Source organism: Sphingomonas sp. (assembly GCF_048595155.1).
Classification (GTDB): domain Bacteria; phylum Pseudomonadota; class Alphaproteobacteria; order Sphingomonadales; family Sphingomonadaceae; genus Sphingomonas_I.
Window position 1 is genome coordinate 1 of the sequence record NZ_JBMDXN010000007.1, and the last position, 46,878, is coordinate 46,878.

Consider the following 46,878-nt stretch of genomic DNA (forward strand, 5'->3'; position numbering starts at 1 on the left):
CGACCTCCACCAGGCACATGCGGCAGTTCCCGGCGACGCTCAGCCGCTCGTGGTAGCAGAAGCGCGGGATCTCCTTGCCGGCGGCCTCGCAGGCCTGGAGGACGGTGGCGCCGTTCGGGACTTCCACCTCGATGCCATCGACGGTTAATTTCGGCATATCGGTTACTCTGCCGCCACGGCGAAAGTCTCGCCGCGACGCTCATTGATGCGCTTTTCGATCTCGGGGCGGAAATGACGGATCAGGCCCTGGATCGGCCAGGCCGCTGCGTCGCCAAGCGCGCAGATGGTGTGCCCCTCAACCTGCTTGGTCACTTCCTGCAGCATGTCGATCTCGTGCAGCTCCGCCTCGCCGGTGCGCAGGCGCTCCATCACGCGCCACATCCAGCCCGTGCCTTCGCGGCACGGCGTGCACTGGCCGCAGCTCTCATGCTTGTAGAAATAAGAGATGCGGCTGATCGCGCGGACGATGTCGGTCGACTTGTCCATGACGATGACGGCGGCCGTACCGAGGCCGGAGCCGAGCTCGCGCAGACCATCGAAATCCATCGGCGCGTCCATGATCTGCGCCGCCGGGACAAGCGGCACCGACGACCCGCCGGGAATGACCGCAAGCAGGTTGTCCCAACCGCCGCGAATGCCGCCGGCATGCTTGTCGATCAATTCGCGGAAGCTGATGCCCATCGCCTCTTCGACGACGGTCGGCGTGTTCACGTGACCGGAGATCTGGAAGAGCTTGGTGCCCTGGTTCTTGTCGCGACCGATGCCGGCGAACCAGGACGGGCCACGCCGCAGGATGGTGGGAACGACCGCGATCGATTCCACATTGTTGACCGTGGTCGGGCAGCCGAACAGGCCGACGCCCGCGGGGAAAGGCGGCTTGAGGCGCGGCTGGCCCTTCTTGCCTTCGAGGCTTTCGATCTGCGCGGTTTCCTCGCCGCAGATGTACGCGCCGGCGCCGCGGTGGACGAAGACGTCGAAGTCATAGCCCGAACCCGCAGCATTCTTGCCGAGCAGGCCCTTGTCATAGGCCTGGGCGACGGCGGCGAAGAGGTTCTCCGCCTCGCGAATGAATTCGCCGCGAATGTAGATGTAGGCGGCGCGCGCGCGCATCGCGAAGCCCGCGATCAGCGCGCCTTCCAGCAGCTTGTGCGGATCATGGCGCAGGATCTCGCGATCCTTGCACGAACCCGGCTCCGATTCATCGGCATTGATCAGCAGGAAGCTCGGGCGGCCGGGCTTGGGCTCCTTAGGCATGAAGCTCCACTTCATGCCGGTCGGGAAACCCGCGCCGCCGCGGCCACGCAGGCCCGACGCCTTGATATCCTCGATGATCTGGTCCTGTCCGCGGACCATCAGATCCTTGGTATTGTCCCAGTCACCACGCTTCTGCGCGCCCTCCAGCCCCCAATCCTGGAAGCCGTAGATATTCGTGAAGATGCGGTCCTTGTCGTCGATCGAGCTGATCATCGTCCCTGCCCCACCAACTTCTCCGCTGTGAAATAAACGATCACGGCCAGCGTCAACCCGAGGGCGAGCGCGACCAGGCCCATCACGACCTTGAGCAGCAGCACGAACAGCACGAGCCCGACCAGAATGGCGATCAGCGCGGCCATCAGGAGGTGAACTCCTTCAGCACGGTCGGGCCACCGACCGGCGCGGCCAGAAAGCGATCGACCTGCGGGCCGGGCTTCGGGGTTTCGCCCCGCGCCAGCGCCTCGAGGATGGCCGTCGTGCTCTCGAACGTCAGATCTTCGTAAGTGTCGTCGTTGATCTGGATCATCGGCGCATTGACGCAGGCACCCAGGCATTCGACCTCGGTCAGCGTGAACAGCCCATCGGGCGTGGTCTGCCCCTTCTTCAGGCCCTTCTTGTAGCAGGCGTCGAGCACGTCGTCCGAACCGCGCAGCATGCAGGGCGTCGTGCCGCATACCTGCACATGATAGCGGCCGACCGGCGCCATATTGTACATGGTGTAGAAGCTGACGACCTCGAGCGCGCGAATATAGGGCATGCCCACCTGCTTCGCGACATATTCGATCACCGGCACGGGCAGCCAGCCCTGGGTGTTGGTCTCCGCGCCAACCTGGCGCTGGGCGAGATCGAGCAAGGGCATGATCGCCGAATGTTCGCGTCCCTTGGGATAGCGCGCCATGACGACCTTGACCTGCTCGGCATTCTCCGCCGTCCAGGCGAAGTCACCCCAGCGGGCCCGCATTTCGGCTTCGTCTGGGATCTGGGCTGCGTCCGACATTAGCGGTCGACCTCCCCGAACACGATGTCGATGGCGGAAAGAACGGCGGTCACGTCGGCGAGCATATGCCCCTTCATCATCATATCCATCGCCTGGAGATGGCTGAAGCCGGTCGGACGGATCTTGACCCGGTACGGCCGGTTGGTGCCGTCCGCGACCAGGTAGACGCCAAACTCACCCTTCGGGCTCTCCGTCGCGACATAGACGTCGCCGGCCGGCACGTGGAAGCCTTCCGTATAGAGTTTAAAGTGATGGATCAGCGCTTCCATCGACTGCTTCATCTCGCCCCGCTTGGGCGGCGCGACCTTGCGATCGAGCGTCAGCACCGGACCTTCGGGCATCTGCGCGAGGCACTGTTTCATGATCCGCATCGACTGACGCACTTCCTCGACGCGCACCATGAAGCGATCATAGCAATCGCCATTGGTGCCGACGGGAACGTCGAATTCCATCCGGTCATAGACGTCGTAGGGCTGCGACTTGCGCAAATCCCACGGAATCCCGGCAGCACGGATCATCGGTCCCGAAAAGCCCCATTTGATCGCGTCTTCCTTGGACACGACGCCGATATCGACGTTGCGCTGCTTGAAGATGCGATTGTCGGCGACGAGGCTGATCGCATCCTCGAACAGGCGCGGCATGCGATCGTCGAGCCAGTCGCCGATATCGGTCAACAGCTTCAGCGGCACATCCTGGTGGACGCCGCCGACGCGGAAGTAATTGGCATGCATGCGCGCGCCGGACGCCCGCTCATAGAAGTTCATGCAATCTTCGCGGATCTCGAACAGCCATAGATTGGGCGTCATCGCGCCTACGTCCATGATGTGGCTGCCGAGGTTCAGCATGTGGTTCTTGATGCGGGTCAGCTCGGCGAAGAAGACACGCAGATATTGCGCGCGCAGCGGCACCTCAACGCCGAGCAATTTCTCGATCGCGAGGACGTAGCTGTGCTCCATGCACATCGGCGAGCAATAATCCAGCCGGTCGAAATACGGGACCGTCTGGATGTACGGCCGCCATTCGCACAGCTTTTCGGTGCCGCGATGGAGCAGGCCGACATGCGGATCGACCCGCTCGACGATCTCCCCGTCCAGCTCCAGCACTAGGCGCAGCACGCCGTGCGCGGCGGGATGCTGCGGGCCGAAATTGATCGTGTAGTTCTGTATCGCGACGTCGTCCGATGCCGGCGTGTCAGTCACGCCCTCATAGGGCGAGACGGTCGTGCCGGCGGGCGCGATGGTGCGGCTGTCGGCATCGGCATCCGCCACGCCAATGGTTACGGTACGCCGGCTCACTTCTTCACCTCGTCAGCCTTGGCGGGCGTCGGCGCACCGGGCGCCTCTGCCGACTTCGCCTTCTCGTCGCCCGGCAGCACATATTCCGCGCCTTCCCAGGGACTCATGAAGTCGAACAGGCGGACGTCCTGCGCGAGCTTCACCGGCTCATACACGACGCGCTTCTCCTCCTCGGAATAGCGCAACTCGACATAGCCCGTGTACGGGAAGTCCTTGCGCAGCGGATGGCCGGAGAAGCCATAGTCCGTCAGAATGCGGCGCAGATCGGGATTGCCATCGAACAGCACCCCGAACATGTCGTACACTTCGCGTTCAAGCCAGCCGGCGACCGGCCACAGCCCGGTCACGGACGGCACCGGCGTCGTCTCGGTCGCCGAGACATGCACGCGCAACCGATGATTCTTGGTCAGGCTGAGCAGGCAATAGACGACCTCGAACCGCTCTTCGCGTTCCGGATAATCGACGCCCGCAATCTCCATCAGCTGCTGATATTCCAGCTGATCGCGCAGCCGCGTCATCGCTTCGACGAGCGCCTCGCGCCGCACGTCGAGCCGGATTTCGTGCACCGCCTCGCTCGCGTCGATCAGCAGATCACCCAACGCAGCGCGGGCCGCGTCGATAATGCCGTCATTGGGGCTATGCTTGGGGAAGGAACCTGCCACGCTCAGTCGCTCACCGTTCGATCGTGCCGACGCGGCGGATCTTCCGCTGCAGCTGCATCACGCCGTAAAGCAGCGCCTCCGCGGTTGGCGGACAGCCCGGCACATAAATATCGACCGGGACGATCCGGTCACAGCCGCGCACGACGCTATAGCTATAGTGATAATAGCCGCCGCCATTGGCGCACGAGCCCATCGAGATGACGTATTTCGGCTCCGACATCTGGTCGTAGACGCGGCGCAGCGCCGGCGCCATCTTGTTGCAGAGCGTGCCGGCGACGATCATCACGTCCGACTGGCGCGGCGACGCGCGCGGGGCGGCGCCGAAGCGCTCCATGTCATAGCGCGGCATGTTCACATGGATCATCTCCACCGCGCAGCAGGCGAGACCGAAGGTCATCCACCACAGCGAGCCGGTGCGGGCCCATTGGAACAATTCCTCCGTCGAGGTGACGAGGAAACCCTTGTCCTGAACTTCCGAGTTGAGCCCGTTGAAGAAATCAGGATCGGGAAGCCGGCTCTCCTGCGGGTGCAGGTCGAGCGACTGCGGCAGAGTCACTCCCATTCCAAGGCTCCCTTCTTCCAAGCATAGGCAAAGCCGACGGCGAGTTCGATCAGGAAGATCATCATCGCGGCCCAGCCGGCAAAGCCAATCCCGCCGAGCGCGACAGCCCAGGGATAGAGGAAAGCCGCTTCCAGATCGAAGACGATGAAGAGGATGGCAACCAGGTAGAAGCGTACGTCGAACTGCGCACGGCTATCTTCAAATGCCGGGAAACCGCATTCATACTCTGATAGCTTCTCGGGCGTCGGCTTGGCCGAACCGGTGAACCGCGAGGCGATCATCGGCAGCACCACGAAGGCGGTCGACAAGACCACCGCAACGGCGAGAAACATCAGGATCGGCAGGTAGCCTGCAGCGACGCTTTCCATCGATCCAAAACACTCCGAGGGTGAGGCGTTCAAACAAGCCTCTAAAGTGCGGTTTCCCTAAGCGCGCCGCACCTGCGAAGCAAGCTTTGCGGCGGTGAGAATGACTCGCAATTAGAAGCCACTAACCTGTGTTGCGCGAGGGCACGCGCCACGGGGACCTAGGCATCGGGCCCGCAGCGGGATCCGACTATTTCCGGAGCGCGCCAGCCAACAGCTTGTGCAGCTTCGAATGCAGGCCATCATTGGCGGCCAGGAACTCGTTGCGCACCATCGGCTGATCACCGCCGCGGAAATCCGTGACGAAGCCGCCGGCCTCGCGCACCAGCAGCATGCCGGCCGCGACGTCCCAGGGCCGCAGATCGCTTTCCCAATAGCCGTCGAACCGCCCCGCCGCGACCCAGGCGAGATCCAAGGCCGCCGAACCGAAGCGGCGAATACCGGCAATTTCAGGGCCTATCGCATTGTAAATCTTGGACCATTGCGCCGAGTCGCCATGCCCCAGGAAGGGCGTACCCGTTGCGATCAGCGCATCGGGCAGATCGCGGCGCGCCGACACACGCAGCCGCCGATCGAACAACCAGGCACCCCTGCCCTTTTCGGCCCAGAAGCTTTCATCGGTAATCGGCTGATAGACCAGACCCTGCGTGATCTCGCCCTGACCATTGGGCCGGGGCTCCTCGACCGCGATCGAGATCGCAAAATGGGGAACGCCGTGCAGGAAGTTGGTGGTGCCGTCCAAAGGATCGACGATCCAGCGCGGCTTGGTGGGGTCACCCTCGCGCGCCCCGCCTTCCTCGCCCAGGAACCCCCAATCCGGGCGGGCGCGCTTCAACTCCTCATACAGCGTCTGCTCGGCACGCTGATCCGCCTGGCTGACGAAATCGGCCGGGCCCTTGCGTGACACCTGAAGCTGCTGAACCTCGCCGAAGTCGCGGCGCAGGCGCGGCGCGGCCTTGCGCGCGGCGCGCTCCATCACGGTAATCAGGCCAGAATGGGCTACCATCTCAAAACTCCATACGCCCTCTCCCCCTGGGGGAGAGGGAGGCGCCCGCGTCGCGACAGCGACGTGGGTGGGTGAGGGTCCGAGGGCTCGCGCGCTGCGCTCACACCCCCTCCCCAACCCTCTCCCTCACAGGGAGAGGGAGGAAAGTCAGTCCGCGCGGCGGACATATTCCTGGTTGTAGACGTCGACGACGATGCGCGTTCCGCTGGAAATGTGCGGCGGCACCATCACGCGGACGCCATTGTCGAGCATGGCAGGCTTGTAAGAGGAAGATGCCGTCTGGCCCTTCACCACCGCGTCTGCCTCAACGATCGTCGCTTCGATCGTGTCGGGCAGCTGCACCGAAATCGGGCGCTCGTCATAAAGCTCCATGACCACGTCCATGCCGTCCTGTAGGAAGGCGGCGGCGTCCCCCAGAAGATCGCGAGGCAGGCTGATCTGCTCGTAGGTTTCCTTGTCCATGAAGGTCAGCTGATCGCCTTCGGCGAACAGGAACTGGAAATCCTTGGTGTCGAGGCGGACGCGCTCGACCGTCTCGGCGGAGCGGAAGCGGACGTTGTTCTTGCGGCCGTCGATGAGATTCTTCATCTCGACCTGCATATAGGCGCCACCCTTGCCCGGCTGGGTGTGCTGAATCTTGACGGCCTTCCAGATGCCGCCTTCATATTCAATGATGTTGCCGGGACGAATGTCCACGCCGCTGATCTTCATGTGGGTCTCGCGATTGGAAATAGCAGGGGCGAGCCTCTAGCGATCAGCCGCCCGTACGGCAAGGCGGAGCGGTCGAAACCGTTGGCGCAGAAGGACGGGCCGCCCAGCGGGGCGGCCGCGCCTCAGCCGTGCAAGATCGGAAAGGGATTGATTTCCCGACCCTGCGACCAATTGTCCGCCGGTCCCATCTGGTGAATCTCGTAATGAAGATGGGGCGCTTCCGGACTTGCATCGCCGGTCGAGCCGACGGTGCCGATCTGCTGCCCCTGGCGCACCTGGATGCCTTCACGCAAATCGGGCGCGTAGCCATCGAGATGGGCGTAATAATCTTGCCACTCGCGATCAAGCCGGCGGATGTAAACGGTGTGCCCGCCATTGGCACTTTCGAAGATCTTTTCGACGACGCCCGCGGCGGCGGCGAGAACCGGCGTACCGCGGGGCGCCATGATATCGATGGCATGATGCTGGCGCGTGCCATCGCCGCGATCGTCGCCCCAGGTGTCGCTGAGCTGGCTTGGCTGAACGCCTGCGACGGGCACGATCAGCCCGCCACCCGCCTTGTTCGCCGCACCCGCATCCATCGGAGCGGATTGGGCGGCGGCCTGTGTCTGTACGGGCGGCGGTGTACGACCCACATGCCCCTTGTTGACGATCAGGAAGAAGGTGCCGATCACGGCCACGAAGGCCAGCAGCAAGATCCAGCCGAGTCGGGTCACAGCTGAAACACCGCCGGCGTGCCGGGCTTCACCATCAGCGACAAGCGCGCCGCATCCCAGTTGGACAGCCGGATGCAGCCATGACTTTCCGTCCTGCCGATCGTTTCGGGGTTCGGCGTACCGTGAATGCCGTAATGCGGTTTGTTCAAGTCCATCCAGACCACGCCGACAGGACCATTCGGTCCGGGCTTCAGCGTCTCCTTCTGGTCGCCGGGCTTCGCATCCCAGAACAAGGCGGGATTGTAGTGGAAGGACGGCAACGTCGACACACCCTGAATCTTCCAGCGGCCGATCGGCAGCGGATCGTGCTGACTGCCCATCGTCGCGGGGAATTGCGCGATCAGCTTCCCCTGATCGTCATAGGCGCGCAAGACCTTGTCCGATTTGTCGACCACGATCTTGGCCGCCTTGGGCTGATCCGACGAGACACTTAACCCCGCCAGAGTGGCGCGCCATTCGGGCTTGAGCGAGGACGGATAATTGGTCGCGGCCGGGCGCACGTTGGGAACCTTGATCTTCACGCCGGGCGCCAGCTTCGTGGTGGGGCTGTTCAGCGCGATCAGGGTTGCCTTGGTGGTGTGATAGCGCTCGCTGAGCAACTCCATCACATTGCTATAGCCCATGGCGGGTAGTTTTGCCTGATCGGCCGGCTCCTTCGGCATCGGCCCGAAAAAAGGACCGGCGAGATCGGCGCGGGTCAACACCACGTCAATCGTGGCGGGGAGCTTGTAGGCCGATAGCGCGGATGCCGTGGCGCGATCCAATGTCCCGCTTTTCGGTAGGCCGCGCGCCTCCTGGAACCCTTTCAGGGCGTTCGTCAGAGACATGCCGCTATGGCCATCGATGACACCGGGGCCAAAGCCAAGCCGGTCCAACAAAACCTGCGCCATCATGACTTTAGCGTCGAGTTGCGGCGCCTTATCGACAGTGGCAGCAGCGAATATGGGACAAGCCGTGGCCAAGGTAAGGTAAACGCCTGCAACCTTTAATGTTTTCACGAACACAATCCCTTATCTTCCGATCAAGAGAAGGAACGCCGCCGCGCGGTTTTCTTTCCAGTAGCGGGATAATCTATGTTGAATATGCAGATGGGCCGGCGCGGCCTGTTGGGGGGCGCCATTGCTGCCGGCGCCAGCGCGATGATCGGAACGAAGGCGTTCGCGGCGATGCCCGAACGCCGGCTGGCCTTCCGGAACATCCACACCAACGAGACCTTCGATGCGCGCTTCTTCGGCGCCAATGGCTGGGATCTGCAGGGACTTGCCGAGCTGAACCACGGCCTGCGCGACTGGCGTAACAACGAATCCACGAAGATGGATCCGCAATTGATGATGCTGCTCAGCCAGATCCGCGACAAATTGAGCCTCTCGCCGCGCACGAAGCTGGAGATGATCTCGGGCTATCGTTCACCGCAAACCAACAGTGCGCTGCGGCAGCGGGGCGGCGCCCATACCGGCGTCGCGTCCAAGAGCCAGCACATGCTGGGCAAGGCGACCGACATCCATATTCCAGGCGTGCCGCTCGAGCGGTTGCACCTCGCAGCCCTGTCGATGCAGGCAGGCGGCGTCGGCTATTATCCCAAGGATGGCTTCGTCCACGTCGATACGGGCCGCGTCCGCACCTGGTAACACGCAGATCAGGGTGAAGCGCCGGTCAGGATCGACTGCGATCCACGGCGACGCAGATCAGCTTTGTGCGTCAGCTACGCTCAGCACCTTGGCGAAGGCGCGGACAGCCTCCGCCTCGCCTCCCGCGCCATTCCACACGGCATTGCACACCGCGAGGAAATCCGCGCCCGCTGCCACCAGCGGCGCTGCATTGTCAGGCGTGATGCCACCGATCGCAACGCACGGTAATTCGAACAAGGTGGTCCACCACCCAAGGATCGATGGATCCGGCCGGTGCTGCACCTCTTTCGTGGTGGTCGGATAAAAGGCGCCGAACGCGACATAGTCGGCCCCGGCCTCCCCGGCCTCCATCGCGAGATGGCGGCTGTCATGGCAGGTGACGCCAATCTGCGCCGCTGGGCCAAGGAGGTCGCGCGCATCGCGCGGATCGCCGTCACTCTGCCCCAGATGCACGCCGTCCGCGCCCAGCCGCTTGGCCAGGCCGATACTGTCATTGACGATGAAGGCGACATCGCGATCCGCGCAAATCCGCTGGAGCGGTTCGGCCAGCCGGGCGATGCTGTGATCGTCGATCCCCTTCAAACGGAGCTGAAAAGCCCCCACCGGGCCGGCATCGATCGCGGCAGCCAGTCGGTCGCCAAACCCGTCGTCAATCGACGGTGGCGAAATCAGATAGAGCTGACATGTCGGGCGAAACTGCCGCTCGAACTGATCGGCGAAACCGGGATCGAGATCGACCTCGTCATCCGGAATGTCTTCGCCGTTGCCAAAGCCCTGCATTTGAATCTCCTGGCGCGCGAATTCCACCGCACCGAAGCTGGGTCAAGCAGCCATTACTGAAGTATTTACTTCAGTTTTGGTTTGCGGCATAGATGGGTGGTTATTGAGGAAGGAGATTTGTCATGTCACCGCCACCTGCAACACACGGCAGCTTCGCGATCGAGCGCAGCTATTCCGCGCCCGTGGAACGCGTGTTCGCGGCCTTCGCCGACCCCCGCCTGAAGAAGAGCTGGTTTGCGGACAGCGCCACGCATGAGATCACCGCCTTCGAAAGCGATTTCCGGGTGGGTGGCGTCGAGCGCCTGAACTACCGCTTCGGGCCCGACACCCCATTTCCAGGCGCGGCGCTTACGAATGAGGGGCAATTTCACGATATCGTCCCAGATCGCCGCATCGTCACGGCTTCCCGCATGGCCATCGAAGGCAAGCCGATCTCCGTAGCGCTGGTGACGATCGAGCTAGCGCCCGCAAGCCAAGGAACGGATGTGCTCTGCACGTTCCAGGGCGTTTTCTTCGAGGGCGCCGACGGCGCGGTCCTGCGTGAGCAGGGGATGCGGACCTTGCTGGATCGGCTCGGCGACGTGTTGGCCGCCTGATCGGTGGCGCGGCCGGAAAAAAGGGCGAAGGCCGATATCGATCTTATCTTCCATGCGCTCGCCGACCCGACCCGGCGGCGCATGATCGAGGCGCTGACGGATCGTCCCTACGCCCTGTCGGCGCTGGCAGAGCCGTTTGGCATGACCTTGACCGCTGTGTCGCAGCATCTGCGCATTCTGGAGCAGGCAGGCCTGGTGCGATCAGAAAAACTGGGCCGCGTGCGAAGTTGCCGGATCGAAGCCGCCGGGCTTGCCGTTCTGCAGGCATGGGTTTCGGACCGACGCTCGCTGTGGGAGCGGCGGCTGGATCGGCTCGGCGACATTCTGGATGAGCCTGGATGAGGGAAGACGCTCGAATGTCGGACGAACGATGGCATGATTGAAAGCGCCGTCATTCGTATCGGATGTTCGGGATGGAATTACCGCCACTGGCGCGGCGCCTTCTACCCGGCCGATCTGCCCGTCAGACGCTGGTTCGAATATTATTCGGCCCATTTCGACGCGGTCGAGCTCAACAACAGCTTTTACCGCCTGCCCACCGCAAAAACCTTTGAAGCCTGGCGCGATCAGGCGCCGGAAGGCTTTCGCTATGCGGTGAAGGCGAACCGCTATCTGACCCAGGCTAAGAAGCTGAAAGACTGTGCGGAGCCGGTCGCGCGGATGATGGCGCCGGTGCGGCACCTTGGTTCGGCGCTTGGGCCGATCCTGTACCAGCTTCCGCCGACATTGCAGCTGAACCTGGCACGGCTTGAGGAATTTCTGAGCCTGTTGCCGGGGGATATATGTCACGTCTTCGAATTCCGCCATCCAAGCTGGTATGTGGCAGATACGCTGGACCTGCTCGGCCGCTACGGCGCATCCTTTTGCTGTCACGACATGGCCGGATCGGTGAGCCCGCCTTGGGCGACCGGGAGCGTTGCCTATGTTCGCTTCCACGGCGCGGGCGGCAAATATTGGGGCCGCTACAAGGCGGAACAGCTATCCCGCTGGGCAGAATGGATGGCCGACCAGCAATGTCAGGGCCGCAACGTTTGGGCCTTCTTCAACAATGACATATTCGCCGATGCCATTGCCGACGCGACAGCGCTCAAGCAGCTGACATCGCGCGGGTAAGCGCTGCGCGTAAGGCGCCTGCATCATCGATGCGATGCGCGACCATGGAGATCTCGCGACGGCGCGTGCGGATGGGCGTCTTGAGCTCGATAAGGATGTTCGGCCACGCCGCGAGCGCCATGTTTCGGACATCGCGCCGCTTGAGCAATTGCGCGTCCCAGCTGTCGCGAAAGCCGGCAATCTGATCGATGGGTATGTCGAGGACGATCATTCGGCCGAGGCGCATCGTCAAAATGCCATCGGCCAGCGTCACAGGATTGGCCCGAATCGCACGCAGCAGGGCGATCAATCCGAAGACCACCGAAATATCGAGTAGGCCCAGAATGATGGCGACCGTCATTCCCCACAAAGCCGCCGCGAGCAGGTGAACCACCAATGTTTCCGCGATGGCAAGGCCGAGCAGCATGGTCAGCGTCGGCGCGATGCTGCGATAATAAGAGAAAGTGAGCGGCGGCATAGAAGACGCCGCCCGCCTTAGACTTTAACGGTGGACGCCTGATAGATCTCATCGATCGCTGCCGCGAGCGCGGCGTCGAACGCCTCGTCGGTCATCTCGTGCCGGAGATCGGAGATGAGCGCGCGCGAGAAGCTGGCGATCATGCCATGATTTTCGCTGAGCTGCCGGCAGGCTTCGGTGCGGGAGAAACCGCCGGACAGCGCCACGACCCGGATCACGTTGGGATGCGCGACAAGCGGAGCATAGAGGTCCGGCTTTTCCGGGATGGAAAGCTTCAGCATCACCTTCGTGTCCGCGTCGAGCGTGTCGAGATGGCGCAGGATCGCGGCGAGCAGCAGCTCTTCGGCTGCGCCGCGTTCCGGGCTGCTGATCCGTGCTTCGGGCTCCAAGATCGGCACCAGCCCATGCGACGCAATCTGGCGGCCCAGTTCAAACTGCTGCGCCACGATGGCTTCGATGCCGGTGGGCGAAGCCAGATTGACGACCGAGCGCGCCTTTGTCCCGAAGATGCCAAGCCCGACGGCGCGTTTCAGCAGAGCATCGAGGTCGGGAATCGGCTTCATCAACTGGACGCCGTCGGCTTCCGGCAGGAGGCCCTTATCGACCTTGAGGAAGGGTACGATGCCGCGCTCTTGCCACAGATAAGACGGTACCGGCTGGCCCAGCGCCAGCCCATCCATCGTCTGTTCGAACAAGATGGTCGCGATAACCTTGTCGCCCGTGAAGGATGGCGCGGTGATGATGCGGACGCGCATGGCGTGCACCGCCTCGAACATCTCGGTATCGTTCGAATAGGCGGTGTCAGGAATGCCATAGCCCCGCAAAGCGCCGGGCGTGGACCCGCCGCTTTGATCAAGGGCGGCAATGAAGCCCTTCCCGCTCGTCATCTGCGCCATCATCTTCGGGTCGTACATGGTTCGTCCTCTATCTGTGGAGCAATGCCCGTCCCCAGGGATGCAGTCGGCTATCCCTAGGGTAGGATTGGGTCAATCACGCTTCAGTGCGGCTACGCCGGGCAGTTCCTTGCCTTCCATCCATTCCAGGAAAGCGCCGCCAGCAGTTGACACGAATGTGAAGCGATCCGCGACGCCGGCCTGGTTCAATGCCGCCACGGTGTCGCCTCCGCCCGCGACCGAGACGAGCCCGCCGGATTGCGTGAGCGCCGCCGCAGTCTGCGCCAGCGCGACGGTCGCCGCGTCGAAGGGTGGAGTTTCAAATGCGCCGAGCGGCCCGTTCCAGACCAGCGTCCGGCAGGTCTTGAGCGCGTCGCCGAGCGCCTCGACCGCGGCCGGGCCGACGTCGAGGATCATCTCGTCGGCGGCGACGTCATGGACATTGACCGTGCGGGTCGGCGGATTGGCGCGGAATTCCTTCGCGACGACCACGTCGTAGGGCAGATGCACGATACAGTCTGCGCGATCGGCTGCGTCCAATATCTCGAGCGCGGTGTCGGTGAGATCATGCTCGCACAGCGATTTGCCGACATCGACCCCGCGTGCGGCGAGGAACGTGTTGGCCATGCCGCCGCCGATGATGAGATGATCGACCTTGGCGACCAGATGCTTCAGCACATCCAGCTTGGTCGACACTTTGGCGCCGCCGACGACCGCCGCGACCGGATGTTCGGGATTGCCGAGCGCCTTTTCCAGCGCTTCCAGTTCGGCCTGCATGGCGCGGCCGGCATACGCCGGCAGGATCCGAGCCAGCCCTTCGGTCGAGGCATGCGCGCGATGCGCCGCGGAGAAGGCGTCGTTGACATAGAGGTCGCCGAGCCGGGCCATCGCTTGCGCGAGTGCAGGATCGTTCTTTTCCTCGCCCGCGTGAAAACGGGTATTCTCCAGCACCGCGATATCGCCAGGGCGCAAGTCGCTGACAGCGGCTTCCGCCGCGGCGCCGGCACAGTCGTCGATGAAGCGCACCTCGCGGCCGAGCACATCCGACAGCGGCTTGGTCACCAGCGCCAGGCTCATGTCGGGATTGCGCACGCCCTTGGGCCGGCCGAAATGGGCGAGGATCAGCACGATCGCCCCCTTGTCGGAGAGTTCCGCGACGGTTGGTGCCGCAGCCCGGAGCCGGGTATCATCGGTGACCCGGGCGCCGTCCATCGGCACGTTCAGATCCTCTCGGACCAGCACCCGCCTACCGGAAACGTCGCCAATATCGTCCAGCGTCTTGAAACTGCTCACGGTTCGATCCTCACTTGATCACCAATTTCGATGGGGCCGCCTTCCAGGACGCGTGTGGTGACACCCCCGCGCCAATTAGGCCGCAGTGCCTGTTCGAGCCCAGGCGCAATATCCTCCATACGGCGGCATGGATCGCACTCGCCTGTGATTTCCAACACCAATCCGGACGAGAAAATGAGTTTGGCGCCGGTCGTTTGCTCCAGCGCCACCCCTTCGACCATCAGGTTAACGCGGCGCTGTTCCCACGGAACGTCAATGCCAAGTTCGGTGAGCGCCATCTGCCATGCCTCGGCCGACATCACCGTCACCTGTCGCCGGTTGCGGCTATTGGGTTTGCGCATGCCGCGAAAGTCGCCAGGAACCCCCATGGCGACGGTGACCTCGGCATGGTCGAGCGTTTCCATAGGCCCTCGCGGGCGGGCGTGGCGCGCAATTCCGAGAAGCCGCGCCACGCCCCCCTGCTTAGAGGAATTTGGCCATTGCGCCGGCGGTATCGACCATCCGGTTCGAGAAACCCCATTCATTGTCATACCAGCTCAGCACGCGCACCAGTTTGCCTTCCAGCACGGCGGTTTCGAGGCTGTCGACCGAGGACGAATGCGGATCACCGTTGAAGTCGATCGAGACCAGCGGCTCGGTGACATATTGCAGGATGCCCTTGAGCGGCCCGCTTTCCGACGCCGCCTTCAGTGCACCATTCACTTCCTCGACGCTGGTATCGCGCTTCGGCTGGAAGGTGAGATCGACGACGGAGACGTTCGGCGTCGGCACGCGGATTGCGGAACCGTCGAGGCGGCCCTTCAACTCCGGCAGCACTTCGCCGACGGCGCGCGCGGCACCGGTGGTGGTCGGGATCATCGACATCGCCGCGGCACGCGCACGACGCATATCCTTGTGGATCTGGTCCAGGATCTTCTGATCGTTGGTGTAGCTGTGAACCGTGGTCATCAGGCCGCGCTCGATACCCACCGTATCGTTCAGCACCTTCGCGATCGGTGCCAGACAATTGGTTGTGCACGACGCATTGGAAACCAGGTTATGATCGGCCGTCAGCTTGTCGTTGTTCACGCCATAGACGACCGTGAGGTCGACGCCCTTGGCCGGCGCCGAGATCAGCACCTTCTTGGCGCCTGCATCGAAATGCTTGCCGGCGGTTTCACGGTCCGCGAAGAAGCCCGTGCATTCCAGCGCGATGTCGACGCCGTCCGCCGTGTGCGGCAGCTTGCCCGGGTCGCGCTCCGCCGTCACCTTGATGCGCTTGCCATCGATGATCAGATCGTTGCCGTCGGCATGAACCTCACCCGCCCAGGTGCCATGCACGCTGTCGCGCTTGAACAGCAGCGCGTTGGAAGGAGCATCCGCCAGATCGTTGATGGCGACCAGCTCCAGCCCTGAATCCGGACGTGTGAGAATCGCCCGTGCGACCAGGCGGCCGATACGCCCAAAGCCGTTGATCGCAACCCGTACCGCCATGTCTTAAGCTCCCTCAGAATGGACGAACAATGCGTCCGAACCCTGCGCGCGCTCCCTTTGTCGGGTGCGGCCTCCAGCGTCAACCGCGGCGGCTTGCGACCGGCGCGCGGAGTGCTAAGGCCCCCCTCATGTCGGAAGAGGCCCTCAATTCTGCAACTGCCCGTTTGGAGCAAGCAATCGCCCGTATCGAGCGCGCCAGCCGCGCTCGCGACGATATCGGAAACGGACTGGCCGAGGCGCTCGCCTCGCTGGAAGTGCGTCATGGCACCTTACGCGAACGCGTTCAGGAAACGATCGAAAGGCTCGATGTCCTGATCGGGCAAGAAGGAGCGCGCTGATGGCGCAGGTCAAACTGAATGTCGGCGGACGCAGCTACGAACTCCTGTGCCGTGACGGCGAGGAGCCGCATCTGGAAATGCTGGCGAGCATGCTCGACGCCAAGGCGCGCGACGCGGGCCAGCTGGTCGGAACGACGAACGAGGCGCGCCAATTGCTGTTGGCCGGCCTGCTTCTCGCCGACGAATTGAGCGACCTGCGCGCGGGTGCGCCGGACCCGGCCAAGGCCGCGCTTGCCCGTACGCTGGATCAACTTGCCGCCCGCGTAGAATCCTTGGCGGACCATCTTGAGAAACGGCCTACCAACACCTAGATAAGATCCTGGTGGGAACTGCCCGATACGATCCTAGCGAAAATCCCTGAGGCGATTCATCTTTCCTAGGGAGCCGTCCCTGGCCGGACCCCGGTCCGAACTACATGGCCCCCACCTGACGTTTACGGCGTCAGAGGATTATCCGGAAAACGGTCATGGCGGTCCCACCACCCTCTTCCGACCCGCTGGTTCCTGATCCAGCCAAGATCAGGCTGCGTGAGGCGCTCAAGGCACGCCGCGCAGCCCATGTGGTCGAGATCGGCGCCGAAGGGGCCACGGCGGCCGCCGAAGCCGCCATGCGGCACATCCTTCCCCACATTCCGCATGCCGCCACGGTGGCGCTGTACCTCGCGCTGAAAGAGGAACTCGATCCCTACCCGCTGATCGAGGCGCTGCACGCGCGCGGCCAGTCCATGGCCCTGCCCGCCTTGTTCGATGAGAGCGCGATGCGCTTCCTGGCATGGGCGCCCGGCGCGCCGCTGGAACGCGGCCCGATGCGGCTGCGGCAACCGCTCAGCAGCGCGCCGGAACGGGCGCCCGACCTGATCGTGACACCGCTGCTCGCCTTTGATCGGCACGGGCACCGGATCGGCTATGGTGCCGGCCATTATGATCGCGCCTTCCAACGCCTGCCCGGCGCGCACCGCATCGGTTTGACCTGGGCGGTGCAGGAGGTCGATCGAATTCCGCACGACCCCTGGGACGTGCCGCTCCATGCGATCGTGACCGAGCGGGAGTTCATCGCGGCATGAAGCCCACGTGGCGCAAGCCCGCCGGCATGGGGCTGATCCTGCTGCTGATCCTGTTCTGGGCCGGATTGGTGGGCAGCCAGGCCCAGCGGATCGCCAGCCTGCCCTGGCCTCTCCAGGCGATTGTCTATTGCATCGCCGGCGTGGTCTGGATCGCGCCGTTGAAACCCCTGCTATTCTGGATGGAGCACGGCCGCTGGCGCTAAGCCCAGCCGCCGCCCGAGAGCTGCTGAACGGGCGTAGGCTGAATTCCACGCAGTAAGCGGTTCGCGACTTTAAACGGCGCCACGACCGCTCCCAGGAGGGCGCGTTCACCTGCGATGACGCGATTCGGAAAGTACGCTGATCCAGCGACGCCGATCGTGCATCTGCACGGTTTGGATCCTCTGAAAACGGGCTGATCCGCAGCATTCGCCATCCAAAAAGGATGGCGCGAGTGACGGGGCTCGAACCCGCGACCTCCGGCGTGACAGGCCGGCGCTCTAACCAACTGAGCTACACCCGCATGAGCAGTTCCCTGCGGAGACGCGCCGACTAGAGAGGAGGACGGGGGCTGTCAACCACTGTGCGTCGGGTCAGGCGGTAAAGGTGAAGAAGCTTCCGGAATTGGGCTCGTCAAAGTGCCATCTTCGAACAGAAAACCGGCGATATCCGGCTTGCCAGCCGCATCCAGGACGGTTTTCGTGATGATCAGAAGCGGCACCGCCAGCAGCGCGCCGACAGGGCCCCACACCCACCCCCAAAAACTCAGCGAGACGAGAATCAGCAACGGATTGATAGTCAGCCGCCGCCCGACGAGCGCCGGCGTGACCAGATTCGATTCGATCAGATGGCAGCCGACGAAGGTCGCGACCGGCAGAATCGCATACCAGGCATCACGAAAGACCATCAGACCGCCCAAGGAGAGGAGCAAAGACGCCATGATCGGCCCGAGATAGGGCATGTAGTTGAACAGCGCGACGATGCCGCCCCACATCAGCGGATCGGGCAGACCGATCAGCCAGAAGGCCGCGGCGACCAACAGGCCCAGGCTGACGTTGATGATGGTGATCGTCGCAAGATAGGCCGATGTCGCATCCACCATTTCCTGAATGACGCGGGCCGTGGTGAGCGCGCTAGTGAAGCTGCCGCGATTGGTGATGGTTTGACGCCGCATCCGCGTCCATCCCGACAGGAAGAAGTAGACGACCAGGATCGCGAAAAACATCTGCAGGATAGCGACCGGGGCCGAGCTGGCCACCACGTCCAGCAAAGACGTCGGCTTGCCCAGCGTGACGACCATCTGCCGCCCACCCTTGCCCATGAAGGTCGCTTGCGTGTTCGTTACGAAGCGATCGAGGCTGGTATAAACTTCGAGTAGGGGGCGGAGGTTGTGGCGGATGCGCACGACCCGTTCCGGCAGCAGCGCGAACCAACCCGATGCTGGTACGATGATGGCCGCGACCGCGGCATTGGCCACCGCCAGAAAGATCATGATCGACAAAAAGGCCGCGAGTGAAGACGGGAAGCGGCGTCGCTCGAACCATTCCAGCATCGGCACCAGCGCGATGGCGATGACGAGCGCAGCTGTGACGGGCAGGAAAAAGGCTGCACCGGCCTGGAGCGCAAAAGGCAGCGCAATGGCGATGCCGATCCCCCCGAACAGCGCGATCGCGGCAAGCAAGCGATCACGACGCAGCGCCTCCGCCGTCCGACTCGACAGCAGGCCGTGCAGAAAGGACGTGCTTGGTCGTTCTTCCACCTCTGTCCTCCCCGAATCGCGACGCCGCGACCGGTATGGTGGACGTCATGCCGCAAACCTTAAGTGAACGGGAGAGAATCGCACATAATCATGACAGAAGCAGTGTCTGCGTGGCCGGATTATTCCTTGCCCGCTCGTTTCAGTGCCTCGGGTCGTCCCACGCGCATCACGGTCTGCCGTGCATTTCTTGACGCGGTGCGGAAAATTTCGGAACGGGGGCGCTCAGATGGTCGCCAGGGACCGCGTTTCCCTAGTCCTGCCGACAAGACGTAAAACACGCAGCCGTTGCTTAGTATCCGCAGCGGTCGGCGATTTCGCGCATGGTTAAGAGTTCTGAATGTACATCAAGCGTTCCACGCTTGCTACCGGCGCAGCGCTTCTGCTCGCCACGTCCGGTATGGTTTTTCCGGCAACCGTCGGTAAGGCCGCGGAGCTGGTGAAGACACCGCTCCTCCCCTACGATCTTTCTGCTACCGCCTCCGCTACCCCGGCGGACCGCGCCGATCCGAGCTTGCAGGCGGCGTCAGAAACCCTCTCCCAAGTCGCCGAATCCGATGCCAGTGCGCCTTCCATGGCAGCGTCGGCCGATGCGGCCTCCGTCGAATGCATGGCCAAGGTCGTGTTGCATGAAGCTGGCAACCAGCCGCGCGCCGGCAAGATTGCAGTCGCACAGACGCTGATGAACCGGCTGAAGGCCGGTCGTTTTGGCGGCACCATCTGCGAAGTCGTCAATCAGCGCGGACAGTTTTTCCAGGTCTCCAGCTTCCATCCCGATCGCCAGGCGGACGGGTGGCAGGACGCTGTCGAAGTCTCCCACGAGGTTCTCGCCGGCGAGACAGAGCCGGTTGCTCCCGGCGCGATGTTCTTCCGTGCTTCCTATGCGCCCGCGAACAGCTTCTTCCGTACGCGCCAGCGCGTCACGACGGTCGGCGCGCACATTTTCTATCGCTGACTGGGGGGCGCGTCCGCGTCCTCTCCTGCCTGACCATCACCATGGAAGCGCGCCTCTTCGGCGCGCTTCCATTGCGTGTGCATGGCATCCCGCGGAACGGCCAGGCCGATCGCCTGGGTGAACGCATACCATTGATCCGCGACAGCGGCCGCCTGCGCTTGGGCGGGGCTCGGCGGTTGATCGTCAATCCAGTCGCTGAGCGATACGGCATTGGTTGCCAGCAGGAACAAGGTGGCCACCGCGATCACGATGGCGGTCCAGCCAAGCCCTGGTCGCTCCAGCTCGGGTTCCGGCAGATCGATCGGCGATGGTGCTTCCTTGTGCATCCGCTGGCCTTAAAACTGATAGTAAATGAAGGGCGCGACCCCTTCGAAACGCATCGCATCAATGATCAGGATCACGATGCCCGCAATCAGGCCCAAGGCCGGCGCGGGCAATGTGCGCAAGCGTAGCGCCAGGCGCTGGCCGAGATCAGGCGGCGTGAAGTGGATTGCCATACCGAACACGATCAGGACACACGCCAGCGGCGTCAGCACCGCGCTGGCGGCCGTGCTGGTTGCCAGGCCGCCAAGGAAAGCGATGGCGGTGTCGAACGTCTCCGCGCGGAAGAGAATCCAGCCGATCACGACGATGTGGAAGGTCACCAATAAGGCGAGGATCTTCGGCAGGCGCGGCAAGCCTTCGGGCCGATAACGATCCCAGATGCGCTCCAACGCAAGCACGCTTCCGTGGAGACCGCCCCAAATCACGAAGGTCCACTTGGCACCGTGCCACAAGCCGCCGAGCAACATCGTGATGAGGACGTTCAGGCATAGACGCGCAAAGCCTTTGCGATTGCCGCCGAGGGCGCCGATGTAGAGATAGTCGCGCAGCCAGCTCGACAGACTGATATGCCAGCGCCGCCAGAAATCCTGCAGCGAGGTCGCGCGATAAGGCTGATTGAAATTGCGGGGAAAGCGATAGCCAAGCAGCGCCGCGATACCTATCGCCATGTCGCTATAGGCGGAAAAGTCGCAGTATATCTGCACCGCATAGCCATAAGCCGCCGCGATCAGATCGAGCCGCGAATGTGCGGACGGATCAAAGAAGACCGGATCGACCAGTCCGGTCGACAGCTCCGAGGCGACCACCGCCTTTTTGAACAGGCCCCAGACGATCAGGATCAGGCCCATGCTTGCCATGTCGCGCGTCAGGCGCGGCGCACGCTGAAACTGCGGCAGCAGATCCGATCCGCGCACGATCGGCCCCGCCACGAGATGCGGAAAGAAGGACATGAGCAGCGTGACATCGAGCAGTCGCGCCGGCGCCAGACGCCGGGCATGGACGTCGGCCAGATAGGACATGCCCTGGAAGGTGAAGAACGAGATGCCGACGGGGAGGACCACCTGCATCAGTGGCAGATCGCGCTGGAAGCCGACCGAACGCAGCACATCGCCGAGCTGTTCGACGAAGAAGCCGTAATATTTGAAGAAGCCCAGCATGATCAGATTGCCGATCACGCCGATGATGAGGATCGCTTTGCGCTGGGTCTTGGCCCAATCCGGCTGAAGCGCGATCAAGCCGGCTGCCCCCCAGTTGAGGAAGGCCGACCCAATGAGGAGCGCGACGAAGCGCCAGTCCCACGCGCCGTAGAAGATCCAGCTGGCAATCAGCAGCAGGATCTTACGCCATTCGTTCGATCCGTTTGCCGACCAGGTGACGGCAAAGACGACCAGGAAGAACAGGCCGAAGGTGAGCGTCGGAAAAAGCATCAGCCGTGCGCCCGATCAAGCATGGTCACCGGGCAGCCGCCTTTTCAATGTCGTTTTCCAATCGGCGAGCAATCTCCCGCCCGCCAGCGGACGTATAATGTACATAGTCGCCGCGCATCATCGGCGGATCCATGTGCACCCAGCGATCCGCCGTGCAGCGGCCGCCCATCGCGGCTTCCCAATCCCAGAAAGCGACGTTGAGCGATGCGGCGATCCTGCGCTGCATGTCGCGTACCGCCTTCAGCCCGGCCGGCGGGAAAAGCGGGCCGCGCGTCGTGCCAGTGGACATCGCCGGCGGCGGCGGGGCGACCACCACCGGCGCGGGATCGGGCTGCGGCGCATCAGACGACAAGCCGATACTGTCTCGCAGGCGGTTCATGATCGAAGTGACGACATTCTCCCGCGGCACGACGGGCGCCGCGATCGGTGTGCCGCAATTGGCCGACGGGCCGATCGACGCATTGGCACGCATCTCAGCGCGACGGCTAAGCGCGTCAGGCGCACCGAGCAGCAGGATCGGCACATTGCCGGCGATGCGCCGAACGCGACCGATCTGCGTGCGCAGCGTCGCTTCAAATTCGAAGTCGCTGACCCGCGGGGAGAACCCCTCGTTGGTGCCGAAAGCGATGACGATAAGATCCGGTTTGTAGGTCCGCATCTCTTCGGTCAGCACGGCGTCGTCGGTCCGTGCCCAATGGACCAGCTGCGACCCAACGACGCCCAGGTTCGACAGAACGACGCCCCCGCCCCCGCCGTCGTGAAACGTGCCCCACGAGGTCATCGTCACCATACCGTCGCTGGCCGTGACATCGGCGCTGGTGACAAGCGACGACAAGCGCAGCGTGCGGCATTCCGGCCGCTCGGTCGGCGAGGACAGATCGAAGGTCACGCTGTTGACGCCGGCCCGCATCTGCAGCTTGCCGCCGCCGGGCCGCATGATGGCGCATACGACGAAGCGGTTGAACGCCTGGTTGGGATCGGCCGAGATCGCCATCGATGCACCATCGGTGCGCGTCGTCAGCGAATAAGCGCTCATCCCCAAAGGCGGCGACGGTGACGACCATGCCGAACCGAAATCGCCGGCAATCTGCCAATCGGGTGACATCGAAACAGTGACGCCCTGGGTGATATAGCCGTTGAACGGCCGGCCCGGCGGCAGAATACCGCGACCGGCACCGCCATATTTCTGCTGCAGCAGATCCCGCCAGGCGCCGGTGATGGTATCGCCCGCCGTGTGGCTGTCCCCGATCTGGAGGATGTGCACGGGCCGCGCGTTCGCCTGATGCAACTTCGCCAGAAAAGGCGCGAGTTCATTGACGCCGCACAGCGAGCCGACACAATTGCCCGAGAACGATAGCGCCGCCGCCGCGGCCAGTGCAATCACGGCGTCGGCGCTCCGGCATCGCTCTTGCCCTTTGCGGCGGCGACGCTCGCCTGGATGCGGGCAGCCAGGCCCTTGGTAACGTGCATATAGCCGTTCATCGACATGTGAATGCCGTCACCTGCGCGCAGCAGCTTCGGGCTGCCGCCGGGATCGCTGTAATAAGCCTGATAGCGCCCCTGCGCGTCCACGGTGAACGGGCGGATGTCGATATAAGGCACGCCCAGGCGTTGCATCAGCCGTTCGTAAAACTGATCCATCGCGAGCGCGTCGGCATCGAACGATGCGTCGCGCATCACCGGCAAGCCCACCCAGTAGATGGTGGCCCCGTGCCGGCGCAGCATGTTGACGTAAGATTCGACGCGGCCGCCGATCACTTTCTGCCAGAAGTCGCTCATCAACGTGCCGCAGTGGCCGCCGTCGCATACGCCCTGCGCATCGTTCGCGCCGAAGGCGATCACCGCGATATCGAGCGGCTGGCCATCGATCTGCTGATCGTCGTGATTTTCGAGATTCAGGCGGCGATAGCGGGTGAAACCGGTCGAGGCCTGCGAATATTTGTCGACGCGATACTGGTCGCGCGGGAGCAATTTATACAATCCGCTCCAGACGCCGTCGCCGAAGCTGTCGCCGAACACGCCGACATGCACCTGCTTGCCCTGGGTAACGGTACTCGCCAACTGGTTGGTCGGCGTGTCAACCGGCACCGCACCGGGCGTGGGCTCAACCACCTCGCCCGGGGTCGTAGTGGGGGTCTGCACTGTCGCACCCGTCGGCGCGGCAGGCCCGGTCGGCGGCGGCGGTGCTACGGGGCGCGATGCGGCAACGGGCGCCGCTTCCGGGGCGAGGCTGACCGCCTGCTTGGTTTCGTTACCGGTGCCGAACGCATAGCCAATCGCCGCTCCGGCGGCGACGCCGAGGAACAGAACAGCGGTTCGGTCGAGGAGAAAGCGAAGCCACGTCATCGAATGCGCATGGGATAAAGCCACGTCCGTTATTGGCAAGAGGCGCCCGCCGTGAATGCGACGGTCGGAATCCGGGGGTCGACTATCCGCGTGGCCGCGCCTGAGAATAGGTGCCGAGCACTCGCAGCCATTTGGTGTGAAATGTAAGCTCCTCCAGCGCCCGGCCGAGATTCGGATCCTCCGGACTCCCTTCGACGTCACAATAAAATTGCGTTGCCGCAAAACTCGTGCCGCGCTGATAGCTTTCAAGTTTGGTCATATTGACGCCGTTGGTCGCGAAACCGCCCAAGGCTTTGTACAAAGCGGCCGGCGTATTCCTGACCTCGAACACGAAGGTCGTCATGCGAGCACCGGACACGGGGGCGGCCATCGCTTGCGGGGCCAATGCCACGAAGCGGGTGGTATTGTCGTCGCTGTCTTCCAGATGGTCGGCGAGCAAGGTGAGGCCGTAAAGATCCGCCGCCAGCCGCGGCGCAATCGCGCCAATAGCGCTGTCGCCCATTTCCGCCACCATGGCGGCGGCGCCGGCCGTATCGGGATAGGCGGCCGGCTTCAGCCCGTGCGCGCGAAGCCAGTGACGGCATTGGCCCAGCGCCTGAGGATGGCTCATCGCCTCGCGGATCGTGCCGCTCGTGCTGCCGGGCAGCCCCATCAGCCAATAGCGGATCGGCATGAAATGCTCCCCCACGATCGACAGACCGGATTCTGGCAGCAGGAAGTGGATATCGGCGACACGCCCGTGCAGGCTATTTTCGATCGGGATCAGCGCGCGCCCCGCTTTGCCATCGCGTACGGCGTCGAGCGCATCCTCGAAACTGAAGCAGGGCAGAGGCAGCGCATCCGGAAACGCCTCCAGCGCCGCTATGTGCGAATTGCACCCCGGCGCGCCCTGAATTGCGACGGCACGCTCCGGCGATGCGGCTGCGGCGCTGGTCATTTCCGCGACAAGGGCACGCGCGGGTGCGGGATAGCTCTCCATGATGGCGGCGGCGGATAGAGGGTGCCGACGCAGCCCGCAACCTTGCTCGGGCGGCTTGCGGCGCTGACCAACCAACACTAAGGACCAGCAATTCCCGGAACGGGCGGCATTTTTCTACCTAGGGTTAGGCAGGGCATGGACGATCGCGCGAACACGATTGCAGGGTGGGCTTTATTTGCCGGTATTGCGGGGCTTGGCCTGACGATCGTAACTGGCGAATATTTCCACGCCGAGCGGCCCGAGAAGATGGGCTATGAAGTTCAGGGCGTCGAACAAGAGGCTGGAGCTGGCGCCGTCGCCGAAAAGCCGTTCGCTTTCTACATGAGCCAAGGTGATCCGGCGAAGGGCGCGGACGTCTTCAAAAAATGCGCGGCCTGCCACAATGCCGACAAGGGCGGCGCAAACGCGCTCGGCCCCAATATCTACGGCGTGGTCGGCGATGCGATCGCTTCAGGGCGCGGCGGTTTCGCATTCTCCGATGCGCTGAAGTCCAAGGGCGGCAAGTGGGACTTTGATTCGCTCAACGCCTGGCTGACCAGCCCGAAGACCTTTGCACCCGGCACCAAGATGACCTTCGCGGGCTTGTCCAACCCGCAGGACCGCGCGAACGTCATCGCTTACCTGAACCAGCAGGGCGACCACCCCCTGCCCCTGCCCTCCGCGCCGCCGGAAGGCGCCGCCAGCCCGGACAAGGCCGCCGCCGAAGCGGAAGGCGCAGATGCCGCCAAGGCGAAGAACGTGCCGGTCCAGACCGAGGCACAGGCCGCCAAGCAGGCGGACGGCAACATCAAGGGCGATGCCGCGCCGGCGACGTCGGGTACATCCGACAAGAAGCAGGACAAGAAGTAAGACGCCGCTCCGGCGGAGGCCGGAACCTTTATCTTGTTCGCCAACACTCCAGCGGCCCCGGCCTCCGCCGGGGCGACGAATGTCGCCATGTCCGATCCTACCACCATCCGCCGCCTGTACGGTCGCCGCACAGGACACAAGTTGCGCGTCGGCCAGGCCGCCCTGGTCGAGAATCTTCTGCCGACCATCGCCGTACCGGACGGGCCGCTCGACGCGCCTGCCTTGTTTGGTGACGATCGCCCGCTGGAACTGGAGATCGGCTTCGGGAGAGGTGAGCATCTGGCGGGTCAGGCGCGCATGCGCCCCGATCACGGCTTCCTTGGCTGCGAGCCCTTCGTCGACGGCGTGGTCGGGCTGCTGCTGCACGTCGAGGAGCAGGGGCTGGACAATGTGCGCATCCACATGGGCGATGCGCTGGAGGTGATCGAGCGGCTGCCGGATGCGAGCCTAAGCCGCGCTTATTTGCTGCATCCCGATCCCTGGCCGAAGACACGCCATGCCAAGCGGCGCTTCATGAACAAGGGCCCGATCGATCTTCTCGCAGCGAAGTTAAAGCCGGGCGCCGAGTTCCGATTCGGCACCGACCATCCGATCTACTGCCGTTGGGCCATGATGGTGATGGGCCAAAACCCGCATTTCGAATGGCTCGCCACCGGCCCCCAGGATTTCCTCGTCCGGCCCGCAGACTGGCCGGAGACGCGCTACGAGGCGAAGGCGCGGCGCATCGGCCATGAAGTCTGGTATTTCCGCTACCGCAGAAGGTGACCTTTCAAAACATGGCCTTCGCTTGATTTGCGATGCTCCGCACCGGCGCTGCTGCCGGTCGGCCATATAGATAGCCTTGGCCGAGATGGCAGCCGAGCTCGGCCAGCCACAGCGCCTGCGCCTCATTCTCGATCCCCTCGGCGATCACGACCTTGCCGAGGCCACGACCCAGGCCGACGATCGCGCGGACGATGGCGGAGGTGCCTCCACCCTTCTCCTCAATTCCGGCGATGAAGGAGCAATCGATCTTGATGCTGTCGACCGGCATGTCGCGCAGATGGACGAGGGACGCATAGCCCGTGCCGAAATCGTCGAGCGCGATCCGCACGCCGGCCGTGTGCAAAGTCTGCAATGTCGCGAAGATCGTATCAGCGGCGCGGTCCAGCATGACGCCTTCGGTCACCTCCACGCAAAGCGAGGCAGGCGCGATGCCGTAATAAGCGAGGCGGCTGAGGACGCGCACCGCCGATTTCGGGCCGGCCAATTGGGCGGAGGTGAAATTGACGCTGAGACTCGGCATCTGGTCACCGCGATCGCGCAAGGCTGCGAGCGCCAATTCCAGAACATGTTCCTGAATGCGCAAGCCGATCTTTTCGGCGACCAGCACATCGCCAAACCGATCGGGGCTGATCAGACCGTAATGGGGGTGCTGCCAACGCAGCAGCGCTTCGTATCCCTGGATTTCGCCCGAAGGCAACGCCACGATCGGCTGGAAATCGAGGTGGAATTCGCCGCGTTCGATCGCCGCTTCGGCGTCGCGGGTGAACTCGATCTGCAGATCGCGCAATATGCGTTGCAGCGCATCGTAGCGGTAATGGCGCGAGCGCCCCAGCCGCTTGGCATTGTAGAGCGCCAGATCCGCATTCTGGTAAAGAATGTCGAGCTCCTTCGCATCCTCCGGAAAACGCGCGGAGCCGGCGCTGAGCGAGATTGTGCGGGTCTGTTCCTTGAACTCCCACGCCTGCCCCTGCAGCGCGGAAAGCCGCTCGATCAGGGCAGTTTCAACTGAGTTCGTGCAGGGGCACAGGATAGCAAATTCATCGCCGCCGATGCGCACGATCCGCGTCCGCGGCAGCGTCGCGGTGATTTCGCGGAGCATTTGCGCGACCCTTTGCAGCAAGGCGTCGCCGCCCGCATGACCGAGTCGATCATTGGTATCTTTCAGATAATCGACATCGATCAGGAACAGGCTGAACGGATCGCCGCGTTCGATCAGGTCGTGCGTCGTCTCCTGAAACGCGGCTCGGTTACCGAGCCCGGTCAGAAAGTCGGTTTGCGCCGCGATGCGCAGGGCCGCGGCTTCGGCGCCGGCCATATCGCGGCGCTGTTGCGCCAGCTCCAGTTCCCGACGCACCAACCGGAAGCGATCGGCTATGGCGAGCGACAGGACCAAGGCCTCGAAGGCCAGAGCCGCGAACGTGGCCATGTCAACGAAGTCGATCTGGGGCACGAAGCCCAGGTTGCGCATCAGCCGTGCGACAAAGACGGTGATGACAGGCGACCAGCCGATCAGGTAGAACCATACGACGCGACTGCCGCGGCGCACCGCGATCGAGCAGCTTATGGCGACGGAAACCGCGGTTGCCGCGATCACGTAATTGAGCAGGCGGTCTGTCAGAACCGGGGGCAGAAGCCAATCCGCAGCCGCCGCGCAGCCGAGCACCGCGCCGGATGCGGCCAGCATCTGGCCAAATCGGACGAGAAAGCGTGGAAGAATGCCGTCTTCGATCACCGCGAAGAAGAACATGTTCCCGGTCGCCACCAGCAAGCCGACCAGCACGAAATCCAATCGTACCGCGGCTGGACCGACCAGGCCGGGAAAGACGAAGGCGGCGATGTTCGTCCAGGCCATGCCGTAAGAGAAGGCGGTTGCAACCCAGGCCAGATACCAGCGCTGGAAGGGCGGACGTTTGCCCGTATGGATGACGAAATTGTAGAGCAGCGCAGAGAATAACGTTCCCGCGAACAGCCCCATGAGCAGCAGCCATTTCGCGTCGGCAATCAGCTGAACGGAGGCGGGAACGGCCGCGATCTTCCGCATCAGTGTGAGATCGTCGATATTGCGGAAGCCCAAATAAAGACCGCGTACGTCACGCCCGGGCGCGTCGATCGCAAACTGCAGCAGTCCACCTGGCGCCCAATGTTCCTTGAGATCGCCCGGATCACTGGTGCTGCGCCGCAATTGACCACGATCGTCCAAGAGGATGGCGATCTGGTCGAACCGGGCCTGGTCGACCATCAGGTGCCAGCCCGCGGGCAGCGCCGCCAGCTGGCGATGGTCCAACCGCAGCCAGACCCAGTTCCTGTCCTGGGTCGGCGCGTCGGGGCCACAGCTGTAGCCCGCGTCTCGTACAGCGCTGTCGGGCGTGCCGTCCGGCAGGACCGCCACGCAAGCGCTGCGGCGCAGGTCAACCCCGGCCGCCATCGCCCTTTGCGGCGATGCGCACAGGAAGAGGAGCAGGAAGGCTCCGATCCAGCTTATCGTACGTCCCACGCCCACCCCCGCGGACAGCTAGACCGGCTCGTCGGCTCGCTCATCTATTCTTCAATAACGGTCTTCACTTAGCGCCCCTTCCCCGCCTGCGACAATAGCGCCTTAATCCGAGAAATCTCCGTTTTTCGGCTGCACATCCACCCCGCGGCGGATGTAAAATAATATGCCGTGCTGCCTTAAGTTGGTGGAACGCGGAACCCAAGCGGCGTAAGGCCCTTGTCTGAGCGCGGCGCGAGGCTTTGCAGGGGTTATCGATGGGCGCTATCGGCAAAAAATACTTATTGCCGATCATGGCCCTCCCACTGCTGGCAAGTTGCAGCCAGGGTATCCTCCATCCGGAAGGTCCGGTTGGTGCGGCGGAACGCACGATCCTGTTCAACAGCCTTGGCATCATGCTGGCGATCGTGATCCCGACGATCCTTGCCGTCATTGCCTTTGCCTGGTGGTTCCGCGCCGGCAACGACAAGGCGCAGTATCTTCCCGAATGGTCGTTTTCCGGACGGGTCGAGCTGGTCGTCTGGTCGATCCCCCTGCTGGTGATCCTGTTCCTGTCCGGCGTCATCTGGGTCGGCAGCCACCAGCTCGATCCCTACCGCCCCCTGGCCGCGAAGGTGAAGCCGCTGGAAGTGCAGGTGGTCTCGCTCGATTGGAAGTGGCTGTTCATCTACCCCGAGCAGGGCATTGCCAGCGTCAACGAACTGACCATTCCGGCCGGCGTGCCGATCCATTTCTCGCTGACGTCGGCCAGCGTCATGAACAGCTTCTTCGTGCCGCAGCTGGGCAGCATGATCTACACGATGAACGGCATGGTGACGCAGCTGCACCTGCAGGCGGACAAGCCAGGCACCTATTGGGGCCAGTCGGCGCAGTTCAGCGGCGACGGCTTTGCCGATATGAACTTCCTGACGCGATCGGTACCGGCCGGCGCATTTGCGGCATGGGCAAGCCAGAACAAGCGCAAGGGTCCGGTGCTGGACGCGGCGGCCTATTCCATGTTGGCCAAGCAAGGCACCGTCGAGAAGCCGTTCCACTATGGCAGTGTCCAGCCAGAGCTTTTCAGGCTGATCGCGACGCAGAGGATCGCACCGTCCACCGGTCCGCAGACCGGCCGCGGTGGCCCCAAGACCGTCACGCCCAGGAGTAAGTCATGAACATCCTCGGCAAGCTCGATTGGTCAGCGATCCCGCTGGATCAGCCGATCCCTTTGATCGCAAGCGCGGTCGTCGGGCTCGGCATCACCGGCGTGCTCGGCTTCGTGTTCCTGAAAGGCTGGTTCCCATATCTGTGGCGGGAATGGCTGACGAGCGTCGATCACAAGCGGATCGGTGTGATGTATATCGTGCTGGCCCTGCTGATGCTGTTACGGGGCTTTTCCGACGCGATCATGATGCGGTCGCAACAGGCGCTCGCGCTGCATGGGGCGGCGGGATACCTGCCGCCAGAACATTATAATCAGGTATTCTCAGCCCACGGCACGGTCATGATCTTCTTCGGCGCGATGCCGTTCATGATCGGGCTGATGAACTATGTCCTTCCGCTGCAGCTGGGCGTGCGCGACGTGGCGTTCCCAACGCTCAACTCCACCGGCTTCTGGCTAACCGCGTCGGGCGCGTTGCTGGTCAATATCAGCCTGGTGATCGGAGAATTCGCCCGCACCGGATGGCTGCCCTACCCGCCTCTGTCTGAGCTTGCCTACTCCCCAGGCGTGGGTGTCGATTATTATCTGTGGGCGCTGCAAATCTCCGGCGTCGGCACGCTGATGACCGGCATCAACCTGGTCACCACCATCCTCAAGATGCGGGCGCCGGGCATGTCCTACTTCCGCATGCCGATGTTCTGCTGGACGAGCCTGGCCGCCAATATGCTGATCGTTGCGGCTTTCCCGATCCTGACCGCGACTTTGGCGATGCTCACGCTCGATCGCTACATGGGCTTCCATTTCTTCACGAACGAAGCGGGTGGCAATCCGATGATGTTCGTGAACCTGATCTGGGCCTGGGGGCACCCCGAAGTCTACATCCTGATCCTGCCGGCCTTCGGCATCTTCTCCGAAATCTTCTCCACCTTTTCGGGCAAGCCGCTGTTTGGCTACCGATCGATGGTGATGGCGACCCTGTTCATCTGCATCGTTTCGTTCCTGGTGTGGCTCCATCATTTCTTCACCATGGGCGCGGGCGCGGGCGTGAACTCCGCCTTCGGTATCGCCACGTCGATCATCGCGGTCGGCACGGGTGTGAAAGTCTATAATTGGCTGTTCACCATGTATGGCGGCCGTATCCGCTTCGAAGTCCCGATGCTGTGGGCGCTGGGCTTCATCATCACCTTCATCGTCGGGGGCATGACGGGCGTGCTGCTGGCCGTACCGCCCGCCGACTTTGTCCTCCACAATTCGCTGTTCCTCGTGGCGCATTTCCACAACGTCATCATCGGTGGCGTGCTGTTCGGTGCCTTCGCAGGTTATGAATATTGGTTCCCAAAAGCCTTCGGCTTTCGGCTGCATCCGGGTTGGGGCAAGACCGCCTTCTGGCTGACAATTACCGGTTTCGTGGCGACGTTCATCCCGCTCTATATCGTCGGATTGCAGGGCATGACGCGCCGGCTGCAGCATATCGACAATCCGCTGTGGGACACGTGGATCCTGATGGCAGGCGCCGGCACGGTCGTGATCTTCCTCGGCGTCGCGAGCCAGGTGGTGCAGTTGTTCGTCTCGATCCGGATGCGCGACCAGCTGCGCGACACGACCGGAGACCCCTGGAATGGCCGCAGCCTGGAATGGATGACGAGCTCGCCGCCGCCCAGTTTTAACTTCCCGGTGATGTACGACGTCCATGGCGAGGAAGCCTATTGGGGCATCAAACAGGCCGCGATCGCGCGGGAGAAGCTGCATGACGAACCGGACTACGAGCCGATCGAGATGCCGCGTAACAGCCCGACCGGAATCGTCACCGCCTTCTTCACCAGCTTCATGGGTTTCGCGCTGATCTGGCACATCTGGTGGATGGTCGCGCTGGGCTTCGTCGGCGCTTACGCCACTTTCGTGGTGTTCGCGTGGCGCAACGAAGAGGAATATGAAATTCCCGCCGAAGAGGTCGCACGGATAGATCGGGCCCGCCGCGCGGCACGCGGTGGTGACTGGCTTGCCAGCGTGGCCAAACCGGCATGAGCGAGACATCCGCCCCGGCTTCGGTTGCCGCCGCCTATCTGGAACATGGCCCTTATGCGCGCGGCCATGACATGCACGGCCGCGGCGACCCCGACGCGCGGGGCCATGGCGCGGGCGGCCCGGCGCCCAAGCGGGTCATCGTCGGCTATGGCTTCTGGATCTTCCTCCTGAGCGACATCGTGATGTTCTCGGCCTTCTTCGCCGCCTATGCGGTGCTGGTCGGGGAAACGGCGGGCGGACCGTCGGGACGCGATCTGTTCGACCTGAAACGCGTCGGCATCGAAACCGCCTGCCTGCTCGCCAGCAGCTTCACCTGCGGGCTCGGCTATGTCGCCGCCATGCAGCGCAAGCAGCTCCAGACCCAGTTCTGGATGCTCGTCACCGGACTGCTCGGTCTGATATTCGTCGTGCTGGAAGTCGCCGAATTTTACGAGATGATCGTAAAGGGTGCAGGGCCTGGCCGCAGCGCTTTCCTATCCGCCTTCTTCGCGCTGGTCGGCTGTCACGGCCTGCACGTCAGCGTCGGCGGCCTGTGGCTCGGCACGATGATGGCGCAGATCTGGTTCAAGGGCTTTCGGCCCGAAATCATGCGCCGCCTGCTCTGCTTCAACCTGTTCTGGCATGCGCTGGATATCGTCTGGGTCGCCTTGTTCACGATCGTCTATCTATTCGGAGCGGGATCATGAGCCGCCATGACGAAGAGCCCGACAATGCCGAAGATGCCGCCCCAGGCGAAGCGCATAAGGGCGAATCCGGGCATGGTGCGGCGCAGGTTTATCTGCTGGGCCTCTTGCTGGCGACGGCGCTTACGGCCGCAAGCTTCTGGATCGCAGGCTCCAACATTGTGTGGGGGCCGGCCATACCGGCGGCGCTGATCGCGCTCGCGGTGGCGCAGATCGGCGTCCATCTCGTCTTCTTCCTGCACATCACGAGCGGGCCGGAAAATGCCAACAACACCATCGCGCTGGCGTTCGGCGTGTTGATCGTGGTTCTGGTGGTCGGCGGGTCGATCTGGATCATGGGGCATCTCAACCACAACATGATGCCGATGGCCGAGATGCTACAGATGCAGCATTAACCCGCGGATGGCGTCTGCGTCGCGCGATTGAGGTTGGCGACTGCCTCTTTCTCCAGCGCGCGCAATTCCTCGATCGTTTCTTCCAGTGCCTTCTTGCGCTGTTCCATTTCCTCGATCCGCTGGCGAACACGCAGCGTGAACCGCCGCATCTGTTCCACGTGCTCCGGATCGGCGTCGTACAGATCCAGGAATTCCTTGATCTCCCGGACGGTGAAGCCAAGTCGACGTCCGCGCAGGACCAGCCGCACCCGCGCCACCTCCCGGCGGCCATAGATGCGCGTCGTGCCCACCCGTTGCGGCGCGATCAGTCCCTTGTCCTCGTAAAAACGAAGAGCGCGCATCGTCACGCCAAGCTCCTTGGCGACCTCCTGAATGCCCATCAGGCCGGCATCATGATCCTCGGCCGGCTTGCGGCTGCGCGCGGTCGCCATCATGCGTGCTTTGCAGCCTCCTCATCGACGAGCGCCTTCTTGGACAATTTGCCGATCAGCGTCTTGGGCAGAGTCTCGCGGATCTCGATCGCGCTGGGCATCTCGATCTTGCTGAGACGCTCTTTCAGGAAAGCACACAGGGTCTCTTCGTCCGCCTGAGCGCCGGGTTTCAGCGACACGAATGCCTTGGGGGATTGCCCACGATATGTATCTGGAACTCCGATCACGACCGCCTCCGCCACGGCAGGATGCTCATAGAGCGCATCCTCGATCACGCGCGGATAAACGTTGTAACCTCCGCACAGGATCAGGTCCTTAATGCGATCGACCAGGAAGAGATAGCCGTCGGTGTCCAGATAGCCGACGTCGCCGGTGCGCAGGGCACCATCGACGAAGGCCGCGGCAGTTTCGTCGGGCTTGTTCCAATAGCCCTGCATGACCTGAGGCCCGCGTGCGCACACCTCGCCGCGCTCCCCCGCCGGCATGACGGCATAAGGGGGCTCTAAATCGCGTATCTCCAAGATGGTGTCCGGAAATGCCGGGCCACAACTGTTATTCTTGACGAGCCCTTCGACCGGATTGCACGCGATGATCGGCGACGCCTCCGACAGGCCATAGCCTTCAACGATCCGGCAGCCCGTCCGCTTTTCGAACAGCTCACGCACTTCCAGCGGCAGGGGCGCGCCGCCTGAGACGCACACGCGGATCGTCGACAGGTCAGGAAGCGCCGCGGGATCGAGCCGGTTTACTGCCGAATAGAGCGTAGGAACGCCAAAGAATTGCGTCGGCTTCGTCCGCCGAATGGTTTTCAGGAACTGCTTCATCTCGAAGCGCGGCAACAGCACCATTTCGGCCGCCGTATCGATCGAATAGTTCAGGACAGTCGTCAGCGCGAAGACATGAAACAGCGGCAACACGCCCAGCGTCCGCTCCTGCCGTTCCGGAAGGTGGCCGACATGCGCGATCATCTGCGCACTGTTCGCCGCCAGATTGGCATGGCTCAGGCAGGCGCCTTTGGGCACGCCGGTCGTGCCGCCGGTATATTGCAGCACCGCCAAATCGTCGGGCACCACCGCCACCGGATCAGGATCGACATCATCTGCGACCAGTTCCGCAAACCACATGTGGCGCGCGTCGTCCGGCACGCGTGCATGGTCCTTGCGCTTGAGGAGCCGGAAGCCCCAGCGCAGCGGCCAGGGCATGACGTCGCCCATCGGGCAGACGACGATCTGATCCAGCCCGGTCTCGGCCGCGAGATGGAGCACTTTGTCATGCACCATCCGTAGATCAGGAACGATCATGACGGTCGTGCCGGAATCCAATATCTGATGCCGCAACTCGCGTTCGACATAGAGCGGGTTGAAATTCACGACGACGCCGCCGGCGCGCAGGATCGCGAAATAACAGATCACGAAATAGGGCGTGTTGGGCAGGCATAAGCCAACCCGCGTCCCCGGCTTTACACCGATATCCTGCAACCCGCGCGTGGCGCGGCGCACCAGCTCGCCCAGCTCTGCATAAGACCAGCCCTTCCCGAGGAAATCGATCGCCGGCCAATCGCCATGTTCGGCGACCGCCCGATCCAGCAGATCCGTCAACAGCCGCGGCGCGATCGGCGGCATGCCCCCGGCGGGGTCCGCCGCCGGGAATGACTGGATCTCACCCTGATGCACCGCGGCTGCCGGCATCAGAAGGTCAACCGCGCGCCCAGAGCCAGAACGACGGCATGGGCATTATCAAGACGACCATTCACCACGATCGGCGTCTGCGCGGCAGTACCGGCATAGGCCGCCGTAAGCCGATCGATGCTGGCATTCTTGAACTTGATGTAGGAGGCCGCCGCATCCAGCGTCAGACCACGGGTGACCGCCACGCTGGTGCCGGTCGAGAAGTTCCAGCGATCGCCATCGGGGACGCGGGCATCCCGATTGCCGTTCTGCGTCGGCGTCTCGTCACGCTGGATACCGGCGCGCAAGGTCCAACCGGGATTTACGGCATAATCGACGCCGCCGGCATAGCTCCAGGTGTTGCCGTAGAGTTCAGGAATGGCGGTGTTCAGGGGCGCGCCGAGGCGGATCGCATCAAACTTGTTCCAGCCGAAGCGGACGATCTGGCCGTTGAGGGTCAGCTTGTCCGTAGCGCGAACGCGGATGCTGCCGATTGCCTGCCAGGGTGTGCGGAAATCGGCCTCTGCATCCAGCTGGCGGTTCTGCGCGGCGAGCGGACCGAGCAGACCTTCGGTGGTGACGGTGCCGCTGAGCTTATGCTTGACGCTGGATTTGTAGCTGAGGCCGACCGAAACTGGGCCTGACCGGAACTGGCCGCCCACGCTCCAGCCGAGATCCCAGCCTTTGCCTTCGAGCGACTGATGCCCATCGGGCAGGGCTGCGGAGAGGTTGGGCAGATAGTTGCTGAGCGTTGCATCCGCATGCTCGATATTGGCGGCGGCGCCGATGCTGAATTCCGGGGCGATGGCGAAGGCTATCGACGGTTGCAGGTCGATGGTGCGCAGCTTCGTCTTGTCCGCCGTGTAACGTGCCCAGCTGTCGGCCGCATAATTGGTCGTGAAGCTGAAGGGCGAGGTGACCGCGAAGCCAACCGAGAGGCGCGGGGTCAGCGCGTAGGCGATCGCCCCCGACGGCAGGACGCCGTTATTGATCGGATTTTTCGCCCTGGGATTGCCGCCGACGCCGGCCGGCGGCTGTCCCGGACGCACGATCGCTGTACCGCGATCTTCGACAGTGCCACGCGGCAGGATGGCGCTGACACCCAGCGCAGCTTCACCGCCGGTCATTCCACCGATCGAGGCCGGGTTCCACCACAAGGATGCGGCGCCCTGATCGGCACCTTCCCCGGAGAAAGCGCGGCCAGCGCCGCGGATGGACTGCTCCTGCAAGTAAAAAGCCGCGGCATTGGCAGACGAGGCCATCGCGGTGGCGAGAAGAGACGCACCTGCGGCCAGAACGATACGCTGCGAAATCTTAGTCATCCTACACTCCCGTGATTTTATAGTGTTGCGGCGCGCTTATCGAATGCGCGTCCAAGTCTGCGTCTTGCAAAGAGGCCACATGATGCAGCCACGCACCTTCAGACGATCGGCATCGACCGGAGTGACGGTGGCCTTGTAGGTGCCGCCATCCTCGCCGTTATAAATCGTGCCACCGGTCCAGGCGCCGTCGGCCCGGGTGAAGCCGCGCAGGATCGTCAGTCCCATCAGCTTGCGGTCGCGCAGGGACGGGTCCTTGTTCTTGCTGTCGAGCAGGTTCGGATCAGCCTTGAGCCCATCAGAACCGACCAGTGTGCCGCAAATGGAGGAGCCGCATCGTTCCACTTGGACAATGCCGTTGCGGGTTTCCGTCCGCCACCGCCCGACGGCGGCGTCGGGACTTAACGCTGCGGGCGCAAGCACCGCGAGCATGAAAAAGCCAGCCATACCTCTCCTCATCTCTCTCCGCCGCCGCGCTTTTGCGTGGTCGGCCTGCGGCCGGTTCGAGCCGGTCGCGAATCACTTGTGGCTCAAAAATCGCTTGACGTATAGGGAAACTATCGCACCTTTAGAGGCAACACGGCACGCAACGGTAAGAAGACCGTCAAGTCCGTGCGGAGAGTGATAAATGCGCAACGTCGTGATTGCCGGCTACGCCCGGTCCCCCTTCCATCTTGCGACCAAGGGCGAGCTGGCGCGCGTGCGTCCGGACGATCTTGCGGCCCAGGTCATTCGTGGCCTGATCGAGCGGACCAATGTCGACGCCGCGGATATCGAGGACATCATCCTCGGCTGCGCCTTCCCCGAAGGCGAGCAGGGATTGAACGTGGCCCGGCTGATTGGCCTGCTGGCTGACTTGCCGCTGTCGGTCGGCGGCATGACGGTCAACCGCTTCTGCGGATCGTCGATGAGCGCCATCCATATCGCAATGGGGCAGATCCAGATCGGCGCAGGCGAAGTCTTCGTCTGTGCGGGCGTCGAATCGATGAGCCGGGTGCCGATGATGGGGTATAACCCCCTGCCCAACCCCACCCTCGCGGCCAAGAGCAGCGCCTATATGGGCATGGGCGACACTGCCGAGAACGTCGCCACCCGCTACCAGCTTACGCGCGGTGAGCAGGAGGCTTTTGCCGTCGAGAGCCAGCAGAAGGCAGCGCAGGCACGTCAGGGCGGCAAGCTTGCCGACGAGATCGTGCCAATCCAGACGAAGACAGGCGTGGTGCGTGAAGACGGCACGCTTCGGCCGGACACCAACGCCGAGGCTCTGGCCGGGCTCAAGCCCGCCTTCGATGCGAATGGCTCCGTCACCGCCGGTACCTCATCCCCCCTCACCGATGGCGCCAGCGCGGTGCTGGTGACGAGCGAGGATTATGCCCGCGCACACGGCCTGCAGATCCTGGCCCGGATCAAATCGGTGGGGATCTCCGGCTGCGCGCCGGAGATCATGGGGATCGGCCCCGTCGGCGCGTCCACCAAGGCGCTGGAGCGCGCGGGCATCGCGGTGGGCGATCTTGACGTGGTCGAGCTCAACGAAGCTTTTGCCAGCCAGGCGCTGGCCTGCATGCGCGATCTCGGCCTCAAGCCGGAAACAGTGAATATCGACGGCGGCGCGATCGCGATCGGCCATCCCCTTGGCGCCACCGGCGCCCGCATCGTCGGCAAGGCGGCGGCGCTGCTCAAGCGGGATGGCGGCCAATATGCGCTGGCAACCCAGTGTATCGGCGGCGGCCAGGGCATCGCCACCGTGCTGGAGGCCGCCGAGTGAGCGAGAGGATCGAGAAAGTCTGCGTCATAGGCGCAGGCGTGATGGGCGCGGGCATCGCCGCGCAGGTGGCCAATGCCGGCGTTCCGGTGCTGCTGCTCGACATCGTGCGGGACCCGGCACATCGTAACGCCGTAGCCGAAGGCGCAGTCGCCAAGATGCTCAAGACGGATCCCGCGCCGTTCATGTCGGCGCGCGCGGCCAAATTGGTCGAGACCGGCAATATCGAGGATCACCTTGCCAAGGTCGCCGAATGTGACTGGATCATTGAAGCCGTGGTCGAGCGGCTCGACATCAAGCACGACCTCTACGCGAAGCTGGAAACAGCCCGTCGCGCCGGCACTGCCCTTTCGTCCAACACCTCGACGATTCCGCTCGACAAGCTGGTGGAGGGACGTTCGGATGCATTCAAGCGCGACTTCCTGATCACCCACTTCTTCAATCCACCGCGCTACATGCGGCTGCTGGAGATCGTGACCGGCAGCGCCACCGATGGCGATGTCGCTGCACGCGTCGAAGCATTTGCCGATCGCGCGATGGGCAAGACCATTGTCCATGCCAAGGACACACCGGGGTTCATCGCCAACCGCATCGGCACCTACTGGATCCAGCTTGGCCTGAACGCCGCGTTCGACCTCGGCCTGACGGTGGAGGAAGCGGACGCTGTCGGCGGGCGGCCGATGGGTGTGCCCAAGACCGGCATCTTTGGCCTGGTCGATCTGGTCGGGATCGATCTGATGCCCCATCTCCAGAAAAGCCTGACGGAGACGCTGCGGAAGGACGATCCGTATCAGGCGATCGCGCGTAGCCATCCGCTGATCGAGCGTATGATCGCCGACGGGTTTACGGGGCGCAAAGGCAAAGGCGGCTTCTACCGCGTCAATCGCGACGTGGGAAAGCGCAAGGAGACGATCGACCTTGCCACGGGCGAATACCGGCTGCCGATCAAGGCAGGCGGGTTGCCGGCCAGCGCAGCCAAAGGCGATCTGAACGCCCTGATTGGCCTTAAGGGCAAGCTGGGCGCTTTCGCGTGGGCCGTGCTCGGCGGCACTCTGGCCTATGCCGCGCGCCTGATACCGGAAGCCGCCGACAGCATCGTCGCCGTCGATGACGCGATGAAGCTCGGCTATAACTGGAAGTTCGGCCCGTTCGAGTTGATCGATAAGATCGGCGCGGCCAAGCTTGCCGACCGCCTGACAGCGGACGGGCAGGAGGTTCCGGAACTGCTCCGCCTTGCCGGCGATCGCAGCTTCTATCGGATCGAGAACGGCAAGCGCCAATATCTTGGAACCGATGGCAAATATCACGATGTCGTTCGCCCCGAAGGGGTGCTGCGGCTGGAGGATGTGAAGCTGGCCGGCGCGCCTCTGCTCAAGAACGGTTCGGCCGCCTTGTGGGATGTCGGCGACGGCGTCGCTTGCCTGGAATTCACCGGCAAGATGAACGCACTCGACGGCGACGTGATGAAGCTGATTGGCCAGGCGATCCCGCTGGTCCAGAAGAGTTACAAGGCGCTGGTCGTCTATAATGACGGCAGCAATTTCTCCGCCGGCGCCAATTTGGGCCTCGCGCTGTTCGCGCTGAACATCGCCGCCTGGAGCGAAGTCGACAAGCTCGTGGCGGGGGGCCAGAAGGCCTACAAAGCGCTGAAATATGCGCCCTTCCCGATCGTGGGCGCGCCCGCCGGCATGGCGCTGGGCGGCGGTTGCGAGATCCTGCTCCATTGCGATGCGATCCAGGCGCATGCCGAGCTGTACATGGGGCTGGTCGAATGCGGCGTTGGCCTGATCCCTGGATGGGGCGGTTGCGGCGAGATGCTGCAGCGGTGGCGCGATACGCCAGCCATGCCGAAGGGACCGATGCCGGCGGTCGCGAAGGTGTTCGAGACGGTCAGCACCGCAACCGTCTCCAAGTCTGCGGCGCAGGCCAAGGAATTGCTGTTCCTACGGCCCGACGATGGCATCACGATGAACCGCGACCGACTGCTCAATGACGCGAAAGCCAAGGCGCTGGCCCTGGTCGAGGGCTATCAGCCCCCTGCCCCGCCCGAGTTCAAGCTGCCCGGCGAGAGCGGCCATGTCGGCCTGAACATGGCCGCGCAAGGCTTCCGCAAGCGTGGGCTTGCGACGGACTACGACATGGTGGTGTCCGATGCGCTCGCAGGCGTGCTGACCGGCGGCACGGCCGATCTGGTCGACACGGTCAGCGAGGCGGACATGCTGCGGCTGGAGCGCGAGGCCTTTTCCAAGCGTGTGCGCGATACCCGTACGATCGCGCGGATCGAGCATATGCTGGAAACGGGCAAACCGTTGCGGAATTGACGTGCCTGGCACGTCACCCTGGACGTGTCTCAGGGTTCATCGCGCCACAGGCGCGACGGTGTGAATGATAGGTGGATGCTGAAACAGGTTCAGCATGACGATTTAGTGAGTGAGAGGCCCTAAAGATGCAGGTCTACGAAGCGCCCCTTCGCGATATGAAGTTCGTGCTGCACGAGCTCCATCAGGATGACGGCTTCGGCGGGCTGGAGGCGCTGAGCGAGTTCACCCCCGACCTGACCGACGCGATCCTGGAAGAGGCGGCGCGGCTCGCGCGCGACGTGCTGTTGCCGCTCAACCGCAGCGGTGATGAGGAAGGCTGCGTGCTGGAGAACGGCGTCGTCCGCACGCCCAAAGGCTTCAAGGAAGCCTATGACCAGTTTCGCGACGGCGGCTGGTGCGGGCTTGTCTCCGACCCGAAATGGGGTGGCCAGGGTCTGCCGGAGGCGGTCAACAAGCTGACCGAGGAGATGATCAGCGCCACCAACCTGTCCTTCGGCCTCTATCCGGGCCTGACGCATGGCGCGACGACCGCGATCGAGGGCTATGCGCCGGAAGACCTGCAGAACCGCTATATCCCCAAGCTGGTCGAAGGCCGCTGGTCCGGTACGATGTGCCTGACAGAAGCGCATTGCGGCACGGACCTGGGCCTTTTGCGCACCCGCGCGGTGCCGCAGCCTGACGGCAGCTACAAAATCAGCGGCTCCAAGATCTTCATCTCGGCGGGCGAGCATGACCTGACCGAGAATATCATCCACCTCGTCCTCGCGCGGCTGCCCGATGCCCCCGCCGGCGTGAAGGGCATCAGCCTGTTCCTGATACCCAAATATCTGCCGAAGGAGGATGGCTCGCTGGGCCCGTCCAACGGTGTCTCTTGCGGTGCCATCGAACATAAGATGGGGCTGAAGGCGTCGGCCACCTGCCAGATGAACTTCGACGAGGCGACCGGCTGGATCGTCGGCCAGCCCAACAAGGGCATGGAGGCTATGTTCACCATGATGAACACCGAACGCGTCTCCGTCGGCGTGCAGGGGCTGGGCGTCGGCGAGGCCGCCTATCAGGCCGCGGTCTATTATGCCAAGGATCGTATTCAGGGCCGCGCCCTGTCCGGCGCCAAGAACCCCGACAAAGCCGCAGACCCGATCATCGTGCATCCGGATGTGCGCCGCATGCTGATGACGATGCGCGCCTATAATGAAGGCTGTCGTGCCGTGTGCGGCTGGGTGAGCCGTGCCCTCGACGCGGAGCGGCATTCGCAAGACCCGGAGGTGAAGCAGCGGGCGAGCGATTTCGTCGCGCTGATGACACCGGTGGTGAAAGCCTTGTTCACGGACATGGGGTTCGAATCCGCCAACCTGGCGGTGCAAGTCTATGGCGGCCATGGCTACATCCGCGAAAGCGGGGTCGAGCAATATGTGCGCGATGCGCGGATCGCGATGATCTATGAGGGCACCAACGGCATCCAGGCGCTGGACCTCGTCGGGCGTAAACTGGGCGCGCATATGGGCCGCTACCTGCGCGCCTTCTTCCACCCCGTCTCCACCTTCCTTGAGGATCATGCCGAGGACGAAGCGTTGGCCGGGATCCTGCCCGGCCTTGCGCAGGCCTTTGGCGCGCTGCAGCTTTCAACCGGCACGATCGCACAAAAGGGCCTTAAGGATCCGGAGGAAGCGGGCGCGGCGGCGAACGATTATCTGCGCCTGCTGGGCCTGGTGGCGATCGGCTATACGTTCGCGCGCGCCATGAAGATCGCCCAAGCCAAGATTGCAAGCGGGGATCCGGATACGGACTTTTACAAGACCAAGATTGCCACGGCGAACTTCTTCTTCGATCGCATCCTGCCGCAAGCGACCGCCTGCTTCCTGGCGATCAAGGCGGGCAAGCAGTCAATGATGGCGCTGAGCGAAGACGCGTTTTAGGCCCGTGAAACCGAACCAGCTTTCGTCCGCCCTGAGCGGCGTCGAAGACCGTATGGCGACGTGCTTCGACTTCGCTCGGCACGAACGGGGGATGGAATTGGCAAGGCGCTTCACGCGCGTCAGGGTTGCGCGATGAGCATCCCGCCGCAACTCGCCGGCCGCCTCGCGATGCCGGCGATCGTCGCACCGATGTTCCTGATCTCCGGACCGGATCTGGTGGTGGAATGCTGCCGGGCAGGCTTGCTGGGCACCTTTCCCGCGCTCAACCAGCGGACGACCGAAGGCTTCGTCGCCTGGCTCGATGAGATCGAGCGGCGCCTGGAGGACGACAGCGCCCCCTACGGCGTCAATCTCATCGTTCATCGCAGCAACAGCCGGCTGCAAGAGGATTTGGACGTCATCGTTGCACGCAAGGTTCCGCTCGTCATAACCTCGCTCGGCGCGGTTAAGGACGTGGTCGATGCCGTGCACAGCTATGGCGGGCTCGTCTTCCATGACGTGATCAGCGCGCGCCACGGCGAGAAAGCTGCCGCAGCCGGCGTGGACGGCCTGATTGCGGTCGCCGCCGGCGCTGGGGGTCATGCCGGAACGATCAACCCCTTCGCACTGCTGGACGAGCTCCGCGCGATCTTCGATGGCACGTTGATCCTCAGCGGGTCCTTGTCGCGCGGGCGCCATGTCGCCGCAGCCGAGCTGATGGGGGCCGATTATGGCTATTTCGGCAGCCTGTTCATCGCCGCGAGCGAGAGCCTCGCCTCCCAAGAACAGAAAGACATGATGATATCAGCCCGCGCCGCCGACATCGTTCACACCGATAAAGTGACCGGTATCGCAGCCAATTTCATGAAGGCCAGCCTTGCCGCAAATGGCCTGCTGGATCAGCCCGGGCATGTCGGCGCGCTCGATCTGGAGGGTGAGGCACGCGCCTGGAAGACGATCTGGTCGGCCGGGCACGGCGTCGGCGCCGTGCGAGCGGTCCGGCCCGCCCGCGCGATCTGCGCCGAGTTGATCGCCGATTATCGCGCGGCGCGCGGATGAGCTGCACATCCGGTACCGATGCGGTCGCCGCCTTGGCGACGCTGCTTGATGTGACGCCGATCGAACCGGACCTGTTTCGCGGCGCCCGTTATACTGGCGGCAGAGGGCGCGTGTTTGGTGGGCAAGTTGTCGCCCAGGCTCTGATGTCCGCCTATCGCACCATCGGCGAGGATCAGCCGGTCCACTCGCTCCACGCCTATTTCATGCGGCCGGGTGATGAGGCTTTGCCGATCGCGTATCGCACGCTTGCCGATTATGACGGCAACAGCTTCAGCACGCGCCGTGTCGTGGCGCTCCAGAATGACCTGCCGATCCTGACCATGTCGGCCTCCTTCCAGCGCCGTGAAGACGGGCTGGAGCATGGCGTCGCCATGCCGGACGTTCCGCCACCCGAGGCGTTAGCTGAAGATGACAAGAGCGGCGGCGGCTCGCCGATCATGGCGCATTTCCTGAAGCGCTTCACCGCCTTTGAATTTCGGCCCATTCCGCCGTTCGGCGAACCTGCGCCGGAAGCCCAGCCGGGGCCGAGCCGGCTATGGTTCCGGCTCGCCGCCCCTGGCCCGTCCGATCCCGCGCTACAGGCGGCGATGCTGGCGTATCTCAGTGATTTTGGGCTGCTGACCACGGCCGTGCTTCCGCACGGAATTCCCTTGTTCGGCGGGCGCATTCAGCCGGCGAGCCTGGATCATGCTCTGTGGCTGCACGCCGCGCCCTCGCTGGACCAATGGCATCTCTTCACGATGGAAAGTCCGTGGGCCGGCGGCGGCCGGGCGCTGACGCGCGGCATATTTCATGCGTGGGATGGCCGCCACATCGCGAGCGTTGCACAAGAAGGCCTGATCCGCCCGGTCAAAGCCGACTAGCGCGGGGCCGGCGAGCATCGGCGCGCTTATCACTTGGCGGTGGGCAACCTCAGCCGCACCAGAAGTCCGCCCAGATCCTCGCTCTCCTCAAGCTTCACGGTACCGCCGTAAATCTCAGCCACATCGCGGACGATGGCGAGCCCGAGACCGGTACCGGGCTTGCCGGTGTCGAGGCGCGCGCCCCGTTCGAAAATGGCGTCACGCTGCGCTTCGGGAATGCCGGGCCCGTCATCCTCGATCAGCAGTTCTGCAAATTCCGGCCCCTTTTCGACCGTCACGAACACACGCCCGCCGCCATATTTCGCGGCATTTTCGATGATATTTCCGAGCAGTTCATCCAGATCCTGCCGTTCCACGTGAACGCGGGTCGAACGATCACCTGCCACGTCCACGGTGACGTGGGGGTAAAGCCGGCTGACGGCGCGCTCCACCGAATCCAGGCTTGGCCATAACGGCGCGACGCTCTGACCGGCCGCGCGTCGGCCGACCGCACGTGCCCGCGCGAGGTGGTGATCGACTTGGCGGCGCATCGTCGTCGCCTCGCGGATCACCGCCTTGCACAGATTGGGGCTGTTGGCGCTCGCCTCATTCATGATCACGGTGAGCGGTGTCTTGAGGGCATGGGCAAGGTTGCCGGCGTGGGTGCGGGCTTCCTCTGCTTGGCGCTCATTGTGCGCCAGCAGATCGTTCAACTCCTGCACCATCGGCGCGATCTCGATCGGCAGGCGGGAATCGATCCGTGCCGCACGCCCTGCCCGCACCGCGGCGATCTGGCGGCGTACCTTGCGCAGCGGCCACAAGCCGAAGGTGGCTTGAAGGGTAGACATGATGATCAACCCCAGGCCGAGGATAGCGAACGAACGGACCAGCGTCTTGCGTAGGATCGCAATCTGCGCGTCGAGGCCGCCGCGATCCTGCGCTACCTGGAAGCGCCACGTCACCGGCGAGCCGGGCAGACGCACGTCCCGTTCCATTACCCGGAGGGATTCGTCCTTCCCGAATTCGTCGCTGTCATAGATGTGGTTGCTCTCGTCATGATGCGCGACCGCGACCTGCAATCGCCGATCCCACAGGGAACGGGAGCCGAACGGCTCGTGCCCGGTCGCTGAGACCTGCCAGTAAAGCCCGGAATTCGGCTCCAGGAAGCGCTGATCGCCCAACGGGCGGATGAAGCGGATTTCCCCATCTTCATCCAGCTCGGCCGATGCGATCATGGCGGAAAGGACATATTGCAGCTGGGAATCGAAGTTCCTGGTCACCGCATTGTCGAGCACGCGATCGAGCGCGAGCCCGCCACCCGCCAGGAGGACGCCTATCCACAAGGCAGCAATGCCGAGCATGCGCCGCGTCAGCGAGCCCGTGGTCTGCGGCGTAACCCGTGGCGGCTCCCCCTTCACGCCGCCGACGCGCAGCGGCAGCCCGAAGATCAGGCGGGTCCAATTTACGGGATATTCGGTCCATCGCACGAGGGCCGGCTTGAGGCCGGCAAGGCGCATATCAGGCCGGCTCTTCGAGGCTGTAGCCCAGTCCGCGGATCGTGGTGATCACATCGGGGCCCAGCTTCTTGCGTATCCTGGTAACGAATACTTCGATCGTATTGGAATCGCGATCGAAATCCTGATCGTAGATATGCTCGATCAACTCGGTGCGGCTCACCACCTTGCCCTTGTGATGCATCAGGTAGCTGAGCAACTTATATTCCTGCGCGGTCAGCTTCACCGGATCGCCGTCCTTGGTGACCTTGCCCGATCGCGTGTCCAGCCGAATGTCGCCCGCCAGCAATTCCGACGAGCTGTTTCCCGACGCGCGGCGGATGAGCGCCCGTAACCGGGCGATCAATTCCTCGGTCTGGAAAGGCTTGGCGAGATAATCGTCCGCCCCGGCGTCAAGGCCGGCAACCTTGTCAGACCAGCTGTCCCGCGCGGTCAGCACGAGCACCGGCATGTCCTTGCCTTCCTTGCGCCAGCGATCGAGCACGGTGAGGCCGTCAATCTCCGGGAGGCCCAGATCGAGGACTACCGCATCGTAATTCTCGGTCGAACCCAGATAATGGCCGTCTTCGCCATCAGTCGCGAGGTCGATGGCATAGCCTGCCCCTTCCAAGGTCGCCCGCAGCTGGCGCCCCAGATTGGGCTCGTCCTCAACAATCAGCACGCGCATTCGATTCTCCATGGACGGTCACGGTCAGCGACATAACCGCTCCGTAACGAATAAGTCGGGAATTTGCGCCGCTCAATCGCCGGA

General features: G+C 63.5%; 51 protein-coding genes, 1 tRNA gene and 1 other RNA gene. 21 read left to right on the top strand and 32 right to left on the bottom strand.

All coding sequences use genetic code 11. From position 1 onward, the window contains the following. From ACOJSI_RS01120 to ACOJSI_RS01175, 12 genes are all read right to left on the bottom strand, one after another. Positions 1-157: 2Fe-2S iron-sulfur cluster-binding protein (locus ACOJSI_RS01120; protein WP_420136455.1), on the bottom strand; the 157-nt coding region annotated here is incomplete at its 3' end. 5 nt (positions 158-162) lie between these two features. After that, positions 163-1,467: an NADH-quinone oxidoreductase subunit NuoF gene (gene nuoF, locus ACOJSI_RS01125; RefSeq protein ID WP_420136410.1), complete on the bottom strand. Its 1,305-nt coding sequence runs from the start codon at positions 1,465-1,467 to the stop codon at positions 163-165. Beyond that, the gene (locus tag ACOJSI_RS01130; RefSeq protein ID WP_420136411.1) at positions 1,464-1,613 is read right to left on the bottom strand and encodes a hypothetical protein; all 150 of its coding nucleotides are present in this window, start codon (positions 1,611-1,613) and stop codon (positions 1,464-1,466) included. The genes nuoF and ACOJSI_RS01130 overlap by 4 nt, the downstream gene beginning before the upstream one ends. Next, positions 1,613-2,251 carry a complex I 24 kDa subunit family protein gene (locus ACOJSI_RS01135; protein WP_420136412.1) on the bottom strand — a complete coding sequence of 213 codons (639 nt, stop codon included), beginning with the start codon at positions 2,249-2,251 and terminating at the stop codon, positions 1,613-1,615. Before ACOJSI_RS01135 ends, ACOJSI_RS01130 begins: the two co-directional genes overlap by 1 nt. Further along, complete coding sequence (locus ACOJSI_RS01140; RefSeq protein WP_420136456.1) at positions 2,251-3,450, bottom strand: NADH-quinone oxidoreductase subunit D; 1,200 nt, start codon at positions 3,448-3,450, stop codon at positions 2,251-2,253. The genes ACOJSI_RS01135 and ACOJSI_RS01140 overlap by 1 nt, the downstream gene beginning before the upstream one ends. Before the next feature lie 92 nt (positions 3,451-3,542). Then, positions 3,543-4,208 (bottom strand): NADH-quinone oxidoreductase subunit C, encoded by a 666-nt coding sequence (locus ACOJSI_RS01145; protein ID WP_420136413.1) that lies wholly within the window; start codon positions 4,206-4,208, stop codon positions 3,543-3,545. A 10-nt stretch (positions 4,209-4,218) separates the two neighbouring features. Next, positions 4,219-4,770: a NuoB/complex I 20 kDa subunit family protein gene (locus ACOJSI_RS01150; protein ID WP_420136414.1), complete on the bottom strand. Its 552-nt coding sequence runs from the start codon at positions 4,768-4,770 to the stop codon at positions 4,219-4,221. Then, a complete protein-coding gene (ndhC, locus tag ACOJSI_RS01155) occupies positions 4,761-5,138 on the bottom strand; it encodes an NADH-quinone oxidoreductase subunit A (RefSeq protein ID WP_420136415.1) in 378 nt (125 codons plus the stop codon). Before ndhC ends, ACOJSI_RS01150 begins: the two co-directional genes overlap by 10 nt. Positions 5,139-5,325: 187 nt before the next feature. Beyond that, complete coding sequence (locus ACOJSI_RS01160) at positions 5,326-6,141, bottom strand: inositol monophosphatase family protein (protein ID WP_420136416.1); 816 nt, start codon at positions 6,139-6,141, stop codon at positions 5,326-5,328. A 147-nt stretch (positions 6,142-6,288) separates the two neighbouring features. Continuing rightward, entirely contained in the window at positions 6,289-6,852 is a 564-nt protein-coding gene (gene efp, locus ACOJSI_RS01165) for an elongation factor P (protein ID WP_420136417.1), read from the bottom strand. Between the two features lie 122 nt (positions 6,853-6,974). After that, positions 6,975-7,568 (bottom strand): M23 family metallopeptidase, encoded by a 594-nt coding sequence (locus ACOJSI_RS01170; RefSeq protein WP_420136418.1) that lies wholly within the window; start codon positions 7,566-7,568, stop codon positions 6,975-6,977. Next, the gene (locus tag ACOJSI_RS01175) at positions 7,565-8,461 is read right to left on the bottom strand and encodes a L,D-transpeptidase family protein (protein ID WP_420136457.1); all 897 of its coding nucleotides are present in this window, start codon (positions 8,459-8,461) and stop codon (positions 7,565-7,567) included. Before ACOJSI_RS01175 ends, ACOJSI_RS01170 begins: the two co-directional genes overlap by 4 nt. 189 nt (positions 8,462-8,650) lie before the next feature. On the opposite strand from ACOJSI_RS01175, the gene ACOJSI_RS01180 reads away from it, so the two are divergent. Further along, positions 8,651-9,196: a DUF882 domain-containing protein gene (locus ACOJSI_RS01180; RefSeq protein WP_420136458.1), complete on the top strand. Its 546-nt coding sequence runs from the start codon at positions 8,651-8,653 to the stop codon at positions 9,194-9,196. A 57-nt stretch (positions 9,197-9,253) separates the two neighbouring features. On the opposite strand, the gene thiE is transcribed toward ACOJSI_RS01180, so the two are convergent. Beyond that, on the bottom strand, positions 9,254-9,976 hold the full coding sequence (gene thiE, locus ACOJSI_RS01185; protein ID WP_420136419.1) for a thiamine phosphate synthase: 723 nt from the start codon (positions 9,974-9,976) through the stop codon (positions 9,254-9,256). Between the two features lie 122 nt (positions 9,977-10,098). Here thiE and ACOJSI_RS01190 point away from each other — a divergent pair, with 122 nt between their 5' ends. From ACOJSI_RS01190 to ACOJSI_RS01200, 3 genes are read left to right on the top strand one after another with little or no spacing between them, the layout of a single operon-like run. Beyond that, positions 10,099-10,572 (top strand): SRPBCC family protein, encoded by a 474-nt coding sequence (locus ACOJSI_RS01190; protein ID WP_420136420.1) that lies wholly within the window; start codon positions 10,099-10,101, stop codon positions 10,570-10,572. 3 nt (positions 10,573-10,575) lie between these two features. Further along, positions 10,576-10,914, top strand: coding sequence for an ArsR/SmtB family transcription factor (locus ACOJSI_RS01195; protein WP_420136421.1), 339 nt, complete (start codon positions 10,576-10,578; stop codon positions 10,912-10,914). A 33-nt stretch (positions 10,915-10,947) separates the two neighbouring features. Further along, positions 10,948-11,685 (top strand): DUF72 domain-containing protein, encoded by a 738-nt coding sequence (locus ACOJSI_RS01200; protein ID WP_420136422.1) that lies wholly within the window; start codon positions 10,948-10,950, stop codon positions 11,683-11,685. On the opposite strand, the gene ACOJSI_RS01205 is transcribed toward ACOJSI_RS01200, so the two are convergent. The 5 genes from ACOJSI_RS01205 to gap all read right to left on the bottom strand — a co-directional run bounded on the left by ACOJSI_RS01205 (position 11,660) and on the right by gap (position 15,801). After that, positions 11,660-12,142: a hypothetical protein gene (locus ACOJSI_RS01205; protein ID WP_420136423.1), complete on the bottom strand. Its 483-nt coding sequence runs from the start codon at positions 12,140-12,142 to the stop codon at positions 11,660-11,662. The two genes, ACOJSI_RS01200 and ACOJSI_RS01205, sit on opposite strands and share 26 nt — an antisense overlap. A 17-nt stretch (positions 12,143-12,159) precedes the next feature. Next, entirely contained in the window at positions 12,160-13,056 is an 897-nt protein-coding gene (locus ACOJSI_RS01210; protein WP_420136424.1) for a fructose bisphosphate aldolase, read from the bottom strand. 72 nt (positions 13,057-13,128) lie between these two features. Next, entirely contained in the window at positions 13,129-14,328 is a 1,200-nt protein-coding gene (locus tag ACOJSI_RS01215) for a phosphoglycerate kinase (RefSeq protein ID WP_420136425.1), read from the bottom strand. Further along, entirely contained in the window at positions 14,325-14,732 is a 408-nt protein-coding gene (locus tag ACOJSI_RS01220; RefSeq protein ID WP_420136426.1) for an MOSC domain-containing protein, read from the bottom strand. The genes ACOJSI_RS01215 and ACOJSI_RS01220 overlap by 4 nt, the downstream gene beginning before the upstream one ends. A 58-nt stretch (positions 14,733-14,790) precedes the next feature. Beyond that, the gene (gene gap, locus ACOJSI_RS01225; protein WP_420136427.1) at positions 14,791-15,801 is read right to left on the bottom strand and encodes a type I glyceraldehyde-3-phosphate dehydrogenase; all 1,011 of its coding nucleotides are present in this window, start codon (positions 15,799-15,801) and stop codon (positions 14,791-14,793) included. Positions 15,802-15,929: 128 nt separating this feature from the next. Between gap and ACOJSI_RS01230 the strand changes: the two genes are divergently transcribed. The 5 genes from ACOJSI_RS01230 (at position 15,930) to ACOJSI_RS01250 (ending at position 17,405) form a co-directional block, all read left to right on the top strand. Beyond that, positions 15,930-16,139, top strand: a complete 210-nt coding sequence (locus ACOJSI_RS01230) for a hypothetical protein (protein ID WP_420136428.1) — start codon at positions 15,930-15,932, stop codon at positions 16,137-16,139. Beyond that, positions 16,139-16,450, top strand: coding sequence for a cell division protein ZapA (locus tag ACOJSI_RS01235; protein ID WP_420136429.1), 312 nt, complete (start codon positions 16,139-16,141; stop codon positions 16,448-16,450). Before ACOJSI_RS01230 ends, ACOJSI_RS01235 begins: the two co-directional genes overlap by 1 nt. Before the next feature lie 12 nt (positions 16,451-16,462). Next, positions 16,463-16,619: non-coding RNA, 6S RNA (ssrS, locus tag ACOJSI_RS01240), on the top strand. Further along, on the top strand, positions 16,606-17,202 hold the full coding sequence (locus ACOJSI_RS01245) for a 5-formyltetrahydrofolate cyclo-ligase (protein WP_420136430.1): 597 nt from the start codon (positions 16,606-16,608) through the stop codon (positions 17,200-17,202). Before ssrS ends, ACOJSI_RS01245 begins: the two co-directional genes overlap by 14 nt. After that, entirely contained in the window at positions 17,199-17,405 is a 207-nt protein-coding gene (locus tag ACOJSI_RS01250; RefSeq protein WP_420136431.1) for a DUF2842 domain-containing protein, read from the top strand. Before ACOJSI_RS01245 ends, ACOJSI_RS01250 begins: the two co-directional genes overlap by 4 nt. Positions 17,406-17,627: 222 nt before the next feature. Here the strand turns inward: ACOJSI_RS01250 and ACOJSI_RS01255 are convergent. Both ACOJSI_RS01255 and ACOJSI_RS01260 read right to left on the bottom strand, forming a co-directional pair. Beyond that, a tRNA-Asp gene (locus ACOJSI_RS01255) sits at positions 17,628-17,704 on the bottom strand. 51 nt (positions 17,705-17,755) lie between these two features. Further along, entirely contained in the window at positions 17,756-18,940 is a 1,185-nt protein-coding gene (locus ACOJSI_RS01260; RefSeq protein WP_420136432.1) for an AI-2E family transporter, read from the bottom strand. 337 nt (positions 18,941-19,277) lie between these two features. On the opposite strand from ACOJSI_RS01260, the gene ACOJSI_RS01265 reads away from it, so the two are divergent. Further along, entirely contained in the window at positions 19,278-19,892 is a 615-nt protein-coding gene (locus tag ACOJSI_RS01265) for a cell wall hydrolase (protein ID WP_420136433.1), read from the top strand. Here the strand turns inward: ACOJSI_RS01265 and ACOJSI_RS01270 are convergent. The 5 genes from ACOJSI_RS01270 to ACOJSI_RS01290 form a co-directional block, all read right to left on the bottom strand. Continuing rightward, entirely contained in the window at positions 19,883-20,218 is a 336-nt protein-coding gene (locus ACOJSI_RS01270) for a hypothetical protein (protein WP_420136434.1), read from the bottom strand. The genes ACOJSI_RS01265 and ACOJSI_RS01270 overlap by 10 nt on opposite strands. Positions 20,219-20,227: 9 nt before the next feature. Further along, positions 20,228-21,643 (bottom strand): MBOAT family O-acyltransferase, encoded by a 1,416-nt coding sequence (locus ACOJSI_RS01275; protein ID WP_420136435.1) that lies wholly within the window; start codon positions 21,641-21,643, stop codon positions 20,228-20,230. 25 nt (positions 21,644-21,668) lie between these two features. Then, positions 21,669-23,027, bottom strand: coding sequence for a GDSL-type esterase/lipase family protein (locus ACOJSI_RS01280; protein ID WP_420136436.1), 1,359 nt, complete (start codon positions 23,025-23,027; stop codon positions 21,669-21,671). Further along, a complete protein-coding gene (locus tag ACOJSI_RS01285; RefSeq protein ID WP_420136437.1) occupies positions 23,024-23,989 on the bottom strand; it encodes a DUF459 domain-containing protein in 966 nt (321 codons plus the stop codon). Before ACOJSI_RS01285 ends, ACOJSI_RS01280 begins: the two co-directional genes overlap by 4 nt. A gap of 82 nt (positions 23,990-24,071) precedes the next feature. Further along, positions 24,072-24,968: a prephenate dehydratase gene (locus tag ACOJSI_RS01290; RefSeq protein ID WP_420136438.1), complete on the bottom strand. Its 897-nt coding sequence runs from the start codon at positions 24,966-24,968 to the stop codon at positions 24,072-24,074. Between the two features lie 135 nt (positions 24,969-25,103). On the opposite strand from ACOJSI_RS01290, the gene ACOJSI_RS01295 reads away from it, so the two are divergent. Further along, positions 25,104-25,817, top strand: coding sequence for a c-type cytochrome (locus ACOJSI_RS01295; RefSeq protein WP_420136439.1), 714 nt, complete (start codon positions 25,104-25,106; stop codon positions 25,815-25,817). Between the two features lie 87 nt (positions 25,818-25,904). After that, on the top strand, positions 25,905-26,582 hold the full coding sequence (gene trmB / locus ACOJSI_RS01300) for a tRNA (guanine(46)-N(7))-methyltransferase TrmB (RefSeq protein ID WP_420136440.1): 678 nt from the start codon (positions 25,905-25,907) through the stop codon (positions 26,580-26,582). A 4-nt stretch (positions 26,583-26,586) separates the two neighbouring features. Here the strand turns inward: trmB and ACOJSI_RS01305 are convergent, their stop codons facing one another. Then, positions 26,587-29,076, bottom strand: coding sequence for a putative bifunctional diguanylate cyclase/phosphodiesterase (locus tag ACOJSI_RS01305; RefSeq protein ID WP_420136441.1), 2,490 nt, complete (start codon positions 29,074-29,076; stop codon positions 26,587-26,589). Between the two features lie 290 nt (positions 29,077-29,366). Here ACOJSI_RS01305 and cyoA point away from each other — a divergent pair, with 290 nt between their 5' ends. Genes cyoA through cyoD form a run of 4 tightly spaced genes read left to right on the top strand, consistent with a single transcriptional unit; the run spans position 29,367 to position 33,317 of the window. Further along, complete coding sequence (cyoA, locus tag ACOJSI_RS01310; protein WP_420136442.1) at positions 29,367-30,227, top strand: ubiquinol oxidase subunit II; 861 nt, start codon at positions 29,367-29,369, stop codon at positions 30,225-30,227. Next, positions 30,224-32,239, top strand: a complete 2,016-nt coding sequence (gene cyoB, locus ACOJSI_RS01315; RefSeq protein WP_420136443.1) for a cytochrome o ubiquinol oxidase subunit I — start codon at positions 30,224-30,226, stop codon at positions 32,237-32,239. Before cyoA ends, cyoB begins: the two co-directional genes overlap by 4 nt. Beyond that, positions 32,236-32,925, top strand: coding sequence for a cytochrome o ubiquinol oxidase subunit III (gene cyoC, locus ACOJSI_RS01320; protein WP_420136444.1), 690 nt, complete (start codon positions 32,236-32,238; stop codon positions 32,923-32,925). Before cyoB ends, cyoC begins: the two co-directional genes overlap by 4 nt. Beyond that, entirely contained in the window at positions 32,922-33,317 is a 396-nt protein-coding gene (cyoD, locus tag ACOJSI_RS01325) for a cytochrome o ubiquinol oxidase subunit IV (protein ID WP_420136445.1), read from the top strand. The genes cyoC and cyoD overlap by 4 nt, the downstream gene beginning before the upstream one ends. Here the strand turns inward: cyoD and ACOJSI_RS01330 are convergent. Genes ACOJSI_RS01330 through ACOJSI_RS01345 form a run of 4 tightly spaced genes read right to left on the bottom strand, consistent with a single transcriptional unit; the run spans position 33,314 to position 37,166 of the window. Further along, the gene (locus ACOJSI_RS01330) at positions 33,314-33,748 is read right to left on the bottom strand and encodes a MerR family transcriptional regulator (RefSeq protein ID WP_420136459.1); all 435 of its coding nucleotides are present in this window, start codon (positions 33,746-33,748) and stop codon (positions 33,314-33,316) included. The genes cyoD and ACOJSI_RS01330 overlap by 4 nt on opposite strands. Then, the gene (locus ACOJSI_RS01335) at positions 33,748-35,436 is read right to left on the bottom strand and encodes a long-chain-fatty-acid--CoA ligase (RefSeq protein ID WP_420136446.1); all 1,689 of its coding nucleotides are present in this window, start codon (positions 35,434-35,436) and stop codon (positions 33,748-33,750) included. Before ACOJSI_RS01335 ends, ACOJSI_RS01330 begins: the two co-directional genes overlap by 1 nt. Further along, positions 35,436-36,737 (bottom strand): OmpP1/FadL family transporter, encoded by a 1,302-nt coding sequence (locus ACOJSI_RS01340; RefSeq protein WP_420136447.1) that lies wholly within the window; start codon positions 36,735-36,737, stop codon positions 35,436-35,438. The genes ACOJSI_RS01335 and ACOJSI_RS01340 overlap by 1 nt, the downstream gene beginning before the upstream one ends. Before the next feature lie 36 nt (positions 36,738-36,773). Continuing rightward, a complete protein-coding gene (locus tag ACOJSI_RS01345; protein ID WP_420136448.1) occupies positions 36,774-37,166 on the bottom strand; it encodes a DUF2147 domain-containing protein in 393 nt (130 codons plus the stop codon). 196 nt (positions 37,167-37,362) lie between these two features. Between ACOJSI_RS01345 and ACOJSI_RS01350 the strand changes: the two genes are divergently transcribed. The 5 genes from ACOJSI_RS01350 (at position 37,363) to ACOJSI_RS01370 (ending at position 44,634) form a co-directional block, all read left to right on the top strand. After that, positions 37,363-38,499 (top strand): thiolase family protein, encoded by a 1,137-nt coding sequence (locus tag ACOJSI_RS01350; protein ID WP_420136449.1) that lies wholly within the window; start codon positions 37,363-37,365, stop codon positions 38,497-38,499. Next, the gene (locus tag ACOJSI_RS01355; protein ID WP_420136450.1) at positions 38,496-40,817 is read left to right on the top strand and encodes a 3-hydroxyacyl-CoA dehydrogenase/enoyl-CoA hydratase family protein; all 2,322 of its coding nucleotides are present in this window, start codon (positions 38,496-38,498) and stop codon (positions 40,815-40,817) included. Before ACOJSI_RS01350 ends, ACOJSI_RS01355 begins: the two co-directional genes overlap by 4 nt. Positions 40,818-40,942: 125 nt before the next feature. Next, a complete protein-coding gene (locus ACOJSI_RS01360; RefSeq protein ID WP_420136451.1) occupies positions 40,943-42,733 on the top strand; it encodes an acyl-CoA dehydrogenase C-terminal domain-containing protein in 1,791 nt (596 codons plus the stop codon). A 132-nt stretch (positions 42,734-42,865) separates the two neighbouring features. Continuing rightward, on the top strand, positions 42,866-43,771 hold the full coding sequence (locus ACOJSI_RS01365; RefSeq protein ID WP_420136452.1) for an NAD(P)H-dependent flavin oxidoreductase: 906 nt from the start codon (positions 42,866-42,868) through the stop codon (positions 43,769-43,771). Further along, on the top strand, positions 43,768-44,634 hold the full coding sequence (locus tag ACOJSI_RS01370; protein WP_420136453.1) for an acyl-CoA thioesterase: 867 nt from the start codon (positions 43,768-43,770) through the stop codon (positions 44,632-44,634). Before ACOJSI_RS01365 ends, ACOJSI_RS01370 begins: the two co-directional genes overlap by 4 nt. A gap of 29 nt (positions 44,635-44,663) precedes the next feature. On the opposite strand, the gene ACOJSI_RS01375 is transcribed toward ACOJSI_RS01370, so the two are convergent. After that, positions 44,664-45,974: a sensor histidine kinase gene (locus ACOJSI_RS01375; protein ID WP_420136460.1), complete on the bottom strand. Its 1,311-nt coding sequence runs from the start codon at positions 45,972-45,974 to the stop codon at positions 44,664-44,666. 157 nt (positions 45,975-46,131) lie between these two features. Further along, complete coding sequence (locus ACOJSI_RS01380) at positions 46,132-46,794, bottom strand: response regulator transcription factor (protein WP_420136454.1); 663 nt, start codon at positions 46,792-46,794, stop codon at positions 46,132-46,134. Positions 46,795-46,878 lie beyond the last annotated feature (84 nt).

Bases quoted from the DNA above. Each gene is read 5' to 3' on its own strand.
- cyoC (WP_420136444.1), top strand. From the start codon at position 32,236: ATGAGCGAGACATCCGCCCCGGCTTCGGTTGCCGCCGCCTATCTGGAA.
- ACOJSI_RS01265 (WP_420136433.1), top strand. From the start codon at position 19,278: ATGTACATCAAGCGTTCCACGCTTGCTACCGGCGCAGCGCTTCTGCTC.
- ACOJSI_RS01375 (WP_420136460.1), bottom strand. From the start codon at position 45,974: ATGCTCGGCATTGCTGCCTTGTGGATAGGCGTCCTCCTGGCGGGTGGC.
- ACOJSI_RS01290 (WP_420136438.1), bottom strand. From the start codon at position 24,968: ATGGAGAGCTATCCCGCACCCGCGCGTGCCCTTGTCGCGGAAATGACC.
- ACOJSI_RS01230 (WP_420136428.1), top strand. From the start codon at position 15,930: ATGTCGGAAGAGGCCCTCAATTCTGCAACTGCCCGTTTGGAGCAAGCA.
- ACOJSI_RS01350 (WP_420136449.1), top strand. From the start codon at position 37,363: ATGCGCAACGTCGTGATTGCCGGCTACGCCCGGTCCCCCTTCCATCTT.
- trmB (WP_420136440.1), top strand. From the start codon at position 25,905: ATGTCCGATCCTACCACCATCCGCCGCCTGTACGGTCGCCGCACAGGA.
- efp (WP_420136417.1), bottom strand. From the start codon at position 6,852: ATGAAGATCAGCGGCGTGGACATTCGTCCCGGCAACATCATTGAATAT.
- ACOJSI_RS01130 (WP_420136411.1), bottom strand. From the start codon at position 1,613: ATGGCCGCGCTGATCGCCATTCTGGTCGGGCTCGTGCTGTTCGTGCTG.
- ACOJSI_RS01340 (WP_420136447.1), bottom strand. From the start codon at position 36,737: ATGACTAAGATTTCGCAGCGTATCGTTCTGGCCGCAGGTGCGTCTCTT.
- ACOJSI_RS01235 (WP_420136429.1), top strand. From the start codon at position 16,139: ATGGCGCAGGTCAAACTGAATGTCGGCGGACGCAGCTACGAACTCCTG.
- ACOJSI_RS01160 (WP_420136416.1), bottom strand. From the start codon at position 6,141: ATGGTAGCCCATTCTGGCCTGATTACCGTGATGGAGCGCGCCGCGCGC.
- ACOJSI_RS01245 (WP_420136430.1), top strand. From the start codon at position 16,606: ATGGCGGTCCCACCACCCTCTTCCGACCCGCTGGTTCCTGATCCAGCC.
- ACOJSI_RS01210 (WP_420136424.1), bottom strand. From the start codon at position 13,056: ATGTACGACCCGAAGATGATGGCGCAGATGACGAGCGGGAAGGGCTTC.
- ndhC (WP_420136415.1), bottom strand. From the start codon at position 5,138: ATGGAAAGCGTCGCTGCAGGCTACCTGCCGATCCTGATGTTTCTCGCC.
- ACOJSI_RS01365 (WP_420136452.1), top strand. From the start codon at position 42,866: ATGAGCATCCCGCCGCAACTCGCCGGCCGCCTCGCGATGCCGGCGATC.
- ACOJSI_RS01250 (WP_420136431.1), top strand. From the start codon at position 17,199: ATGAAGCCCACGTGGCGCAAGCCCGCCGGCATGGGGCTGATCCTGCTG.
- ACOJSI_RS01345 (WP_420136448.1), bottom strand. From the start codon at position 37,166: ATGCTCGCGGTGCTTGCGCCCGCAGCGTTAAGTCCCGACGCCGCCGTC.
- ACOJSI_RS01330 (WP_420136459.1), bottom strand. From the start codon at position 33,748: ATGGCGACCGCGCGCAGCCGCAAGCCGGCCGAGGATCATGATGCCGGC.
- ACOJSI_RS01150 (WP_420136414.1), bottom strand. From the start codon at position 4,770: ATGGGAGTGACTCTGCCGCAGTCGCTCGACCTGCACCCGCAGGAGAGC.
- nuoF (WP_420136410.1), bottom strand. From the start codon at position 1,467: ATGATCAGCTCGATCGACGACAAGGACCGCATCTTCACGAATATCTAC.
- ACOJSI_RS01360 (WP_420136451.1), top strand. From the start codon at position 40,943: ATGCAGGTCTACGAAGCGCCCCTTCGCGATATGAAGTTCGTGCTGCAC.
- gap (WP_420136427.1), bottom strand. From the start codon at position 15,801: ATGGCGGTACGGGTTGCGATCAACGGCTTTGGGCGTATCGGCCGCCTG.
- cyoB (WP_420136443.1), top strand. From the start codon at position 30,224: ATGAACATCCTCGGCAAGCTCGATTGGTCAGCGATCCCGCTGGATCAG.
- ACOJSI_RS01190 (WP_420136420.1), top strand. From the start codon at position 10,099: ATGTCACCGCCACCTGCAACACACGGCAGCTTCGCGATCGAGCGCAGC.
- ACOJSI_RS01270 (WP_420136434.1), bottom strand. From the start codon at position 20,218: ATGCACAAGGAAGCACCATCGCCGATCGATCTGCCGGAACCCGAGCTG.
- ACOJSI_RS01180 (WP_420136458.1), top strand. From the start codon at position 8,651: ATGCAGATGGGCCGGCGCGGCCTGTTGGGGGGCGCCATTGCTGCCGGC.
- ACOJSI_RS01380 (WP_420136454.1), bottom strand. From the start codon at position 46,794: ATGCGCGTGCTGATTGTTGAGGACGAGCCCAATCTGGGGCGCCAGCTG.
- ACOJSI_RS01205 (WP_420136423.1), bottom strand. From the start codon at position 12,142: ATGCCGCCGCTCACTTTCTCTTATTATCGCAGCATCGCGCCGACGCTG.
- ACOJSI_RS01175 (WP_420136457.1), bottom strand. From the start codon at position 8,461: ATGATGGCGCAGGTTTTGTTGGACCGGCTTGGCTTTGGCCCCGGTGTC.
- ACOJSI_RS01220 (WP_420136426.1), bottom strand. From the start codon at position 14,732: ATGGAAACGCTCGACCATGCCGAGGTCACCGTCGCCATGGGGGTTCCT.
- ACOJSI_RS01335 (WP_420136446.1), bottom strand. From the start codon at position 35,436: ATGCCGGCAGCCGCGGTGCATCAGGGTGAGATCCAGTCATTCCCGGCG.
- ACOJSI_RS01285 (WP_420136437.1), bottom strand. From the start codon at position 23,989: ATGACGTGGCTTCGCTTTCTCCTCGACCGAACCGCTGTTCTGTTCCTC.
- ACOJSI_RS01200 (WP_420136422.1), top strand. From the start codon at position 10,948: ATGATTGAAAGCGCCGTCATTCGTATCGGATGTTCGGGATGGAATTAC.
- thiE (WP_420136419.1), bottom strand. From the start codon at position 9,976: ATGCAGGGCTTTGGCAACGGCGAAGACATTCCGGATGACGAGGTCGAT.
- ACOJSI_RS01295 (WP_420136439.1), top strand. From the start codon at position 25,104: ATGGACGATCGCGCGAACACGATTGCAGGGTGGGCTTTATTTGCCGGT.
- cyoA (WP_420136442.1), top strand. From the start codon at position 29,367: ATGGCCCTCCCACTGCTGGCAAGTTGCAGCCAGGGTATCCTCCATCCG.
- ACOJSI_RS01275 (WP_420136435.1), bottom strand. From the start codon at position 21,643: ATGCTTTTTCCGACGCTCACCTTCGGCCTGTTCTTCCTGGTCGTCTTT.
- ACOJSI_RS01370 (WP_420136453.1), top strand. From the start codon at position 43,768: ATGAGCTGCACATCCGGTACCGATGCGGTCGCCGCCTTGGCGACGCTG.
- ACOJSI_RS01135 (WP_420136412.1), bottom strand. From the start codon at position 2,251: ATGTCGGACGCAGCCCAGATCCCAGACGAAGCCGAAATGCGGGCCCGC.
- cyoD (WP_420136445.1), top strand. From the start codon at position 32,922: ATGAGCCGCCATGACGAAGAGCCCGACAATGCCGAAGATGCCGCCCCA.